Origin of the sequence: Lysinibacillus sphaericus, assembly GCF_006864135.1 — a bacterium.
Taxonomy (GTDB): domain Bacteria; phylum Bacillota; class Bacilli; order Bacillales_A; family Planococcaceae; genus Lysinibacillus.
Window position 1 is genome coordinate 1 of record NZ_SADV01000009.1, and the last position, 57,671, is coordinate 57,671.

The window sequence follows — 57,671 nt, forward strand, 5'->3', positions numbered from 1 at the left end:
AAATAGATTATTCGGTATTAGCCCCGGTTTCCCGGAGTTATCCCAAACTATAAGGTAGGTTGCCCACGTGTTACTCACCCGTCCGCCGCTAACGTCAAAGGAGCAAGCTCCTTTTCTGTTCGCTCGACTTGCATGTATTAGGCACGCCGCCAGCGTTCGTCCTGAGCCAGGATCAAACTCTCCATAAAAAGAAATTTGATTAGCTCAAATTGTTTTGCTGGCATCATGTTTGATGTCCAAAATTTTGTTTCGTTCACTAACTCATGGTTAGTGAATAAAAACTTTATTGATTACGTTTTGCTTGTTCAGTTTTCAAGGTTCATTTCGCCGCCGTTTTCTCAGTGGCAACTTTTATATAATACCATGTCGTAAACTCTATGTCAACAACTAATTTAGCTGTTTTTTAGTAGTTGTCTTAACGACTTGTATAATACTACACTCTTAATTTAAAAAGGTCAACACTTTTTTCTAAAAAAATCGGTAGCTTTTCATTCCACTGAGAAATTACCTATTTAATATGATTTAGAAAACAAATTAATATTAGACTCACAATCTAGTAAATTTAATGTTTTATTGTTATCTAAAATTCAGTTTAGTTCAATAAGGGGATAAAATTAAAAAGATCTCCACTTATAAAATGTTTAAATAAGAAAGTACATTGTTTTTTAGGGACCAATTGAATTGCGGAAAAAGAAAAGATGTATTTTCTGATGCAAACTATAGTTTTGATACTTTACAAGAAGCATATGAAGAATGAGGATAAGCTCTTATGACATTTGGATTCAACTTCCTGACACAATCAAATGCTGCAATCACGATATTACCACTCCTATATGAGTCATAAGAAAATCATTTTTACATTTCCTTATTAAGCTTATGAGGGCTTTAGTGCTAGGGTTTTAAAAATAATAAAACTTATTTATAAATAAATAAGAGCATGCTTGATCGATTTTTTCAAAACATGCTCTATGCTCCTAAATCAAGGTTACTATCATAAATTTAATTAGACCTAATGATTAAAGCTACAACGGGCTACTCGCTTTCTATGGAAAGCTTCGCTCTGCGACAAGAGCACGAAGTAACTCTCCGCTACAATCAACTAAAATGGGGATTCAAGCAAAATATCGACAAAAAAATCCTTTTACCGATCTACCTTCTTAAATTCAACATACCTAATATTTATTATTCTCCTTTAATATTGTGCAGTAAAAAGCTTGTCGCCATTTGGAACTGTAAATCATTTTGACGGTCCTCTTTATATTTTTTCAACGTTTCGTTTAAGCTGTTAAAGAAGGTAGTGTCCAAATTAAAATTATCTTCTGCCTTTTTCAATTTCTTATCCTCCCGATAAAGTTTAACTGCCTCCTCCGTCGATTCATCCAAGTAACCGTCTAAACGAGCAATTTTAAAGCCTAGCTTTTTCAAAGCATTTTGCGTATAAGCAATTTCTTCACTCATATCGCCCTCTTTAAATTTCCCTGATAATGGATGCATTTGGAAAGCGAATAATTCATTTGGTTCAACCACTAAATTAGCCTCAATACCTTGCCCATGAATCCATTCGCGCTTTGGCGTCAGCCATTTATTTGTGGACAGTTTAAGCTCTCCACCATTTTTCAGCGACCAAGACTCCTGAACTGTTCCCTTTCCAAAACTCTTGACACCAATAAGGGAGGCACGTCCCCAGCTTTTTAAAGCGCCACTAAGTACTTCACTAGCAGATGCACTGCCCGCATTCTGTAAAACAACAATTGGTATCTTGTACATTGTCTGTAAATACTTTTCATCAAAGCTTTTTGATTCCGTTTTTAATGGTTCCATAGCACCTTCAGCATTTTGCATATAGGCAAACACTTTGCCTTTCTCCAATACTGTGCTCAGTAGCGCTGCGACGCTATGTAAATAACCACCTGGATTATCCCGCACATCAATCACTAACCCTTTTATATCTTTTCGAAGCAATTTACTCGTTTCGGCAACCCACTCATTTGCTGTTTTCTCACCGAAGAGTGCGATTTCCACATAACCTAGCGGAGTATTTTCTACGTTCACTACTTCGCTCGTTACTGTTTTATTAGAAATTGCAGCTCGTTCCATCGTCATTTTAATATGTTTATCTTCACTTGGACGATAGACGACAATAGTTACTTTCGTCCCCTTCTCCCCTTGAATTAAATGCATTAATTCACTCATCTTTTTTCCATCTACCCGAACGCCATCAACTTGTACAATTTCATCGAGAGAGCGCATTCCTGCCTTATCTGCCGGGGACGAACGGACTGGAGATACAACAATAAATTTTCCGTTATTTTCAGATAGCTCAATCCCTATGCCTACTCTTTCCTCGGCTAACATTTGTCGGTGCTGTTCCGCCTCTTCCTTCGAATAATAGGTGCTATAAGGGTCCTTAATAGCATCGGCCATACCACGAAGTGCCCCCTCCACTAAAACATCTTTTTTCGTACTGTATACAGATTTTTCCTCAATTAAATTCAACGCTTCATTAATCGAATCAACCTCTGTAACGACCGGCTCCTTTTTATCCCCTAAATTAAACCAGTCAAAATAAACTCCACTACCTAGCAATAGACTACTAGCAAGTACGCCGACACCAGCCATTATTTTGCGCAAACCTTCCCTCCTCCGTCTCTTCTACTGTATGAAGTTTATTTTTCAAACATACAAGATTAAACTTCAAAATAATTTGTTGAATACTATGATTTTTGTTTCAAGAGTATTCTATTGCAGATCGTGAGTATTTGATTTCTAGCGCACGTACTCTATCGACAATCGCGGGTATTTACCTCCCTAGCGCGGGTACCCATCACGAATCGTGGGCGCTTTATAACCAAATAAAAAATCTGCTTCGTTTCTTTTAAGAAAAGGAGCAGATTCTTTGATTTGATTAGTCTAATGCATCTACATATTTTTTTAACATTTCTACATTCATCGGCCCTTTTATAGCACGTTGAATATATCCATTTGAATCAATAAGATAGGTTGTAGGAATCGTCAATATTTGATAGGCAATGCCGATTGAGTTTTTCGGGTCTTGATCAAGTAAAATAGGAAATGTTAAATCAAAGCTATCTCTAAATGTCATCACAGAATCTATTTTTGCGTCAGCTGTAACATCTCGTTCTTCACTTGTTAAATTGACAGCTATTATTTCTACATTATCTTTTTTAGCATATTGTTCATAATAATTTTGCATATGTGGCATTTCTGCCTTACACGGTGGGCACCATGTTGCCCAAAAGTTTAACACAACTTTTTTTCCACGAAGCTTACTCAAAGTTACATTTTTACCATCCAAACTTGTTAAAGTAAAATCCGGTGGCGTATCTCCATTGCTTAAGCCAATCTTTCGTTCATCCATTTCTTTTCCAAGAGAAGTTGTTTCAATTTCACGATCCTTATCAATCTGCTGTTTAACATATGTACCAATCATCACAGCTACTAATAATACGACGATAAGTAGCCCAATATTTTTTTTCATTCCTTACCTCCCAATAATTTAGTACTTTATTTTGAACCGTATCATTTAGACGTGCCAGCAAAACGCTGAATCACTATACCTAATATAAGTAATATGACGCTCACACTTACTGCCGGTTGCCATAAACCATATGGCTGAAAGAGAGTAACAATCATAAAACCAATCGTATATAAAAATAAAGCACGGTTGATAGCTGTTATTTTCCATAATATGAGGACTGTTAGTGTACTTAGCACAAGTAAAGTTATCACTTCGCTAGTGGTTTGATTATCATTTAGTAACACTACAAGCCATTGATAAATCGATTGCGTTAAAATGATTGCCCAACTACAGGCAGCGACTCCAGTTGCGTCAAACTGAAATTGTTGTCGCTTCCACCAAAGCTGTAACGACGCTACCACTACCCCTAATAAGACACCCATTGTTCCACCATTAAAATAAAGGAGCGAAAATGGTTGAGCGATAACAGCTTTAAAATCAGTGACAATTATGCTAAATTTCCAAACGACAATAAAGGTAAAGACCGCGTCACCATATACCCCCGCCCATTTCTTAGAAAATTGTACCTGTAAAACTAGCCATACAATGAAAAAGGCCACAAGTAAAGCAACAGCTGTTGCTGGTAATGTTAGTGCTCGAATAGAGAACCATTCTGTGTTATTCATCTAATAAATCCTCCAGATAGCTACAGCATAGCATATAATCTTTATATGAACTGTCATTTCACACCGTGTTCAAAAAATCTTCCTGAAACATCAAAGAATAGACTCTTGATAAACAATTCTATTGAAATACCCATATAGGTATTCACACTACAAATATATTACATAAAATGATGGCATACTAGGAAAAAGGCTTCCAAATTATGCATCTGCTAATAAAATAAGTACAGATGAGTATATTTTAAACTTCAAAAATTGAGATGAGCATATTATGTTGCTTTCCCAAACGTTATTCAGACTGCTCCTACCTACATGAACTCAGTTGATGTTCTATCCGTCACTTTGCCTTTTCTATCAATCATTTCTAAGCGCACAATGTGAAGATTCCCCAATATTTTGCGCTGACTGCCAATCTTCCTCAGTTTATTGACATCTTGACTAACAAATCTTTTTGGTAGAAGTGTCGAACATTCGCTTTCATCTTGATGTGTCGATACCCAATCAATATTATAGAAGTTTAATAGAAATATAAAAAAGCTATACATTAGCGTAATCCTAATGTATAGCTTTCAATATTTTTATACTGGAATATATTTCAATGGGTTTACACTACCGACTGCTTGTCCACGCCAAGCGCCAATATGCACTTCGAAGTGTAAGTGCGGTCCTGTTACGCGTCCAGTCATACCCATTGTTGCAATTTGCTGACCTTGGGATACCTCTGAACCAACACTAACATTGAAAGAATTTAAGTGTGCATACACTGTTGTATAAATTTCGCCATTGATAGAATGTGTAATGATAACAACATTACCATACGTGCTAAGTGGTGCAGCATAGGCAACAACACCGTCAGCAGCTGCCCAAATTGGAGTGCCTGTACTATTTGCAAGATCGACTCCGTAGTGGAATTCTGGACCTGCACCAATATTACGCCAGCCATAAGGTGATGTTAAACGACCATTTGTTGGCTTAATCCATGTACCATTCGATTGTGGGGCATCCACTGTTGAAGATCCTGGTCCTGACCCACCACCACTATTGTTTGAATTAGCTGCCTTAGCTGCGGCAGCAGCGGCTGCCTTACGTTTCGCTTCTTGTTGACGAGCAATTTCAGCTAATCGATTTTGTTCATCGATGATTTTTTGTTGTAATTCTGCACTAACCTCAAGGGCCTCAGAATATTCTTTCTCAAGCAATACTTTTTCTGATTTCAGCTTTTCTTGCTCTTTTTCTAATTGATCAATTAATTTATTTTTCTCAGCTTTCTGTCTATCCAATGATGCTTTTAAACGATCAAGCTCAGCTTTTTTATCTTCGAGCTTTTGACGTTTACTTTCTAAGACTTGCTTTTGTTCCTCTAATTTTTGCTTGTCATCTTTTTGATCCTGGATAATTTGTCGATCCGCTTCAAGCAATGCATTGACAGCAGAGAATCGATCGATAAAATCTACGAAGCTATTAGAACTAAGTAACACGTCTAAATAGCTAACAGAGCCACCCGCCTGAATGGCACGGGCACGATCCTCTAACAATAAATCACGCTCTTCAATTTTGTGCAAAAGCTCCGCAATAGAATCTTCTAATGTTTTTATTTCTGCATTTGTAGATTGGATTTCCGCCCTCACATTTTTGATATTGCCATTTGTTTTATCAATTTCAGCATTTAATGATTGAATTTGATCTAATAATTTTTGTTGCTTGTTTTCATTTGCATTAATAGCATTTGTTTTATTATTGATGGATGAATTTAAGCCATCTTTCTTTGATTCAATTTGTTTTTTTTCATCTTTTAAATCCGATAAACTAGTTGCATACGCTGATGGAGTTTGGATAAAAAGAAATAATGCAGATGCTGCAGCAAGTGTTTTCAATGAGTTTTTCGCCATACTTTTCACCGGTTGAACTCCTTTTCGACTATTATTTTGGTTGATTGTCATTCCGGCTAACACAACTTGTGGAGCCTAACGAAAGCTAGATTTTTAAAAACTTACGTACGGACATGAAACTTCCCCAAATACCAATTAGTACACCAATGAGTAATAGTAGACCGCTTACTTGGTACACAAGAGGTGAGAAATCAAGTACTTGAACAAGTTCGCCTTTTAATCGGGGCGCAATAATTCTATATATATTGTGGTAAAGGGTTGCGATGACCGCAATCGGAATAATAGAACCTAAAATTCCGAGCCACATTCCTTCTAATAAAAATGGGATACGCACGAACGAATTCGTTGCTCCAACAAGTTTCATAATTTCTATTTCATCACGACGTGCAATAATAGTAATTCGAATCGTGTTAGAAATTAAGAAAATTGCTGTAAACAATAATCCACAAATAAGTACTATCCCTACGTTGCGGCTAATATTTAAGAAATTAAATAGTTTTTCTACTTTGCCTTCACCATACATAACGTCATATGTATACTCAAATTTATCAATTTTTTTAGCAACAGTAGCTGTTTGTTGAGGATTTGAAGCCTTCACATAAATAACATTACGTAATGGATTACTTTGCTCAAATAGTTTAAAATCGTCCCCAAAATCTTTTACTAATTTCGTTAATTCATTTTCCTTTGTCGAATAAGTCATCTCGGCGACATCTGGCAATTTCTTTATTTTTTCCATGAGCGCTTTTTCACCAGTTTTATCTGCTGTTTCATCAATTAACACTTTAATTTCAACATCGTTCTCTAAATCAGATGCTACTTTATTTAAGTTCATCATAATAAGCGCGAATACGCCTACTAATATTAATGTAACTGTAACTGCACTAACTGAGGCAATAGTCATCCAGCTATTACGACCAAGAGACTTTACACTTTCTCGGAAGTGGCGTTTTACTGTATTAAATTTCATAGCCGTAGTCACCTCCGTGCTCATCACGGACAATCATTCCGCCTTCAATTGCAATTACTCGACGACGAATCGTATTTACGATTTCACGGTTATGGGTTGCCATCACAATAGTTGTACCTCTTGCATTAATTTCTTCGAATAAATTCATAATGTCCCATGATGTCTCAGGGTCAAGATTTCCAGTAGGCTCATCTGCAATAACGACCTTTGGCACATTCACAATAGATCGTGCAATCGAAACGCGCTGCTGTTCGCCACCTGAAAGCTCATTAGGGAACATTCTTGCCTTTTGCTTTAGCCCCACGAGCTCTAAAACTTCCATTACCCGACGGCGAATTTCTATTGGGTCTTCCTCAATTACCTCTAGTGCAAACGCTACATTTTCATAAACATTCAAACGAGGTAGCAGTTTGAAGTCTTGGAAAACGACACCAATTTGACGGCGTAAAAATGGTACCTTTTTATTTTTCAATTCTGCTAAATTTATGCCATTAACAGTGATTTCTCCAGAAGTAGCTTTTTCCTCGCGGTACATTAATTTAATAAATGTAGATTTACCTGCACCACTTGGACCTACAACATAGACAAATTCACCCTGCTTTATGTTAACAGAAATCCCATTTGTCGCAACAACGCCATTTGGATACTTCTTTGTCACATTCTTCATTTCTATCATATTTAAACCACCTAAATCTCTTACCATGTAAGAGGTATTTCATTCTCTATTATAGCACTCTATTTCTCCCTTTATTATTACAGTTTCATTTCATTCCGTGGTAGTTCCTGCTATTTCGTTATTTCATTGCCACAAAACTAACATAAACTCGACATACAAGAAAGCAGAAATCGAGCCCAATAGTGGAAAGTCGATTTCTGCTTTTCTTATGTTTTCAAACAGCAAAAAAGCATTCAGTTATGCTGTTATGCTTAGCCTGAATGCTTTTTATTAGTTAAATATGCTGCTCGTCAGTTGTTGTATAGCGTACTAAAACTGCACCTGTTTTAGACTCACCTTCAATAAATAAACGATTAGCATTCTCTATTTCTTTATCAAAACGTACTACTTTTGATAAAAATTGATCCTGTGATTCAATTTTTGAAGCGTCTTGAATACCAACATCTACTTTACCAAAATTCGTAACAATTTTACCGCTTAACGATATTGTACGTGGCACATACAATTCAACAGCTCCTGCGACTGTTTGTGCTTTGATTTTCGATGAATTAGTTGAGCAAGTAGTGACAACAACATGTCCATTAACCGATTTTGCTGCAACTTCATCCAATGCACCATCTAAATAGACACGGCCATTCAATGTTTCAGCCTCTAAATCTTTACCACGAACATTTGTTAATTCAATGGAACCATTTGACGAATCTACTTCTGCCTTTCCAAAGTTAAACTTAGAGCCTTTAATCGCACCGTTTAATGTTTTTACTTTTAATTGCTCGAAATCCGTATCTTGTAAAGTAACACTACCGTTCATTAAACGTACTGATAATTTTTCTAATTTATCCTTTGGAACAAGTACTTTAACATTTACTTGAACAAGCTTAAGTTGACTTAAAATTCGTAATGAATCCCCATCTTCCTTGACAACGAATTGCTCTAGGAAGTTAGCGCGCGTTTCTTCTTCACTATCATTAACAAGAGGTGCCTTTACTTTGCAAATGACTTGGAAGCTATCTCCTTCAGCAGTTTCTAATGAAAAATTGCCATTCGGTAATTCAGCAATTATTTTGTCTACACGTTCAGCTGAAACTTCTTCCGTATGTGTAAACTCGAATTTATCACCAAATGGAGAAGTTACATCAAATTCTTTAACCTTTTTTACTGCCGTATTCATCATATCCATAAAGAGGGAACCAATTTGTGATAAATCTTTACGGAAATCTCGCATTTCTTCTTGGAAATATTTAGAGAAATCTTCGTCTTTTGGCGATTGTTGTTCGTTTTGACTCTCATCTTTAAATACTGACTCTTTTTCTGTTGAGGAATACTGGTCCTCATTTACCACATCATTCATAACATTTTGAGTGGACTTGCTAGGTTGCTCTAATGCTTCTAATAATGTAATCGCCTCTTGCGCTGAAATTGTTCCTTTTTCCACAAGTTCTAAAATTCGTTGACGTTCATTTTGCATAATAAAAATAGCCTCCCTCAGTTCGTTATATTATTTATACGATTCATTTTGTGAAAAGTTTCACCAAAAAACGAAAAATTGGGAATATATCTTATTTTAGGCTCATTACCATAACGTTTGGTTGATTTCCGTTCCGGCTGGGTGCTTTGTTGCTGCCGCTACGTTAGCACTACGCTTTCGCACAGAGCAAAGCTTCCTAGGGGCGTCCGATGAGCCGCTTCACTCGCAAAGCTCGCTCCAGGGTCTCGGGCCAACACGATGTTGGTCACGAAGGCGTTATCACAGGATGTGATGCTTTTAGCCTTCGTTCCTCTATTGCTGATCCCCGAGGATTCGCCCAGCCTCCACTCCAATCAACTTATTCACATGACATACGTTTTAATAGAATGTCATCCAACTTTTAAAGTTTATCGATTAACTTTCACGTTTTATCACCCAACTTTTAATTTTTATCGACATCCGCCTTCGCAGTATGCCCCTTATCGTAAAAAAGTTCGCAAATCTCCTTAGGAAATTTGCGAAATTTTTGGGACTTTATTGAGAAGCCTTTGTTAAAACAGCTTCCATACGCATACGATCTCTTGTTAATATCGGTTTTAAATATTTCCCAGTATAAGAGCCACTGACTTCAGCGACCTCTTCTGGTGTACCTGTCGCAACAATAGTACCACCTTTATCTCCACCTTCTGGTCCTAAATCGATAATGTAGTCTGCTGTTTTGATGACATCTAAATTATGTTCGATTACTAGCACGGAATCGCCATTTTCTACAAGACGCTGTAAAACAACGAGTAAACGTGCAATATCATGCGCATGTAAGCCCGTTGTCGGCTCATCTAAAATATAGAATGATTTACCAGTTGAACGACGGTGTAATTCAGAGGCTAACTTCACACGCTGTGCCTCACCACCGGATAGAGTTGTAGCAGGTTGTCCTAATTTCATATAGCCTAATCCTACATCCACGATCGTTTGTAGCTTACGCTGGATTTTCGGAATATTTTCGAAGAATACTACTGCATTTTCAATCGTCATATCTAAAATATCTGCAATGCTCTTATCTTTATATTTCACTTCAAGCGTTTCACGGTTATAACGCTTCCCATGACAGACTTCACACGGCACGTAAACATCTGGTAGGAAATGCATTTCAATTTTTATAATACCATCACCACGACAAGCCTCACAGCGGCCTCCCTTAACGTTGAAGCTAAAGCGACCTTTTTTATAGCCACGTACCTTTGCTTCATTTGTTGTGGCAAAAACATCTCGAATATCATCAAAAACGCCTGTATACGTAGCTGGATTAGAGCGAGGTGTACGACCGATTGGTGATTGGTCAATATCAATTACCTTTTCGAGCTCTTCCATTCCCGTTACTTCTTTATGTTCTCCTGGCTTCACTTTTGAACGATTAAGCTTTTGAGCTAATGACTTATATAAAATTTCATTAATAAGCGTTGATTTACCTGACCCTGAAACACCTGTCACTGCAACAAATAAACCAAGTGGTATATCAACCTTCACATTTTGAAGATTATTTTCCTTAGCACCTTTAATCGATAATTTGCGCCCATTCGGTTTGCGTCGCTCAATCGGTAGTGGAATAAACTTCTTGCCACTTAAGTATTGCCCTGTTAATGACTTTTCATTTTCCATTACCTCCTGTGGTGTCCCGGCCGCTACAATTTGACCACCATGCACACCTGCACCAGGACCAACATCAATGAGATAATCAGCCGCCAGCATTGTATCTTCATCGTGTTCAACAACAATAAGCGTATTGCCTATATCACGCATATTTTGCAATGTACTGATAAGACGGTCATTATCACGTTGATGCAAGCCGATGGATGGCTCATCTAAAATATAGAGTACGCCCGTTAAACGCGAACCGATTTGTGTCGCAAGGCGAATTCGTTGCGCTTCTCCCCCTGAAAGTGTTCCTGCCGCTCGACTTAACGTTAAATAATCTAACCCTACATTGACAAGGAAGCCAAGTCGCTCTTCAATTTCGCGTAAAACAAGTCGAGCAATTTTCATATCCTTTTCTGATAAATCTAGCTCTTTGAAAAATGTATCAGCTTCTTGAATCGAATACTGTGTAACTTCACCAATATGTTTATCTGCTAATTTTACAGCTAATGTTTCAGGCTTTAAGCGATAACCTTTACAAGATGGACATGCTTGCTGCGCCATATATTTTTCCATTTGTTCACGCACGTAGTCAGACGTTGTCTCTTTAAAACGGCGCTCCACATTACGGACAACACCTTCGAATTCAATCATTTGATCTCGCACATTGCCAAACTCATTTTCATAATGGAAGTGGATTTTATCTTTACCAGAACCATATAAAATTTTATCCATCTTTTCTTTCGGAAGATCCTTTACTGGGACGTCCATTGGAATATCATAATGATCGCACACAGCCTTTAATAATTGTGGATAGTATTGAGAGCTTGTTGGTTCCCACGGTGCTATAGCATGCTCTAATAAACTACGGTCCCAATCAGGCACTACTAAATCAAGATCTACCTCTTGTGTTGAGCCTAAACCATCACAGCTTGGACAAGCTCCAAACGGACTATTAAATGAAAACATGCGAGGCTCTAGCTCCCCGATTGAAAATCCACATAAAGGACAAGCATGATGCTCACTAAATAATAATTCCTCATGTTCCATCACATCGACAAGTACACGCCCATCTGCCAAACGTAATGCTGTCTCTAAAGAATCACTAAGACGTGCCGCGACACCTTCCTTCATCACAACACGATCGATGACTACTTCTATTGAGTGCTTTTTGTTTTTATCAAGTTCAATTGCATCATCTAAATCACGTAGCTCACCGTCGATACGTACCCGAACAAAGCCTTGCTTTTTTAAATCTTCCAGTAGCTTTACGTGCGTTCCCTTACGCCCTGATACCATCGGAGCAAGCAACTGCATTTTCGTTCTTTCTGGATAAGTTAATAAACGATCGACCATTTGCTCAATCGTTTGGGACGTAATTTCAATACCATGATTAGGGCAAATAGGTTTACCGATGCGCGCAAATAGCAAACGTAAATAATCATAGATTTCCGTTACTGTCCCAACTGTTGAACGTGGGTTACGGCTCGTCGTTTTTTGATCGATTGAAATAGCAGGAGATAATCCCTCTATTGCATCGACATCTGGTTTATCCATTTGACCAAGGAATTGACGGGCATAAGCTGAAAGGGATTCAACATAACGACGTTGGCCCTCGGCATAAATCGTATCGAACGCTAATGATGATTTCCCTGAGCCCGATAACCCTGTTAACACGACTAATTGATCGCGTGGAATTGTGACATTGATATTTTTTAAATTATGAGCTCGTGCACCTTGCACGACAATTTCAGTATTTTTCACAAGCCATTCACCCTTCTACCTTCAATTCAAATATTGTATCGCGCAGCTCAGCAGCACGTTCGAAATCGAGTGCTTTTGCCGCTTCCTTCATTTCTACTTCCAGAGTTGCAAGTAATTGCTCTCTTTCCGCCTTCGTCAGCTTCTTACCTTTTGTTGCCTTCGTTACATAAGACTCTTCTTCCTCTGCCACCTGTGTCGCACGAATAACATCAGGAATTTTCTTAACAATCGTTTTCGGTGTAATGCCATGCTCTTCGTTATATGCCATTTGCAGTTTTCGACGACGCTTCGTTTCCTCAATCGCCTTTTTCATCGAATCCGTCATATTATCTGCGTACATAATGACATGACCATTGGCATTACGTGCAGCACGTCCAATTGTTTGAATAAGTGAGCGCTCTGAACGTAAAAATCCTTCCTTGTCAGCATCTAAAATCGCCACAAGCGAAACCTCAGGAATATCTAGCCCTTCTCGCAATAAGTTAATACCGATTAGAACATCATAAGTACCTTTGCGAAGCTCGCGAATAATTTCAATTCGCTCTAACGTCTTAATCTCGGAATGCAAGTACTCAACCTTCAAGCCCATTTCCTTCAAATAAGCCGATAAATCCTCTGACATTTTTTTCGTCAATGTTGTTACAAGCACTCGTTCATTACGAGCAATACGACCTTGAATCTCATCTATTAAATCATCTATTTGCCCTTCAATAGGACGTACGTCAATTTGTGGATCAAGTAGCCCTGTTGGTCGAATAATTTGCTGCACCATTTCAGGAGAATGCTCAAGCTCATATGGGCCAGGTGTTGCTGATACATAAATAGCTTGATGTATATGTTTCTCATATTCTTCAAAACGTAAAGGGCGGTTATCTAGTGCTGATGGCAAACGGAATCCATGCTCAACTAGCACACCTTTACGTGCTTGGTCACCGTTATACATCCCTCGAACTTGTGGTAACGTAACGTGACTTTCATCGACAACAAGTAAAAAATCCTCAGGGAAATAGTCGAGTAGCGTATATGGAGTTGCCCCCGCTTCACGCAATGTTAAATGACGCGAGTAGTTTTCGATACCTGAGCAAAAGCCCATTTCACGCATCATTTCTAAATCGTAGCGAGTGCGTTGCTCTAAACGCTGTGCCTCTAACAATTTATCCTCTGCACGTAAAAGAGTTAAACGCTCCTCCAACTCTTTTTCAATATTTTCAATGGCCTTTAGCATTTTTTCTTCTCGTGTAACGAAGTGGGATGCTGGGAAAATAGCTACATGATCACGGTCCGCTAATATTTCACCAGTTAACGCATCCACCTCACGAATTCGATCGATCTCGTCCCCAAAAAACTCCACGCGAATACAATGCTCATCACGAGATGCAGGGAATATTTCCACTACATCTCCACGCACCCGAAACGTCCCACGTGTAAAACTCACATCATTACGCTCGTACTGTACATCGACCAATTTTCGAAGCAACTGATTACGTTCAATTTCCATTCCAGTCCGCACCGATACGACCATTTCACGATATTCTTCTGGAGAACCTAGACCATATATACAGGACACGGATGCTATAATAATGACATCATCACGCTCGAATAATGAAGATGTTGCAGAGTGACGCAACTTATCAATTTCATCATTAATGCTTGAATCTTTCTCGATATAAGTATCCGTCTGCGGTACATATGCCTCTGGCTGAAAGTAATCATAGTAGCTGACAAAGTATTCAACTGCATTATTAGGGAAGAACTCTTTAAACTCACTATATAATTGACCTGCTAATGTTTTATTGTGTGCCATAATAAGTGTCGGTTTTTTTACCTGTTTAATGACATTAGAAATCGTAAACGTTTTTCCTGTTCCTGTTGCACCGAGCAACGTTTGATGACGTTTACCTGCACGTACACCCTCCACTAATTCCGCAATTGCCTGTGGTTGATCTCCACCAGGCGTATATGGCGCTTGTAAATCAAATGTTTGCATACATGTCCCCGTCCTTTCCTACCAATTTGATACATATATTTTAGCATAGCATTATTTAAATTTCGAACATTTAACGAACGAATGTTTGTAAAAAATTTTCCGTTTACTCTATTTAAGGTAATTACGATAGAACGTATGTACTAATTACAACCTATCTATCAATAGATTACCCTTCCCAAATGTTAGCTAATCGAGATGGAAAAATGTAAATGCATTACCTTAGAGGGAATCTCGGGTTATTACCGGTAAATCTGATCAGCTGGCACAAAAATAGCAAAAAAATCCCGCTCCCCAATAAGTGGAGAGCGGGCTCGTCATATTATTCACTTGCATCTTGGTGTAAGGTTATTAGTTCGGCTGCGTATAGATGAAATGCATTTTCATCTTTGTCATCGAGTGCTCTATCTATCAGAACCATGAGCTGCTCTTCACGATGCATACGCTGGATATGATTTAAAAATAAATCTAAATAAATCTCGTTTAATAATTTCTCTGCCTCATCAACTTTCTTTGACTGACCAACGGCTTTTAGAAAATCTGTATACGAATAATATTTATCCAACGATCTCACCTCGATCCTTTTCTAAATTATAAGAAAATTGAAGTTAAAATGCAATGCTTAAGAACTGAAAATCACTTCGATTTACTATTAATCTCGTGCAATTTCAAGCAATTTCTCTATACAATCGCTTGAAATATCAACGGTTTTCTCCTTTTGTCTATACTTTCAGAAATCAATTTTATGCTCTACACTTCAATAACAAATAGAAAAGGGAGGTTTACATAGATGTCAGCAAACTACATCAATGGGTATTTAATGTCTTTCAACACCTATTTACTTCAGCCAATGCAGTATGATTCTAAAATTTTCACACGGGTCATTGATAAGCATAATGAGCTTATCGTCACTAGGAAACCAATGCATATATTACGAAAATCTTGTATCTCACTCGGAACAACCTATGAAGCAGCAAGACATTCCGCCAAACGCTTTTTCGGCAATCAACATAAGCTTCCAATCGTTGTTGCTTATGATTATGGTTATCCTTGTATTTTTCTACCAACGTATTCTCCAAACTCTATCCACAATATTTGGATTGGACTTCACGCCATTTCAAATATTGTAGCGAGTAAAACGGGCTGTATCGTTACATTGAAAAATGATAAACAGATTGAGCTACCTATTCAATATGCTTCAATCAGCAAGCAATTTGTCAATGCATCGATGCTCTATAAACATTACATGAATGAACGCAAGGAGATTAGCCAAGACGCTCCGTATCATCCACCTTTTTAACTTCTTTCAGCACATGTCTTGTGACCGAAAGCGTAGCGACAGGTACAGAAGTCTCTTACCCCTATAGGTGTGAGATGAATACGGTTTTAAGTCACTTATCAGCGGGTGTTCCAACATCCGCTGATAGAAGTTAAGCCTCTCGGCGGATATCACGGAAACGACAAGGAGTTCTTTGTGATAAATACAAATCCGATTCCGGACGCAATTATGCCGAGGCACAATTGATTTAGAAACTAAAAAACCCCTCAAAGCACAATTACATTGTGTCTCTGAGAGGCTTTCATTAGCCAATTTTTGAACGTAAATATGCATTAATGAATGGATCTACATCACCATCCATCACCGCTCCTACATTACCTGTTTCTTCATTTGTACGATGATCTTTCACCATTGAATATGGATGGAATACATAGGAACGAATTTGTGAGCCCCAGCCGATTTCCTTCTGTTCACCACGGATTTCATCTAGCTGTGCCTGCTGCTTATCGATCTCTAATTGATAAAGTTTCCCTTTTAACATTGTCATTGCTTTTTCACGGTTTTTAATTTGTGAACGTTCTGCCTGACATTGTACGACAGTACCAGTTGGAATGTGCGTAATACGAACAGCTGAATCTGTCGTATTAATATGCTGACCACCTGCACCTGTTGCACGATACGTATCAATTTTTAAATCCTCTGTACGAATATCAATTTCAATATTGTCATCGAATTCAGGCATAACATCACAAGAAACGAACGATGTATGACGACGACCAGAAGAGTCAAACGGTGAAATACGTACTAAACGATGGACACCTTTTTCTGCTTGCAAATAGCCATAAGCATTATGACCCTTAATGGACAATGTTACAGATTTAATCCCTGCTTCATCGCCTGGAAGATAATCAACTGTTTCGACTTTAAAGCCACGTTTTTCCGCCCAGCGTGTGTACATACGAAGCAGCATCGAGCCCCAATCCTGAGATTCCGTACCACCTGCTCCTGGATGCAGCTCTAAAATTGCATTATTTTGATCGTATGGACCGCTTAATAGTAATTGCAGCTCAAAATCGCCCATTTTTTGCTGGAATTCTACTAATTCATTGCCTAGCTCCTCCTGCAATTCTTCATCAGGCTCTTCGCGCAATAGCTCTAACGTCATATCTAGGTTCTCATATGTTTCTAATAGATCTTTATACTCATTAACAGTTGCCTTTAAGCCATTACTCTCATTAATGATTACCTGTGCCCCTTGCTGATCATCCCAGAAACCTGGCTCAAGCATCATTTCATCTAATTCTTGAATGCGTGCCTCTTTGTTTTCTAAGTCAAAGAGACCCCCTAAAATCCGCCAATTTTTTGGCTGAAGTGTCTAACGCGTTACGTACATCTGCTAATTCAATCATTGTTAAATCCTCCGAACATTATTTATGGGGCAAACTTTTAAAATACTGATACTTCATTTTTAAAGCCCCGGTCTCTTTATTATAACGTTTTTACAGCGGAAAACATACTTTTTTACAACCTCAGCATTCGTTTCAGTCTTTTTCAGCTTCATCCTTAAAGATAACATCGTGTGCCATACGTTGAAATACTTTACCTTGATCATATTGAACTAATAAATTCTTTGTTCGTTTTTCCAGTTTATATTTTAGTAGAAAAGCTCTTTGAATTCTGTTTTCAAATGATCTAACACTTAGATCCACATTAGTTTCATAGCCGTTCATAAAAATTACTTTTGTATTCTTTTTATCGATAGCTAGATAGTCCTGGATATGATGAACAGCAAACCATTTACAGTCACGTCGTAAATAAGACTTACTTGGAAACCATACAATATTACTTTGTTCATGAACAACTATTGGATTTTTATTCAACTTTCCAAGTATCATTCTTGATCCATCGAAAGCCCCTCTTAAGCTAGAACCGAAATAACGTAGATTATAATCCATTAATTTTGTCGGCGCTAATTTTGATATATATTCGCGATCCCTTTCTATTACACGTGTACCCAAGTTACCATTGGCATCATATTCCGGTATATACAGCATCGTTTTACTACTCATAATGTCATCACTATGCATGTCAATCCTCCTCAAAATTGTATGTTTTTCTAGTAAAAAGGAGTATACTAATAAATATATTGGTAAACTCCAATGTTTCCTCGAGGATTATATATATCCATAAATCCCCCCTTTATTTAAAAACAGACTCAATACCCAAAACTTTTCAACTATTCACACATTCATAATAAATCACAAGAAAGTTATAAACATTACCCTTTTCATTGAACTATTTACCTATTGTTGTAGTATCATATACCTCTTTTTGAATTTTCTAATATTCCTACTCATTTAAACGCTGCTTGAAAAAACCTCCTACTTACTAACTTGCGGTTGTTCGCACATTCGCTTTAGTCTTAGCTAGCAGCAGGCGGATCGTGAAAATATCCTAAAACATCGAAAAAAAGACCATTTTAACATACAGTTAAAATGATCTTTTTCGAATATTATTGAGCTGCACCATGGCAGTTTTTAAATTTCTTACCGCTTCCGCATGGACATAAATCATTACGTCCGACATTTTCAGCTTTACGGACAGGTTGCTTTTTCGGAGCTGAGCCACCATCCTCTTTCGGATTAACAGCTTGACCTTTTGCAACTTCTTCACGCTCTAAATTATTATGGATTTCTGCCTTCATCGCATATTTTGCTACATCTTCGCGAATGGAAGCGACCATATCCTCAAACATAGCAAAGCCCTCTTGTTGATACTCACGAAGTGGATCATTTTGACCATATGCACGAAGATGGATACCTTGACGTAGCTGATCCATTGCATCAATATGATCAATCCACTTTGTATCAATTGAGCGAAGTAAGATTACCTTTTCAAATTCACGCATACGTTCTGGTGTAAGCTGTTCTTCTTTTTCATTATAACGCGTTTGGACAGCGTTAGAAATTAGCTGGTTAATCTCTTCTGCGGATTTACCTTGGAAATCTTCCACCTTTAGATCGCCTTCATCTAATAGATTTGCTGCGACAAAGTCATCAATTGCTTTTAAATGCCAATCTTTTTGCTCACCTTGCGTATACAATGCGACAATGTTGTCGATCGTTTCTTGAATCATAGACTCTACAAGCACACGCATATTTTCTGTTTCTAATACGTCGTAACGCTCTTTATAAATAATCTCACGTTGCTGACGTAACACATCATCATATTGTAATAAGCGTTTACGAGCATCGAAGTTATTACCTTCAACACGTTTTTGAGCTGATTCTACTGCTCTTGAAACAACTTTAGATTGTAATGGCTGTGAATCATCCATCCCTAATTTCATCATCATGTTCTTCATATTATCGGAGCCAAAACGACGCATTAATTCATCTTCTAGTGATAGATAGAATTGAGTAATACCTGGGTTCCCTTGACGACCAGAACGACCACGCAGCTGATTATCGATACGACGAGATTCATGACGCTCCGTACCAATTACCGCTAAACCACCAAGCTCCATTACACCTTCTCCAGGCTTAATGTCTGTACCACGACCAGCCATGTTTGTTGCAATTGTTACTGCACCTTTTGTACCTGCATTCGCAATAATCTCGGCTTCACGCTCATGGTTTTTCGCGTTTAAGACGTTATGTGGGATTTTATGTTTATCCAATAAATTCGAAATTATTTCAGATGTTTCAATTGCGACCGTACCAACAAGAACTGGTTGTCCAGCTTTATGGCGCTCTGCAATATCTGCCGCCACCGCTTTATATTTCCCTTCCATCGAAGCAAAAATTAAGTCCGGACGGTCATCACGAGCAATCGGCTTATTCGTAGGAATCGCGACAACACTCATATTATAAATATTACGGAATTCCTCTTCCTCTGTTTTCGCAGTACCTGTCATACCCGAAAGCTTTTGATACATACGGAAGTAGTTTTGGAACGTAATTGTTGCCATCGTCATCGATTCATTTTGAATCTCTACGCCTTCTTTGGCCTCGATTGCCTGATGTAGTCCATCTGAGTAACGGCGACCTTTCATTAAACGACCTGTAAAGCCGTCAACAATAATGATTTCGCCCTCTTGTACAACATAATCAACATCATTATGCATACTTACATGTGCCTTTAACGATTGGTTAATCGCATGGTTTAAACGCACATGTGTTAAATCAAATAGATTATCAATGCCAAATGCTTTCTCTGCTTTTTCAACACCAGCATCTGTTAACGTAACACCTTTTGTCGACTCTTCGTATGTGTAATCTGTTTCTGCACTTAACATACGAACAAATGCATTCGACTGTTTATATAGCTGCGCCGATTTCCCAGCCTGACCCGAAATAATTAATGGCGTACGCGCTTCATCAATTAAAATCGAGTCAACCTCATCGATTACTGCAAAATGTAGCGGACGTTGTACACGCTCTTCTTTATAAAGCACCATATTATCACGTAAATAGTCAAAGCCCAACTCATTGTTTGTACTATACGTAATATCAGCTTCATAGGCTGCACGTTTTTCTTCTTTTGATAGGCTGTTCAAGTTTAAACCAACCGTTAAGCCTAAGAAATTATACAAATGCCCCATTTCTTCAGCATCACGACTCGCTAAATATTCATTGACTGTCACAACATGTACACCTTTACCAGTAATGGCATTTAGGTAAACAGCCATTGTAGCCGTTAACGTTTTACCTTCACCGGTTTTCATTTCCGCAATATTACCTTCATCTAATGACGCAGCACCCATAATTTGCACACGGAATGGGTACATCTCTAACACACGCTTTGACCCTTCTCGACAAACCGCAAAAGCTTCCGCACGAATCGAATCTAAATGCTCTCCGTCCGCATAGCGTTTTTTAAACTCTTCTGTTTTCGCTTGTAATTGATCATCTGAAAGCTGTTCCATTTGAGAAGCGAATCCCTCAACCTGGTCAGCGATTTTTTCTAATTTTTTTAGTTCACGTTTATTGAAATCAAATAATTTATTTAATAGGTTTACCATGAATTTTTTCACTTCCTATATAGTCTCAACTTTCATTTTACCATTGTATAACAGATTCATGCAAACAGAGTCCCTAGCATGAAAGGAAATCATATCAATTACGCCCTAGCGTAATTGTTGTTGCTGTCACTACAAATAAACAATGCCGTCCGGATTTTGAATTGTGTTTAGGCTAGGCAGATCTTTTTTGTGCGAAAGCGCAGTGCTAACGTAGCGGCAGCGGCAGATCTTTTTTGCGTGAAAGCGCAGTGCTAACGTAGCGACCGCGGCACCGACGTAGGTCCTTTAGCCGTTGTCCTAGGAAGCGACGGTTTTAGGCTAACAACCTTATAGTGACTCCTTTCGAAATCCTTGATATCTGCTAGAGTCTTATCTTATAAGTGTTTGGTGGTATATTTGCATTCATCCCACTACTATTGAGGGTAGAATTCCTACTGAATGAAGATAAAAAGGCTCCCGCTTTTCGCGAGAGCCCTTGTACATATTAAAGTTTAAGTTGTTTCAATTAAGCCATATTTACCGTCTTTGCGTTTGTAGACAATATTTGTGCCGTTTGATTCTGCATCTGTAAAGATATAGAAATCATGCCCTAGCATATTCATTTGTAAGACAGCTTCTTCTTGATCCATCGGTTTTAGATCAAATTGCTTTGTGCGAACAATAGAGTATTCGTCTTCCTCTGTTGATGCATCTGCTGCTGCTTGAGAAGTAGCAAAATAAAGGCCTGTACCTTCACGCTCACGGAATTTACGGTTTACTTTTGTTTTATGCTTACGGATTTGACGTTCTAATTTATCAACGATTAAGTCAATCGCAGCATACATATCATTATGACGCTCTTCTGCACGAAGAGTTAAGTTCTTCATTGGAATTGTAACTTCCACTTTAGTTTGCTTGTCATTATAAACCTTTAAATTTACGTTAGCGTTGGCGTTAACATCTTCGTTAAAATAACGTTCAACTTTCTCGACTTTGTTCTCAACATACTCTCGAATAGCTGGAGTTACCTCAATATTTTCACCGCGAATGTTAAAGTTTAACATGTAAACTCCTCCTTTATAACTGCTATACTTTATATTTCTACACAAGTGTGCGAAATTCCTCTAAAATAATTCTTTTTTTCAAAAAAATTTTTTCCTACAATAATGTGTAGCATCTGCTGATATGGGTTGAACAAAATCCCCACTGTTGAATGTTTCACTTTATGAATTAATGCTATTTAGTTTTGCCTCATCAGCTTCTCTTCTTCGGCGTAGTTTCAACTCTTCGACAATCAAATCCTCAACCGATTCTTGATCATTAAAATTCACGCCATATTGTTTGCCCTTGCCAAAAGGACGGCTCCAAATTATTTCACCATAAGCTCGTACCTCTCTAGTATCAAGAACAAAGCGTAAATCCAAAGGAGGAGGATTAACACCTAAATCCACTTCAGTAAACATCTTTAAACCTCGTGGACTAATATCAAGCAAATCAGCCATTGCCGTTTGCGCTTGATTCACCCTTCCATCCTCATATATCGCAAAAGTCATTTTAACAGGCTCATCGAACTTAAATCGAAAGCCTTCTTGGCGCTTAAATATCATATACCCACCCCAATACTATTCGAAACATCTATTTAGCTTGATTATGACACGATGCATGTTTTACATCTAGAGGGAATAAGTAACATATTTTACCGGATAAAGACCTATTTTATGACTAGTTAAATGTTTCCCTTTTGTATGATATAAAATGCCTTGTCTCGTATTTTTTGCAAAGAAAAGAGACCATCTTGAATTGATGGCCTCTATGTTGTCTAAATTTGTCCAGTGTTTCCCTGACCGAATTGTTGCTGTCGATTGATGCGAATAACTTCCTTCCATGTATCACGGAATTCCGTCACTAATCCTTCAACTTCTTCAATTATAGCGATCTCATTTTTAATGTTTGCTTCAACTAGACGACGATTCATATATTCATATTGTGTTAGCTTATTTCTATTGGCCAGCCTTCACGCCTAAATCACTGCGGATTTCATTAATCGGCATGATTTCTTTTATCTCCTTAACTAGCTGTACTTGAATTTTTTGGGACTACTTTCTTCTTCAACACTGCTTACTTTTATAAACCTTCAATTTGCTGCTTTAAATAACGATTCTCCAGTTTGTAACTTAGCAAAACTTTCTCCTCCTTTGTCATAGGTAATAGTTTCCTACAGGCTGTTTAAGGCGATGTAATTCGCCATTCTTGTACCATCTCATCCATATTTTCAGCTGAAAATAATTACGAATAATCGATTCTTGTAAAACTTGTTTTGTAGGAATTACCCGCTAATCTCAGTTCAATTGCTTTCATTTTTACTGCTAAAGTGTGACTCTCTTCCCCATAGAAAAAACACCTTCACGTTGATTTGATAGGGTACATAACCATTTTTCAACGAAAGGTGTTTTTATTTGTCTCATTTTTGTAGGGCAGTTCAATAACAAGTTTTAGAACCTTTTATCTTACTCCGAAAATAGAGTTATTATGAAATTGACTTGATAATTTTTAAATAGTCTTTTTGATTGTCCATCTCATATAAAGTATTTTGTTTTAATTGAAAAATAGTGATATTTAAAGTTTCAATTAAATCCAAAGGTATGTTATCCCAGTATAAGGAAGTTTTTTTAAGATTTTGGGATTGCAAGTAATTTGAAAAGTTTTGTTTTATTATTTTACAGTCTTGCATTTCCCAAAAGGAAACCCCTGATAAAGATGGGAGTTGTTCGTCAGTGATTTTTATATCTATTACTTTTTGATTGTTGTCTAATATTGGACACCATTCATTTTCTTGATCGATTCGAATAATTGTAAAATATGTACTTTGTATAGGTTTAAGGTTTAAAAAAATATTTTCAAGAAAGACCGTATCTGCATCGATGATAAATGAATCCCCAAAATAAGGTAGGGCTAATTTGAAGCTATAAATACTATTATATTCTTTATACATTTCATTGAAGATTAATTTTACTCCTGGAAATTTTTTTGTCAGATATTCAAATTGATTAGCTAAATGTCCAGTAACAATGTAAATCTCATTGATTTTTGCTTCAATTAAAAATTGAATAGTTCTTTCTAAGTTAGGTACTTTATTTATTGGCAAAAGTGCTTTATGTTTTGTTTTTGTCCATTCTTCGAAACGAGATCCGAGTCCCGCTGCAAGTATAATTGCGTTCATAGTTTTACACCTCTTTTGAAAGATATAATTGTAAAAAATTCTTTTGGATTATTTGTTGTCAAGATAGATCCTGTAATAATAAGCAAGGCTAATAAAAATTCTTTTACTCCTGCTTCAAATCCTAGTAATAGACCGAATAAAACAGCCCACGCAGAGTAACTAATATTTAATCCCATAGCTTTAATAGGACCAACGCGATTAATCGATGTGTAGTAAAATAAATATGAAGCAGTGCCCGCTAATGCAGTTAATGCAAATAAAATAATTGTAAAGTCTTGTAATACTAATTTTACTAAAGAAATACCCCCAATAATCGGGACTATTAACAAGCCATATACTATTGCAGAAACTGTTTGTCTTATTTGTAAAGCAATAGAAGGCAATATGTCATTTTTCATACCATAAGCGGAGATAACAGATTCAGATCCCCATCCTAAAACACATAATAAAGCGCAAGATAATCCTAAAATTAAATTTTGCGGTTCTTCTTGTGAAGTTAACCCTAAAAAAATTGTAGCTATTATGGCAAGAGAAAGTCCTATAATGTTTTTCGTAGTCACTTTTTCTTTTAAAAATAAAAAGCTAAAAAAAGATCCTACTGCAGGATACATCGAAGATATAATAGCCGTATAGGAAGGACCAATAAAATAAATGGACAACATAAATCCAGACATTCCTATTGGGCCCCCTAAAAGCGCAGCAATCATTACTACTTTACCATCCCTACTTTTTAATGATTGTTTGAGCTGTTGTGTTCGTTTAAAAAGTAAAGTATGAAATAACATCCATATACTCGAAAAAGTATCATGTAAAAAGGTTGAGATTAAAGGGGCTACAAAAAGATAATCTTCAAAAATCGAGCAAGATAGAATAATTCCTATGATTATCGTATTGACACCCCATAGAATTCCACCCAAAAGACCAATCCATTGTCCCCTTATCTCGTATTGTGTCATTTTCAACAGTAATCCAACCCCTTTAATAGATTGGATCCCCTTTCATATCTTTTGTAACCATAATTTCCAAAAGAGTCACCATGTAACTCTTTTATAATTGTCCAGAGGCTCCAAAGGATATCCTGTACTGATTTATAAAAATTCAACTGAAAATACTCCTCTTCTAAAAGAGGACGCTGAAAATAGAATTTTAAAAATTCCTGTTCGTCATCTATCGTCAAGTCACTTTCTAAAATATAGGCAGCTAAATCCCAAAAAGGATTATTATATCCCGAATACTCCCAGTCAATTAAAAAAAGTTTTCCTTCGCTCGATTTGATGAAATTTTCCGGAACTAGATCATTGTGGCAAGGACATATGGAAAAGGATTTTAGTTGCTGAATTTTATCATTTAAATATTCTATTTTTTCTTTTGATTTGGAAAAATCAGGGTATTTTTCATCTATGTAATATTTATTTGTTTTGGTTATAATAACAGATTCATAATCTTGGATTATATTTATAAATGAAAAAGCGTTATTCATTTTAACATTAGAAGTATGTAACTTCTTTAAAATAGTAGCTATATTCTCCATATTATTTGTAATTCTAGCTGATTGTTTCGACAAAGTCTGTGCATTTTTTACATATTTCGCAATTTTGACACCGTCATGAGCATTAAAGTAAAAAGTAGGTACATTAATTTCTAGCGTTGCTATCGCCTTAGAGTTAATAATTTCATTATGTCGATTTACTAGACTATTTGTTCCAGCTCCAGGTATTCTAATTTGCAATTCATTTCCATCAGTTAAAGTAATTTTATAATTTTTATTGGTCATACCTCCAGAGAATTCAATTTTCCTAATTTCTTTAGGTTGAGTTCCAATAGCTTGATGTAAATAATTTGTAATAAACTGAATTGTTTTTTCGCTGACTTTTCGATAGATATTAGAATATATACCTTCGACTGCTTTATTATATTGTTCATTAGAATTTATATTAATCCATTTTTTATTATCTACATTAATAAAGGATATGGGCAAATTTTTACTACACTTTAACATGAAATATTTATAGTTCAACCAATTGTAAGTAGCGGATTCATTTAATACCAACATTTCTCTGAACAATTTAATAGATATTTTAGAAATTCCAACCGCCACACTAGAAGTTGACATGAAAATTAAATGATTCTTTTCAGTACATTCAATAAAAGTTTTCTCCATAGATCCATTTAAAGCAGTATAAGTAATACAATTTGGATTAGGCGAATCTAGCAGTGTTGTAAGAATATTTTCATCAAAAAATAAATTACCTTCTATTAGAATAAAATCTTTATTTAGATATTTTTTCAGTAGACTTAATGATTTCATCGTGCCAGTGGATGTATATATGGAATTGATTATAAAATTTACATTTTCATTTTCTAACTCTTCTATAATTAAGTTCTTTTTATAACCCACGATAATATAAACCTCATAAATATTTCTATTTTTCAACATATCAACTGTTCTTTTTATCATAGTTTGGTGGTCAACTTTTAATAAGCAAGATGGTATGCCGAAAGCATTGGAATATCCTGAAGCTAAAATAACAGCAGTATTTATATTATGTATCATTTCTTTGAAACCTTTCATTCAATATCAAAACTTGGTAAAATGTGTTTATGTATTATAAAGATTATACTATATAAAAACTTTGAATACATGAGTTTATAGTAGGAGGAAAAAGTTTTGTCAAGTAAAAATATAATTGAGATTGTAAAAAATTTGCACAATCGAATTGAAGATAGTTTAAGGAAAGAAGAAAGAGCAGAAGTAAATAATGCTTTAGATGAGTTATCAAAAGTTGCAAAAACTGAGACTTATTACATCGTTAGCACAACATTATTATTCGAATCTGGGAGCATTGAAGAAGCTGCTTTGAAAGTCAAAGAAGGATTACAGCAATTTTCATATTCCTATTCACTGCATTTTAATGCTGCTTTAATTCATTTCACTTTACAAAAATACGATAATAGCTTTTATCATTTTGGAAGATGTTTAAGATTATCAGAGTATAAAGAAGAGATCGAAGCTGTACGAAATAATCTCAATGAAATGGTATATACATTAAAAAAACAACAAATTTATTCATCAGAACAATTACAAAAGTACCTAAATAAAGTTGACCAACTTTCTAAAGAAATTGATGAACGGGTCTATCCTTTAAATAAATTTGGAGAAAGCATAATTCGTAAGGTTCAAAATCGTGGTACTGAAAATGAAAATATGACAAATTTATACAAATCATTATTTACAGAAAACATTGATATTAATAGTAGGTATGTTACAAAAACGGAATATTTTCAAGGACATGAAGCAAAACATTATCAATATGTTTTTAATAAGAAAACAACCTTACCTTTTTCATTTTTAGAAAAAGATACTGAATTAACAATTAAAATAAATAATACTACATACGATTTTACTAATTCTCTTTTAAAGTTTAATCAATATAACTACTTGACATTTGATCCAGGAGAAATTGAAATAACTGCTAATAAACCTATATTTATTGGTAATCCGATTGCATTGAATGATGAGCCAAAAAAATATAGATTAGTAGCTCATGTTTTTATCGATGGTTTATCTGGTAAGTACTTAGAAGAAAATGATAGAGAATTATTGATTCCAAATATTTTAAATACTTTTAATGGTAAATACGAAAATACAAATTGCTATGCTTCTGCTGATTGGACTTTTCCAAGTAACGCAGGGCTAGTTACTGCAATGGATACTATTGCACATGGCCAATACCACTCAACATTTGGACATGATTTTTCAGAGAAGCAAGAATCACTAATTGAAAAGATTCGTAAATCAGGATATTTTACCGCTTCCTTTACTGGTGATTGGCGCGGCACACCACCCCACGGCTATGGAAAAAGTTTTGATAGAATTGTATTTAAAAACTCCATGGGTGGTTTTGGTGCAGGAGAAATCATGGAAGAGGTTATCGATCATTTAGAAACATTCAAAGATAAAAATAACTATATTTGGTTAGTTATACCTGATTTACATGATGTCGCAGATGAAATCTTTTTATCTATTAATAGTCAAGTAAATACTAATGTACTAAATCGATTATTTTCTAAAAAGGGAGATACCTCCGTACTTACAGATTATGAAGAAAATAAAATTCTCCGTTATGGAGAAGAGTTGAAAAGAATCGATTTACATTTATCAGTTCTTTTCAATTATATCAAACATAATTATGATGAAGATGACGTTCTTCTAATTATTCACTCTGATCATGGGCAAGGATATTTTGAGCGAGAACCAAAGCATTTCCTAAACTATGGGAGAACAAAAGTACCATTTATGTTGTTAGGAGGGGGAATGCAAGGAACTAGTGATAAATTAATGAGCAATCTTGATATCTACCCTACAATATTGGATTTATTAAATATCGAATATGATAAAGAAAAATTGCATGGTAAAACATTAGAGGATTTCGGTGGAAAACAACGTAAAGAAGTCATGACAGAATCTTATCATCCGAATCAAACTTATAAAGCTGTAATTTATACGAGGGATTTTCAATTTTATTTTGAAACAGAGGATAGTGTTGATAATTATGGAAGAGTCGATTTTGAACACTTTAAGACAGATTTAATTAAATTAAATGATAATTTAAATGATACTAATGTAGAAGAAATAATAGACTACTATACAAATTGGATTTTAGAGAAGAGAGTAATTCTTCAGAAATAGAAAATAGCATAAATTTCAATAGAATAAATCCGGAAGCTTAAAATTTTTATCATGCGAAATAACATAATTGATTAATATTACTAATCATAATCCTTCTATCAAAAAATAGGAATTCGCTATATCTCATTGGCATATACTAGTATTCATCTCTTTAAATAAAAGTTCTAAGTTTAATGTTTGGGTACCCTAATCTTTCAGCACGTTAGCCCAAATGAACTCCGATTTCTTTATAATTTAAATTTAATAAGATTTTTGCTCGAAAGTGATTGAAGCGTCGAAAGCCATATGCATTCCGTTTCATCACTTTTGTTTTATTATTAATGCCTTCCAAGAAGCCGTTGAAATAACCAAAACTAAAGCTATTTAAGATTTCTACTTGCCAGTTTTTCAATGTTTGAATTGCCTTTAAGAAAGCTGGTAATTTTGTCTCTTCTACCTTACGGTAAAAAGCTAGTAATCGTTTCTTCACTTCTACGACATCATTCTTTGTCTTTGCCCAATCAAACCATTCACAATAGGCTTCCTTTAATTCATGAGCTACTTTAATGCTTCAGACATTTCTGTATAGCGCTGTAAGTACCACTGTTGTTTCGGTGATAATTTAGATGCACGTTTATAAAATACATGACGCATACGTTTACATTTTGTGCGATTGTATTTGTCCCATTCTTTTTGTACTTGACGGCGCACTTCATCCATTGCCCAATAGATATAACGGCTAAAATGAAAGCGGTCTGCCACAATAACAGGTCGCCCTAGCGATTGACGAACAGCTGCTTTAAAACTTGGATTCATATCCATAACCACTATCTCAACATCTGCTCCATACTGACTTAAGTAATTTTTTATTGTTTCTTTTTTACGATTCGGTAAAATATCAATCGGCTCGTGCGTCTCCGCATTCGCAATTATTAGCTGATACGTACCTGCATCTGTATCGCCTTTATACTCATCAATCGCAATCACTTTTGGTAAACGTACACCCTCTACTAATTGTTTATTCGCTACCTTTTTAAAACGGCGAATGACCGTCGTGGTTGATGTACCCAGTACTTCTACAGCTTCTTTAAATGTTTTGGCTTTAATAGCACGTATACTCACCACATGATTCTATTCTTTTGAGTAGTGTTGATATTTATCTATGAAGGGGGATTTTTCAGAAAAACGCTTTCCACAATCACAAGCATAACGACGACGTTTATAGAAAAGAATAGTTAGACGTTCAAACCATTTTAAATGATTGATCTTTTGTATACGGTAATCATGAACCTTCGATGTTTGTTTTTTACAAACTGGACATTGATGGGTACATTTAGGCAATTGTACATACAATGCGATTCGTTCGCCTACTTCTTCTACTTTTGTAATCTCTACATCTTTTAATCCTGGGATATTCATGTTAAAATTCATTTGCACAGTTCACCTTTCTATTACTTGTTTCTAGACAATTCAAGTATATATAAATCAGTGAATCTGTGCTTTTTTTATGCGTGTAATTGTGTGAATACCCCAACAAATATTATAGAACCTAATTTAAAACCTTGGCTATATTTCGCCATACAAAAACACCCCAAAAGTTAGATTTATTACTCTAACTTTTGGGGTGCAGCACCTTAATCGATGGCCTCTTTTATTGTCTAAATTTGTCCAGTGTTTCCCTGACCGAATTGCTGCTGTCGATTGATGCGAATAACTTCCTTCCATGTATCACGGAATTCCGTCACTAATCCCTCAACTTCTTCAATAATAGCGACATCACTTTGAATATTTGCCTCGACTAAACGACGATTCATATATTCATAGAGAGCAAGCATATTTTTTGATATTTCGATGTCCATATTTAATGTCACCATAAGCTCACTAATAATCGCTTGTGCTTTTATAAGATTCGTATTTTTTTCCTGGACATTTTTTTCTTGAATCGCATGTTTTGCTTTATGTAGGAACTTTAAACAACCATTATAAAGCATTAACGTCAGCTCGCCAGGAGAAGCAGTTGTAACACTATTTTGTTTGTATGCATTTTGTGCTGTTAAATTTGCTGCCAATAAAGGACAACTCCTTTGAAATGTTACTTTTCTACTAGTTTAAACCATTTTATGAAGAAAAGCTAATAACTCAAATACGCCTCTGCGGTATTGTTGCTGTCGCTTCGCTTTCGCACAGATAAACAATGCGTCTGGATTTTGAATTGTGTTACAATTTAAAATCCATGATATCCGCCGGGGCTTTATCTTTCATTAGCCGGCGGCGTCCGCCACGCTAAATAGAGATATAATGTTAATTCTTTTTGTCATAATACATCCCATCCATTACACGAACATTCGAGTAGGGATTGAAGTATTGCTGTTCACTTTTTTTCGTTTTTTGTAGGTTTGCCATATCCTGCTTTACAGCGTTCATGACAGCAACCAATCGTTCTTTTATACCGTTATCTAATTCAAGTAACGTACCGTGTATGCGATTTTGTTCATCGAAATGAAATCCTTCCTGAATCAAAGCTTCAATAATCGTTCCACGTTTGTCCAACATGCTATTGATGTTGTCAATGTATTCATCACGCTCTTCACCATTTGGGCTGTCTCCCAATAGCTTAAATAAATTAGCTGATACCTGTAATAGTTGATCTATTAATTGCATAATGTTCTCCTACTTTGCTAATTAGAAACAAGCCAAAACCTTAACCTTATGAGAACAAACTTGATTGCTTGTTTGCTTTATTGATTGCTTGCTCCATAGCTGTAAATTGTTTCCAATAACGAGCTTCGACATCTCTTAGTTTAGCTTGTAATTTCGTCATACGCGTATCTGATTCGTTAATTGCCCTACCCAAACTAAATGTATTGTTAACAGCTCCATCTCTTCCTGCTTGTTTCTCAATTTGGGTTGTCATTTTTTTCATTTCATCGCGTAAACGCCATGCAATTCCACGACTATCCTCTGTTGCAGTGACGCTACCAGTTTGAGAGAACATTTTAAACACTTGGTCTGGGTCTTTTTCTAATGCAGCATCTAGTTTTCCTTCATTAATAACAAGCTTACCATTATTTTTCATATCTTTTGAAGTAGTAATCCCAATTTCAGCTAATGAATCCATGAATTTATCACCAAGGCCTGCAACACTACCCATAAATGTCTCGCGCATTTTTGTTATACCATCTCGAATAATTGAATCACTACGCAATAAACCACTCTTCGCTTTTTCATCCCAAAGCTTTTGCTCATTTTCACTCATATCTTTACGTTGCTCAGCTGTTAGTGGTGCATAATCACGATATTTACTTTCTTTTAGCTGTTTATTAAACTCATCAATCATTTCGTTATATTTTTCAACAAACTCCGTGATTTGTTCCTTCGCTGCCTTTGTATCAGAAGTAGCTTGCATTGTGACAGGGGCTGCTGTCGTACCACCTGTTGGAGTATTGTTCTTTACTTCTTCAGCATTAGCATAAGCTTGTTCCGCATCTTTTTCACGTTGCAAGCCAGCTTCATAGTTGCTTTTTACACTATCATAACTCGCTTTTTCTTTTTCATAAGTAACTTGCTTTGTCGCAATATCCTTAAATTCAGTTAGTCTAGTTGAATCCTGCGAAAGGAACTGCAATTGTTCTACATCTGTATCTTTCAGCATTGTTTTTAAAGAGCCATCAGCAAGATTATTTATAGCAGTTTTAATTTCTTCTGTTGTCTTACCGTTCATGCTATTTAAAAACGTAATTGCCTCATCATTTGTAAGTAAATTTTTATTAGTTCCCTTATAAAGTCTTTCATCTGCTTCATTATTTGCCTGGTTACGGAAATTCTCAAGGCTATCTGCATTATCTTTCATTCTATTTAAATCTGCATCACTATAAACGCTGAACTGGCTCATCGCTCTTAATGTATCAAAATCATTATTTTTAATAGTATCAATATCATCATCACTTAACTTCGCAATACGATTTTTATCAGCAAAATCTTTATAAACCGATTGCTCCTGCTCAGTTAAAGTTGAAGCAAATTTACCATTGTATGCAGTATCAAAATCTGTCTTAAATGCGCTAGGAGGTAATGTAGCATTTTTCAATTCATCTATCGTAGAAAAAGATGTCCCAAAGTAACGATTCGCACCATCAATGTACTTTTGAGTAAGCCCATTTGGTCCTACCATAGCATCTTGTGCATTTTTAAGCTCTAATTTTGCAGCCTCATATTGCTTTAAAGCAACGTCACCAGCATTAAAAGTCTGTTTTAATGTCATTTCATAACCTGAAATTGTAAAAGTATTAGATGAACGCTCTGTTTGAATACCATTCACTTCAAACATAGCATTTTTACCATTGCTAGCTAATTTACCATCAGTTGATGCGAAGCCTAATTTGTTAAATACTTCCAATCCACCGGTAACAATAATTTCACCTTGTCCACCTTTTTCACTACCTGTATTTTTAGCAGTTAGGGACAATTTTCCACCTTCAAATAAAGCAGTAACACCTGCACTAGTACCGTTAATTGTCTTTACTAAATCATTAATTGTCATATCGTTAGTAAAATTAACTTTTGTTGCCTCTGTTGTTAATCTACCATCCTTACCAATTGATTGGATAGAAATAGAATTTACATTCAAGTTTAGCTCACTTAACTTTGAGTCACCGGTATATTCTGTTTGATTACCTACAGCTTGAGCTGCAGAAGCTAATTGTGATACACCACCAATTGTAATATTACCAGTTGCTCCTGAAGTAGCCTTTACGGATACTAAATTTTCATTTGATGACGTTGCAGTTTTTTGATTCATTTTTCCTGAAAGAATCATTTTATCTAATAAGAAAGTATCGAATGTTTTTAACTTTGCATTAACATTACGATATGCATCACGTTTCCATTCTAATAATTGTTTTTGTTGAAACGTTTTATTCAAAGGCATACGTTCTGCCTTCATTAATTTCTCTACAAGTGAATCAATATCCATACCAGACGCTAAACCGCCAATTCTTGTTACCATACTCTTTTCCTCCTCATTAATGTTTTTATATTTTCTTGTCTACAATCATACCAAGCATTTTCTGCATTTCATAAAATGCGTCCAATAGCTTTTTGGGAGGTATTTCTTTTACTACCTCCTCGGTATTTTGGTCAACCACCGTCACATAATATCGTTCTAAGCCTTCATGATATACAAACTTCGCTGCGCTGTGTGTAACTTCTAACATTTGGTTCATTGTATTTACAGCTTGTTGAACTTTAGCTTTAGTTTCCTCAGTATTTTCAAGTAATTGGACTTGTTCAACTTTAGATGTAGGTATTTTTATAGTAACTTCACTTCCTTGATTCATTCCTCCCTCGACTGCTGGCTTATCTTTAGTACCAGTTTGCATTATCAGCGTTGCATCCATATTTGTATTTTCTGATATACGCATGTTTCCACATCCCCCTTGAATTTCTTACAGGCGTTACTAAAAATAATATCGGACAAATTAAAAAGAATTTCAGTTTTTCCAGAAATCATCAAGAAAAACTGAAATTCTCATATATATAATGGAGCAGTTCTTGGGATAAAAAGTTGAGAATAATATAAATAACTCATTATTACGGCAAACGAGTGTACCAGTGTTTAATTCCAGAGGATTTTATTCCTAAATTTTTGCAGAGAGGCCGTTATGGGCTTCCATAAAAGTGTTTTTAAAATTTTTTCCATATCTAATCCGGGTTTTATCCTACGTTGCCACAACTAACTATAATTAATTACTAATCATCACAAACATATGTCCCATTGTAGTATAACCTGAGTCCTCCATACCCTTACGAACGCCTTGTAAATAAGAAGAATTATGTTCAATTGCTTTTGCAAGTTGTTGTATACATTCAATTACCATGTCTTGAGTTAATTTTTGCTGCTTTGAGGCCATACCAATCATATGTAATTTAATGAGTGTAAAATGAATAACAAGCATCATATAACTCTCGAACATTGTATTATAATCATATGGAAATAGGTTTTTAAATATATAATTGACAACATAATTTTCAAGCATATAGCCTTGCTTTTTCATAAATGGTTCATACAATTCTAGATAGCTCTGTTGGTATTTAGCAATTGATTGATCCATGTCCTGCACTTCTTTATTGTCATTTTCGTCTAATAATAATCCATCTAATAATTGATGTAGAATCGCTAAATACTTTTCCGATGACACTCCACCATCAGACATGCGATAACGTATTAAGTCTCTAGCCAAACTTAACTGAAAATTTAAGTTCCCTTCAATATTTTTTAATGATTCAATGAATTCTTCGTTATCTAAGCGGTTTAAATAATCTTCCATAATTGTAGGTAGCTGTTGCTCTAAGTCACTTAATTTTAATCGCTCAATTTTCTGAATAAATAGACCTAAAATTATTAATCGGATTTCAATAGGTTGTTTACGATTTTGCATCAGCTGAATAGTAAAAACTCTCAAATCCCAAAATAGTGGATGCTTCTCCAAATTAAGTTCATTACTCATTAATCCACGAGTATCTTTGGGCTCCTCTGTCTCAATAAAACCTAAACCTTCTTCACGCAAGAGAGCAACTCTTGCTGCCTCAGGGCAAGATAAAGTTAAACTTTTTTCAACAAAAGAACCTACTTTAGTAAATTGTCTTGGATAAGTAGCACAAGTATTACATAAAAACTGTTCTCCCAATTCTTTATGAATACCACATAGCCCATCCTCTAACATCATATGACACTTCTTATTTTCATCTAACACTATTTTTGCGTAACTCGAATCGTCCTGTTGACTTCGGTTACGCTTCACATAACGTTGTAGCTTCTCTCTTATTTCTGGATGTTTGACTTTACGATAATTTTGATAAGTCCTTTTATCTACCGTAATATTCCAGCCAGCACAACAAGTATCTTCACAAGCACCACCAATACAACTAAACTCTTCAAAATAATCTGGAATTAATATCGGCCTCATATTTACACATCCTAATTTCTCTTATTATAAATTAAATAGTTTTTATTAGTGATTCGTATAAAGGTATTCACATATCTTAAAATCTTCTTCTGTATCAATATCGTACGATCTCTCAACTGGCATAACATATGCTATAGTTTCTTCTGTTATAAAGTTTCTCGTTTGTTTTAAAAGATCAATATTCGCAAGATATATTGCCCCATTTAACGTATATACTTTCGGCAAATCCTGACGTCTCGTTATCAAAGTCTGTTGTTTCAACAATGGTTGCATTTTAGTAGAACTATCTAATGTGTACATCCAATAAGGCGATTGCCCTACCTCACATACACTAACGCAGAACTCCGCATTTTCTTGTAAAAGCTGTTCTATACATCCATCTATATCTTCAACTAAGCGCAGGGGAGATGTTGGCTGTAACATAACAACATATTCGTAGTCAGAAAAATGCTCTAAAGCATGTAAAACTGGCTCAATTCCAGCTGTTGTATCTTCTGCTAAATTTGCAGGTCGTACAAAAGGAACATCCGCACCAAATTTTTGGGCCACCTGTAAGATTTCTTTATCCTCTGACGAAACAATTATTCTATCAATATATTTTGACTTTTTTGCTTCTTCAATTGTCCATGCAATTAGTGGTTTTCCTGCTAATTCTTTGATGTTTTTCCGTGGTACACCTTTTGAACCTCCGCGTGCAGGGATAATTGCTAAAACTTTAGGCTTCATTTAAAAGCTCCTTAATTTCATTATTTGCTCTATTAAAATCATCCATTTGTCCAATATCTAACCAATATTCTCTAATTGGAAATACAGATGTTTTACTATTTTTTTCAATCATTCTCTCAAAAAGAGAAGGCATATCATAAAACTTATCCTGTGGAATCTGGTCAAGCACATCAGGATCTAATACATAAATTCCAGCATTTACAAAACTACGATGAATTGGTTTTTCTCTAATTGTCACCAAATCTGTACCATCAGTTTCAATAACACCATATGGAATTTGATATTCATATTCTCTTACACACATCGTTGCAACTGATTTATGCTCCATATGGAATTGCATAAGTTGGTCAAAGTTAATTTGTGTTAGCAAATCTCCATTCATCACAAAAAATGGTTTCGTCGGTCTATTTTTTAGTAATGAAAGAGCCCCGGCAGTCCCCATTTTCTTGTCTTCCTCAATATATTCAATTGTTACATCAAATGCTTCTCCATTTTGAAAATAGTCCTGGATAACCTCTTTTTTGTAATTCACAGAGAAAATAAAGTCAGTATAGCCATATTGCTTAAAACCTTCTATTATTGTTTCTAAAATAGGTTTATTCCCAACTCTAAGCATTGGTTTTGGTGTATCATTTGTTAATGGTCGCAACCTTGTACCTAGTCCACCAAGCATTAATACAACCTTGTTTTTATTTAAAGAAGTTTCAATATTATCAGCAAAAAGTATATTAATAATTCTATTATTATCATCCACTATAGGTAACTGCTTAAGCATTTTAGATTTCATTAGTTGCTTATATTTATGATATTTTTTACCTCTCCTTGCACTTATTGGATCTGGGTTCATTATAGAAGTAATTGTTACATCGAGACCCTCACCTCGCAAAATACCACGGCGAATATCTCCATCCGTTACAGTCCCAAGTAAATGTTGTTCTTCATCAACGACTACTGCAAATTGCAAAGAAGAATCATCAATGATTTTCATTGTATCTAGTAAAGTATTATTTTTATTAACTAATGTTTTTTGCCATTGCTTCATAGAATTACACTTCCTTTGCAGGTACGCCAACTGCTTTTATGCCATTTGCAATATTATTAACCACAACTGCTCCTGCACCAATTAAACAGTTTGATCCTATATGAATGCCTTGAATAATTGTTGCACCTGTTCCGACATGTGTCCCTTTTTGGATATGGACACTACCCGATATCTTAGTGCCTGGCGCAATATGTATATGGGAACCTATTTGACAATCATGATCAATTAGCGCACCAGTGTTTATAATACTATTATCGGCAACTGTTGTATTCGTTTGAATAATAGTACCAGCCATTATTTGAACTCCTTGTCCTAATTGAACGGAAGGAGCAATAATGGCTGAAGGATGGATTACAGATTTAAAATGATACTTTTTTTGCGTAAATGCATTAAATATTTTTTCCCTTAATGGTGACGGCTTAACAGCCCCTATAGCAAGTACTAGTTCGATGTCAGATGGATTATGATCTTCTATTACCTCATCAGATCCTAAGTAAGTTAAATCAAAATCATTCTCTTCTATAGTCGGTGCAGTAAATCCGGTAATCGTTTGCTTCTGTGCAAGTAAAATTTCTGTTAATACCGAGGCATGCCCCCCATTCCCAATAATAATAATTGGTTTATTCATCTATTAGCTCATCCTCTTCATATGATCTTGAAGCAATTTCACCTATGAAAGACCAGTATTTAGAAGGTTGAATACCATCTCCAGGTCTTTTTACAGTCAAATTGTTAACCGAGAATACTTCACCTGCTTGTATCTGATTTTTAGCAACTAAGCTTTTCCGTGCAGGAATGCGATTTTGTAGTTCTATAGGTGTTGGACATTTTATGCCATTTCCTAAAGCCTGTTCTACTTCTCTAATTCCTATTATCATTGACTTAAGTTCATCTGGGTTTAATGAGGCCACATGATCCGGTCCTTCTAACGTTTTATCTAATGTAAAATGCTTTTCTATTACTGTTGCACCCATACCTACTGCTACAAGCGGGATATGGATTCCTTCAGAATGATCTGATAATCCAATAGGTAATTGAAAGACTTTTTTCATTTCAAGCATCGCTTTTAAATTAATGGAATCCATTGGCGCTGGATATTGTGTGGTACAATGTAAAAGTGTTACGAATTTTTGTAACGCTGCTTTCGCTTCTTCAGTAGCATAAAAACTATATACTCGCTCTATCGTAACAGGTTCCTTAGATTTCACTAAACCATAGGCTATAAATGCTAATGCCTCGTGAATCTCTTCAATAGTTGCCATTCCAGTGGATAAGATAATTGGTTTTTGTTTCGTTGCAATATAATGAATGAATGGTGCATTCGTTAATTCCCCTGAAGGAATTTTAACCGTTGCAATCTCAATTTCATCTAGTAAAAAATCGACACTTTCAAAGTCAAAAGGTGTCGATAGAAATTCAATTTGCTCTGTTTGACAAAATGACTGCAATTCAATAAATTCCTCGTAAGTTAATTCTAGCTTTTTTAACATTGCAAATTGAGATGTTGCTTCTTTCAAATTTTCAACTTGATATGCTGCTTGCTGTGCCTGCTTTGTAACTAGATTTTCTGCTTTAAATGTTTGAAATTTTACCGCGTCTGCCCCAGCTTCTTTTGCAACCATTACTAGCTCTTTTGCCATTTTCAATGAACCATTATGATTGACACCAGCTTCAGCGATGATATATGTTTTATTCTTCATAAATCATAAAACCCCTTTTGAATAGAAAATGAAGGTAAACTGCGTAAAACTGTAATTATTTTTTCAGATACTATTCCATCACCAAATATATGTTCATACTTATCGCTAAACTCCCTTGCTTTTTCAATAGTATTACGTATATTTTCAGTATCCATATTTGTATTAAATACTGAATTGGGATGCTCACGCCCTTCCTGACGGTTTCCACAATTAACAGTAGGTGTCCCTAAATAAGGAACTTCAATTAACCCACTAGAAGAATTTCCAATAACAACATCAGCATTCTTCACTGCACTTAAATACTTTAACTGACCCAGTGAATCAAATATTTTAGCATTACTATGATTTAATATGAATTGTTGAATAGTTTCATTAATCATCCTTCCTCCATTATCAGCATTTGATTTAGTAAACACTAGATTAATATCAGGATAATTTTCCAATGCCTTTAACAATTCGTATATCCCATTTATACGACCATTCGTTTCAGGATGATATGTTATTAAAAACATAGGTCGTTGCTCATCAAGCTGAAGTTTTTGAAATAGTTCATGTCGCGTCAGGAGGTTCAAATTCGCAATATTTTCTATTCCGAGAGCACCGACATTATAGACACGTTCTGGAGATTCGCCTAATTGAATAACACGTTTACGATGGGATTCTGTACTTGTAAAATGCCAGGTAGCCATTTTTGTAATGGCATGACGAATAGCATCATCATACGCACCAAAAGTACATTCACCCCCATGTATATGTGCAATAGGTATTTGCATAATAAGCGCTGTTTGAGCGACTGCTAACATTTCAAAACGATCACCTAAAATGATAATTAAATCTGGTTGTAAACGGTTAAGTGCATCTGCAAAACTAATTGTGGCAAGTCCTATCGACTTCACGATGCCAGTGGGAGAATCCGCAGATAAAAGAATTTCTATTTTTTCATCAATCAAAAAACCATCATTTTCAATTTCTTTATATGTGCTTCCAAACTCTGGAGATAAATGCATTCCCGTTACAACCATTTGTAAATCAAATTCTTTATCTTTTTGAAATTGCTTAGCAAGATTTGATAATAAACCGTACTCTGCTCTAGTACCAGTCACAATACAAATTTTACGTTTCATCGTGACCCCTCACTTATTGGTGTGCTAGGAATATTGACAACACATTTATTTAACTGTTCTGTCACACTTAAGTCTGATTTTGGACAGTTTTGATATATTGCTAAGTGGTGCATCGGCGTCCAAATAGGGCGACTCATTACACCTTGCTCATTTAAAAAGTCCAACACCTCATCACGATTTAATCGCTCATCGAGTATAATTGTTTGTAACCAATAATTACTTTTAGTATTTGCAGGCTCTTTAAATAAATGAACACCATCTAAATTAACCACCCATTGCTCATACTGCTTTGTTAACTCGCGCTTTTGTTGGATAAACATCGGCATTTTTTCTAATTGCGCACAGCCTAACGCAGCGTTTAAATTCGGCATGCGGTAATTAAACCCGATTTCATCGTGCTCATATTTCCATCGATGCGGAACTTTAGCAGTTGTTGTTAAATGTTTGGCATAGTCAGCTAATGCATCATCATTTGTCACAATCGCGCCACCACCGCCAGTTGTCATTATTTTATTGCCATTAAAACTCATTGCACTTACTTTTCCAAAGCTACCTGTATGTTTTCCATTATAATATGAGCCTAATGACTCCGCTGCATCTTCAACAAGAATCAAATTATACATATCACATACTTGAAGTAACCCTTCTACATCAACTGCATGACCGAATGTATGCATCGGTACAAGTGCTGAAATACGTCTTCCTGTTTCTCTATTATAAAGCTGATTGTTTTGTAGTTTTCCAATTTGCTCTAAGTAAATTTTTAATTTATCTGCATCAACACCTAAAGTCTTAAAGGAAACATCTATAAAGTGTGGAACTGCACCTAAATATGACACAGCATTGGCTGTTGCAATAAAAGTAAGTGAAGGCATTAAAACTTCGTCTTCTGCCTTTACGCCTGCAACCTTTAATGCAATATGCAGTGCAGATGTACCATTTACAACAGCAACTGCACGCTTAACACCGACAAATTCAGCTAAGTCCTCCTCAAAACGATTAACATAAGCTCCCACTGAGGACACCCAACCTGATTTTACACACTCTGTCACATATTCAACTTCTTTATCATTGAACGTGGGCTCATGTAAAGGCACAAACTCTTTTCCATAAAACTGCTTTACATTATCTGCAAATTCCAACCATTGAGTATTCATATATTATAAACATCTGCCTTATATTGAGATAAGTTCTTAGGATTTGTAAACCATTCTATTGTTTCTTCAAGACCTCGATGGAAGCCTTCTTTGCCACCATATTGTGGCTCCCACCCTAGTAGTTCCTTCGCCTTTTTATTCTCTGCCCAAAGACGTTCGACTTCACTTTTTTCAGGACGGAAACGTTTTTCATCTGTTTCGATAGTTAAATCTACACCCATAATATCTGCAATCATTTGTGCAGTTTCACCAATTGAAACCTCATAATTTGAACCAATATTAATGACTTCACCAATTGAATTAGTAGATTCCATTACAGATATAAAACCGTTAACTGTATCTTTTACATAGTTAAAATCACGTGTAGGGCTTATAGCTCCTAGTTTAATGTTCGTTTTGCCACTTGCCAATTGACTTATAATTGTCGGTATAACCGCTCGAGCAGATTGTCGTGGTCCATATGTATTAAACGGACGAATAATAGATACAGGTGTATCAAATGAGCGATAAAATGACAAAGCCATTTGATCAGCACCAATTTTTGATGCAGAATAAGGTGATTGCCCTTGTAATGGATGCTCTTCGTCGATTGGTACGTATAATGCTGTCCCATATACTTCACTTGTAGAAGTGTGTACCACCTTTTCTACGCCTAACTCTTTTGCTGCTTGTACAACATTTAATGTCCCTGTCACATTTGTATCTACATACGTTGCAGGAGAATGATAGGAATACGGAATTGCAATTAAAGCTGCTAAATTAAGGACATGCGTACAACCCTTCATAGCTTCTTTAACACCATACGGATCACGGATATCCCCCGCAAACACATCCAATGATGTTTTAATTTCCGATGATGACTGGTCTAACCAGCCCCATGAATTAAATGAATTATAATAAACAAACGCACGAACATCATAACCTTGTCGTACTAATGTTTCTGTTAAATGTGAGCCTATGAAGCCATCTGCTCCTGTTACCAAAATCTTTTTTTGCATCACACTTATCCCTCTTCTTCTAAATAATTATTCATTTTTTTTGCTATTAATTCTGCAAATTTCTCTTCTCTTATCAAAGGAACTTTCTTGATTTTGGCTCCTTTTATAGCCGTGTTAAATACTTTCACTTTTGTTTTTTCCATTTTTTGATTATACCAATACCAAAATACTTGGAACATCGCTGTTGTATGAATATTGCTTTCATCATTTGCTTCTATATTTCTTAAAAAAGTATCATTAGAAGCATTTCTCCCTGATGTAGAATCTATTGCATGCGTTTGATTACCCGGGAATCCCAAATCTTGACCAAATAAAACTACAGTATCGTATCCTAAATACTCAAGTAAGCTAAAGGCTGTGGTCCCTACAGATCCCCCTGTTTCAATTAGCGGTGCATTTCGCTTTTCAGCCTCTTCCTCAGCTAATTTATATCCTTGCTGGAAAAGTATATAGCGTTTACTACAATGTAGAGCTACGCTTTTATAGTTTGCAGTACATAAATAATACAACTCACCTTCAAAATTTAAATCTTGAAACTGGAGTATAGTCTCATCATTAGCATCAGATAAAATCGCACCTTTTGGTATAATTCCATTTGCCAATAATTTTTTTAATGCCGCCCCTACAACATAAATATCCACTTGTTGTTGATACTTCTTTAACCATAGTATTGTATCGTTCAGCGATGGTCCCGCTGCAACTAAACAACCAATTCTACTCTGTTTTTTTACTTGAATGATGTCGTCATCTAAAATAGTATTGTAGTAAAAATTTTCTTCCATTTTACTTGAATCTCTTTTAAGAGAAAGTTGGTTTATTTTTATCACTTCTAAAATTGAAAATAAGGGATGACTTTGACCAATCCCTTTAATCCAGACATTTGGAAGTAAAATTTGAACATTATCATGAAGTTCTTTTTGACTTAAATCATGAACTATATGTACATTTTCCTTTTTCCACCAATGATCACTATTATGAGCTAAAAACAATTCATATTCATGTTTATCAAAATAATATACCGTCACGGGTTTATTTTTACTTTGGCTAATAAGTGCCTTTAAATGATATCCTAAACCCAAACCAATTAATAAGTAACTTTTTGCCTCTGCATTAATCTCGGCATTTATCCAGCGTAAAGCATCTTCTTTTGGTCGGTACTTGCTATAGATAAAGACCCCATTTAACTGTAATGTAGGTTCTGCATTTTTCGCTCGTTCTACTAGCCATTGCAATTTATTGTACCGTACCTTTTGCGCGAACTACTTCTTCAAAAAAAGGAGCGATTTCATATTCAAACATATCGGCAACTAATACGTAATCTTGCTTTTCTAAACCATCGTTTACCTCTATTAAAAACTCTTGTATTTGCTCAATATTTAATGCTACTTCAGCACCGTTTTTTACTAATAGGTCACATGCTTGCGAAAGCCAAAGTACACCTTCTGAAAAAGCTTTAATCGCTATTAAAGCATCATTTAGTTTGTCCTCACGTAAGTAGTTAGCAATATATATAGCCCCACCTGGTATCTTCTTAACATAGTCATTATAACTTTCGATAAGTTCATTAAACTCCATTTTTACTCCCCCTTAAGCTCTTCCGCTTCTCTAATTGCATCTAGTGTATACTGAATAGATTGTTCAGTAGCCTTACTTAGTCTGTCATATAACTCTTTATTTTGTTCATAAACACGTTGGTATTTTTGTTCTGGAGTTTCTTCTCCTTGAGCCTCATAATTAGTCATAACATCTAACGTAATAGGATCATTAATACGCTCCATAACTACTTTTTTCATTAGTTTTGCTACCTTAATATCTACATCATCTAACGTTTTTAAAATACTAGGAGCAAATTCTGTAGTTAAAGTATTTTTTTCTAATGCCTGTTGAGCCAACTTTAACTCTAAAATAATATTTTTATAAATTCTTATCTCCTCTCTAGCAGTACTTATATATTTTGCCAAATCTTTTTTGTTTTCGTTTACACTATATAATTTCACTTCACTATTTCGATTTACAAATTGAAGACAGAAATGTTCAAAGGATTTTTGCTGTATATTCATTATCTTCAATCCACCCTCTGTACAATTAAAAATTGTATTAGGGTCTTCAATCTGCCTCATTATTTCCTCAAAACTTTCTTTCATAGAAAATAACGAATAGTCTGTCATTACCTTATCGCCATAGTATCCTTCTATTTCAAATGCTCCTTGAAAAGTTAGAAACCTTGTATCAGCTGCTTTTAAATTCTTATTTCCCTCTGCATGAGTCTTACCTTCAGTATAAGCTAAATCCTGTCCTATTAAGGCTATTGGTCCTGTAGATAGATAACGAGCAATACTTAATGCAAAATTTGCTACCGAGCCACCTCCTAAAATATTAGGCAAGTCAATTCCAAGTGTATTGTTCATATGCTCCTTATATTTATTTTCCCTAGTATCTAAAAAAGCATATTGTCTATTTTTAAAATTTTGTTGTATTTTATAATGACTAGTTGAAGCATACATTAGCTCAGCTGACTTAACTTTTAAATCTTTAAAGTGAGAATCATAATTTATTTCAGACCCATCAATTGTTATGATATAATCAGGTTCAATATTATGTGTTATCAAGGTATTTACAGTTGAACCAGCCGCAATTAATATAACATTTTTTCTAATATCCTTCAGTAAATTCAATTGTTTAGTTAATGACGGTCCTCCAGATGCCACTATTACTGGGCAATTATAATATTTTTCTAATACATTTAAAGATCCATTAGTATATGTTGGTAGCATATTACGAATACTATTTTCCTGCCATGTAACACTCAAATCCCTAACTGTATTATTGTAAACAATGTTTAAATTCTGGAGGTCTTTCACCTTTTTCAAAACATTCACATATAAAGAAGGGAAAATTTTATCATAGTTAGGTGCACAAATTACATTGATCTTTCTACTAAAAAAACGGAGCTTTCCTTCAATTGCTTCATGTATTGTATCTAAATTATCCCCAAAAACAATATCATATTGTTTAGTATTAAATCTTTCAAAAGTGGTAATAGGTTCAATAAATAATATTTTATCATTACTTATTTCTTCTTTTACTAGTGCATTAGCAAGGTATCCTCCTCCAAATCCCAAAATAACATTTACGTAATTTTTATTAATCTCTTTCTTTATCAAACTTTCCGCTTCTCGATTAGGATTATATTTACTATGCAATAAATAACCATTCACTTCAAACGTTTCATTGCCGTCTTTTGCAGTTATACTTTTAATATTTAGTAATTCCATATATATATCTATCACCTCATTTTGTATATCGGCATTTTTTGAAAAAAATAAAGAAGGCTCTCTCAATATTCAGAGAGAGCCTTCTAAAGAATTTAAGTCTTATCGTAATAATTGTAGGACACCTTGAGGTTGTTGATTAGCTTGAGCTAACATAGATTGAGCAGCTTGCATTAAGATATTGTTCTTAGTGAAGCCCATCATCTCTTTAGCCATATCTGTATCACGGATACGTGATTCAGCAGCTGTTAAGTTTTCAGAAGTAGCACCTAAGTTGTTGATTGTATGCTCTAAACGGTTTTGTACTGCACCAAGAGCAGAACGTTGTGTAGATACTGTTTCTAAAGCTTTGTTGATAGTCGAGATAGCTGTGTTAGCTGCAGATTGTTTATCAATCTTAACTCCACTTACACCAACACCTTTAGCACCCATATCTTTAATAGTTAATGTAATATTTTGGCCTTTGTTCGCACCAATATGGAATACTTTCCCTTTGAAGCTACTGTTTAATAATTTTTGAGTATTGAACTCTGTATCAGTTGAAATACGAGTAATCTCAGAAGTTAATGCATCTACTTCTTTTTGAAGTGCATCACGATCTGTAGATACGTTTGTATCGTTCGCAGATTGTACTGCTAATTCACGCATACGTTGTAGGATAGCGTGTGTTTCGTTAAGAGCACCCTCAGCAGTTTGGATTAAAGATACTGAATCTTGAGCGTTTTTAGTCGCCATGTCAAGACCACGGATTTGTCCGCGCATTTTTTCAGAAATTGCTAAACCAGCAGCGTCATCGCCAGCACGGTTGATTTTGTAACCTGAAGATAATTTCTCTAAGTTTTTAGAAGCTTCAGTGTTGTTGAAAGAAAGATTACGGTGTGTGTTTAAAGCTGAAATGTTGTGTTGAATTCTCATTTGGAATTCCTCCTTGAATGTTTGTTTTTGTTATTCCACATCCGTGTGGAATATCGGATTAGGTAGTATGTATGTACTTCCTGCCCCTTACATTCTATATATCGTAATTAGTTGGAAATGTTTAATAGTTTTTTTAAAGTTTTTTTATTTTTTTTATGTAATAGATTACTAAATTTAAAATTATTGCTAAAGCATATATACATTATTTTTTCTTTAGCTGCTCCAAGAAGTTTGATGATGCTGACAACGCTTCCTTATTCTGTGCTTGGATAGCTTCAAAAACCTCGGAACGATGTACTTTCACTGTTTTTGGTGCAACAATGCCAATTTTAATTTGTTCGCCATCCACTGCTAATATTTTAATTTCAATTTGGTCACCTATCATAATAGATTCATCTTTTTTACGTGAAAGGACTAGCATTATTTCGCACTTCCTTCCAATGTTTGCATTGGGTAGCGTAACGGATAGGATTTATTATCTTGGAGGACAATTTGTTTACCAAGTTTTTTATCCATGTTAATAATGATAGGTGCTAACAAATTAATAGTAGAATTCTCTAAAGTTTCTTTCATTGTAACAATAGTGTATGTAAGAACATTCTCTTCTTTTTCAATTTGTAGTTGCTCACGATCATCTTCACTAATATCAAAGCTATAATCTTTTTTGAAGGCAAATGGATACGCTATGACAAAACCAATTTCCATTTGATCAACTGATTGAAGTAATACTAATGGCAGGTTTGCGTCTATAGGTAGTAACACAAATTTTTTGTATTCTTCCAAACCTAATAAGCCTTGCTCAAATGTCAGAATATCTTGTTCTACAATTTCGATTTCACCTAAAAATTTAGTAGCTATTTTCATTCTTTTATGCGCTCCTTTAGATAATTACGTCGATGTTAACATCTGGTCTTTGTACCATTGTACTAGTTACTTTACCAGGTGTGTAGTCATGTATAGGTTTATTCACCTTTGCGTCAATTATTGGATCTCTTTTCTCAATATTGATGTCTGTAGTACCTGGTGTATAGTCAATCTTCACAGAACCTACAGATGGGACAAATTTAATATTAAACGGAGTACGATGAGGACCATGATTCTGTTTTGCGATATTTTGAATTATCGCACGTCCTTGTCCTTTACCTGCATTCTCCATTAAAAGACGTCCTTCGCTTGCTCTACGTGCCATCCCCTGAAGTGCTCCTTGTTTACCTTCTTCAGCATAGTTTGCACTTGATTCCAAAGGACCAAACATCCCTATATCTCGTCTAGCTTGAGAAGAGTCGATTTGTAAAACACCTTTAGTTGTATGAATCTCCAAGATAGCAGCTGGTTGTTCAATAGATTGAGTAGCTCTTGGCTGTTCAATTTGCTGTTGAGGCTTGCTAATTTCAAGTTCTATTTTTGCATCGGTTGTTTGAATTTGAATTTGTGGAAATCGCATTTACTATTCTCCTTTCAATAAAAGCGCCTGAACATATTGTTCAAACGCTCTGTTATTCATTATAAAGTTTACCCCTGTCGCTTCGCTTTCGGGGCAGAACCTTGTAGATTTTATCGGATAAAATCTACTAAGGTTTGCTGAATGATTTTTGCTCCTACCGATAGAGCGGCTTGGTGAATAGATTCCTGTGTAACCATATCTGTAATCGTCTTCGCATAGTCTGTGTCTTCATTTTTAGATAGTTGTTTTGTTACATTTACTTCTTGAAGACTTAGTCGATTTTCCATCATCTCTACACGATTTTGACGAGCGCCGACATCTGCTCTTACAGCCAATGCATTTTCATAAATACCATCTAATCCAGGAATTTTATTAGCACCATTTGTGACTTCTAAACCGAGTGCATTGCCAATCTCCGGACCTGTTGCCCCACTTTCTAAAAGTGTTGTTACGTGCGTCATAAACCCATCAATATTCTCAAATAAATCAGCACCTTGAGTATTAATATTCATCGAGATACCATCAAAAACGTTGATTTCAATCGGCTTATTTCCCCCAGTAGAAATTGCTGGGTTTTGCGGACCTGTTTTATCCGTATAAAGTGGTAGGTTTGTGTGCGTGCCTGAAAAAATATAGTTTTCGCCCACTTTTGTATTGGCGATATCACGCAATTGTTCCTTAATCTGTTGCATTTCTGCATTGATCTTTTGACGATCATCAGCGGTATTTGTATCGTTAGCCGCTTGTACAATAAGCTCCTTTACACGTTTTAAAGCTCCGCCTACTTGATCAAGCGCTTCGTCTGTTGTATCTAACCATGTATTTGCTTCACGTAGATTTCGTTGGTATTGTTGGTTTTTATCAAGATCTATACGATAGCCCATTCCCTTTACTGCTACAACTGGATCATCGGATGGTCTAGTAATTACTTTACCTGAGTCCAACATATTTTGATATTTAGACATTTTACTATAGCTTGTATTTAAATTGCGTAGCATATTACTCGACATCATTGATTGTGTAACGCGCATAAATTTATCTCCTCTCAGTTAAGTGGCTATTATAGCCCTACTCTTCCCATACCGTTGATGATTTTATCTAATGTTTCATCTACCACTGTAATCATACGTGCATTGGCATTGTATGCTTGCTGGAATGTAATCATATTAGTCATCTCTTCATCTAAGGAAACTGAGTTCATAGAATTACGACGCTTAAAGATTTCCAAATGCATTGTTTCAGAATTAAATGCACTACGTTCAGCTTCCTGTCCCTTAACCGCTAAGTCCCCTACTAATGATTTATAATAGTTTTGGAATGTACCTTTCTTTAAGTTATCTTGAGCCTGCGATTGTAGCGCCGCTAACTTACGCATGTTTTCGTTATTACCTTCCTCACCCTTCGCCCCAGATACAGCTACCTGCTTCGGATCAGTAATTACTACGTTAAAATCACGTGCAGTCGTCCCAGAGAAAAAGTTCTGACCTGTACTATCATCTAAACCAAAACCTTTACTATGAACTTCATTAAATTTTGTTATAAATTCATTTGCTAGTTTATCTAAATTAGCAAGCATTTCTGGATAAGTACCTTGTCCACCGCTATGCCCATACGCATCAATCAATGCACGTAATGTACCTTTACCAGGTTCCATTTGCTTGTAATCAATTGCAATTCCATTCGCTGGATCTCCTGGTGGCTCGCCAACAGCTGCAATTTTAATTTCCTTAAAGTTAGCATAGCTCCCTGTCGCTTGATCATCTACATCACCATCAATGCGCTGATTGTTCGTGTCCATCGTTGCAAGTGCAGCGTATTGTCTACCATCCACTAATTTAATAGGAGTACCATCCGCTGATACATATGTAATCGTCATTGAACCTTCAGCAACATCTTTTGCTAAACCACCTGATTTTTGCAATGAAACCGTTACAGGAATGTATTCATTTAACTGATCTACTAATACATCACGTGCATCATATAAATCATTTGGCACATAACCACTCGGTTCAACTTCTTGAATTTGTTTATTAAGAGCTGCAATTTGTTTAAGAATTGAATTCACTTTATCCGTCGATACATTAATTTCATTCCCGATATTACCTTGGATCTGTTTCAGCTGTCTATCCATATATTTAAATGACTCAGCAATTGCAACACCTTTAGAAATTAATACTTGACGTGCAGCTGTATCTTTTGGGTTGTCAATAACATCTTCCATCGACTTCCAAAAATCTGTAAAAGATTGGTTAATACCAAACTCTGAAGGCTCTGACATGATATCTTCCATCTGCGAAATCGATTTTGCTGTTGAATCCCAATAACCTAACTTATTCGTTTCCTGGCGATATTGTCGATCAGTAAATTGATCGCGCATGCGTTGAATCGAGCTTACTTCTACCCCTGTTCCAAGATGTCCAGGATAGACAGGCTGATTTAAGCCTGGACTTGGAAAACCAGGAGTTGCTTGCATATTTGCTCGTTGGCGAGTGTAACCTAATGTATTTGCATTGGAAATATTATGTCCTGTTGTGTATAAAGCTGTTTGTTGTGTAAATAAGCCACGTTTACTAGCTTCTAAGCCCATAAATGTAGAGCGCATTCTTTTTCCTCCCTTAATAACCGTTTTTCAGCAATTGATTTCTTAAAAAGACTATGCTTGAGAATCGAAATATGATTTTTTTGCCACTGTATTTGTGCCACGAACCTCATTGCCAGAATAGTTGATTTGCTCAGGACGAGGTTGTAAAGCATCCAATGTAAAGTTGACAAATTGTAGTGATTGGAACACTAGCTTTTGATTTAAATCATTTTGTTTTTTTAAGTCGTTAATGATTTGCAATAATCGATTGCGTACTGCTGAGAGCGTATCTTTTTCAGTCTGTTGTTCAGCAGCCTCGATGACATCAGCGACAGTTGCTTTGTCAGTTGAAGCAATTCCTTTTGCTTCAAGGTAGTCCGTTACCTGTTTCTGACGCTGTTGCTCGAGCTTATCGATGGCCGCTACATGCGCCTGCTCATCCTTGAGCATTTGGTCCAGTGCTTCGATATCACCAGCTGTAATGATTTCAGTCTTTTTTACGGCTAGTTCAAATAAGCTTTTATGCATTCTTTCTAGCTTTGTTAATGTAGAACAGATCGCTTCTGTAGACATTTTGCTAAGCACCCTTTCTGATATTCCTTAGAAACGATAATATTTCAGCATATCTTCTGCAACTTTGCGAGCGTCCACTTTGTATTCACCAGAAGCGATATCTTTTTTTAGTTGTTGCACGCGTTCTGCACGCTCTGTGCTGTATGTTGAAACTCCTTGCATCTCCTGTGCAGTCTTAGAAATTTCGATTTTATCTGCGAAGGATGCTTTGTTCGTACTTGATTTTACATTGCGCACCTGATTTTTATAGGCGTTCACTGCATTAATCCCATAAGATGTAATTTTCATTTAATCCCCCCCTATCTAAAAAGCTTATCTTCCTATTATTTCGGATTGTCTCACATAATGTTAAGTTTTCAAATGTAAAAAAGTGTGCTAATTTTGTTTAAAATTAACACACTTCAGGCTTATCAATTATGCCTCGGCATATTAGCGTCCGGAATCGGCTTTGTGCTTAGGCCTGCGTGATGCAAGTCAGTTAGCCGTTATCGCATGGATGCGATGATTTTAGGCTAACATCCTAAATTGAACTCCTGTCCAAATCCGTGAAATCCGACAGAGGATTTGGACCAACGTGATGTTGGTCACTCAGTCGTTGTTGCTGTCGCTTCGCTTTCGCACAGATAAATTGCCACAGGACGTGGCTTTCTTAGACTGAGTTCCTTTATTTCAGCGGATGTCTTTTGTACCAAAAACATAGCGACAGGTACAGGTGTTTGGACACTCGCTGAAAGAAGTTAACGTTTTCGTTCTGCGTGATATGTTACACGATCACGTTCTGCCACACTCTCACGGAACTCCTTCGCCGCTTCAAATGTACGTAGCTCCGTTTTTAATTCATCCTGACATTTTGTACAAAGCTTGCCTGTTGTCGTTAGGTGACCACAGTTATCACATGGGTAGCCAAGATTAGGAAACATCGCAGTCTGTAAGCGCCCCTTACGTACCCATTTATACAATAGCTCCTCTTCAGCTCCAGTGGCTTCAACAATACGTTCTACTGTCGCAGCACGGTTTTCACGTTTACGTAAAAAGCGATAAACGATTTGATATAAGTCCTCTTCAGATTGCGCACACTTATGACATACTTCTCTGACCCCTGTATAATTAAAAAACTCATTACATTTCGGACAATTACGAACCTCTGCCATCTACTCTTCCTCCTCTTAAATCAATTTCGCCTTGGCGTAATTGTAGCTGACGCTTTGCTTTCGCTACAGATAAACAATGCGTCCGGGTTTTGAATTGTGCCCGCACAATTCAAAATCCGTGACATCCGCCGGAGGCTTTATTTTCATTCAGTAGGTGTCTGGGAACCCACTGAAAAGTGATCACATCCGTATTCATCTCCCTACTTTCATAAGTGGAGATCGTTTTCTGAATGAAAATAATAACTGCTAGCTACGAATCTTATTTACTCGTAATCTATTATACACAATGCATTAGCATTTTCATCCATTAATTAGTGTGAAGCTTTTGACATTTCTAGCACCCGCATTCATTAAAATCTCGGTGGCATGCTGCAAAGTGGTGCCCGTCGTTTTTATATCGTCAAAAAGAAGATATTCTTTATGGTCTACATATGCTCCAGTCATCAGACGAAATAGGGGAGCTGCTTGGATACGTTGCTCTCTATTTTTGGAGCTTTGTGTTTCTGCCGTTGTCTTTTCTAAAAGTTGTATAAAAGGAATAGTAGCAGCCTTTAATAACTCCTCCGTATGCGAAAAGGTACGCTCCCTTTGTTTAGTGGGATGCATTGGAATCGGTATAATGGTTGCTTTTTCATATTTGAATCGTGCTTGTAGCTCCTGCCGAAATACTTTAGCAAGTGCGACATCCTGAAGAAATTTATAGTGATGCAAATAATCTTTCATCGCATCGTTATATTGGTAAAGTGCTGTTGCTGTTGAGGAATATTCAAACCGAGCTGAGCATCGATCACAGATAGTTGATTGAAATTGTTTGGTTAAAAGTATTTTCCATGAAATTGCAGATGGCAAAGGCTGTGAGCATAATAAGCAAAGTGTTTCAATTTTATTCATTGTGAAAATCCTTTCTTATTATAATAAAGAATTTTAGTACGCGCATCATCCATTTCAATCGTAATGCCATGATGAAAAAATACGACGTCTCCATCCGAAAAATCAGCATTTCGCCCAACTCGCCCAGCAATTTGTATAAGTGCACTAGAAGTGAAAATGGTTGACTGTGCCCCAATAACTGCAACCTGTACATTCTTTATCGTAATTCCTCTTTCTAATATGGTCGTTGTTAGTAAACCTGGAACTTCTTCATAACGTAGTTTAAGCACTTTTTCTTTACGATCAGGGTCTTCCGCATGCACCGCCATGATGCTTTCATCTAATAACTGAAAAAGAGGCGTAGCTATTTTCATTAACTCTACTTTCGGGAAAAATAATAAAAAAGGCTCTTTTCGTGCAAGGCGTTCCTCTGTCCATCGCTTTAACTTTCGCGGGATTTTTCCACGTTTTAAGCTTTTTTCATAGTTCCATAGAGAATGAAATCGAGGGACCGGTAATGGACGGTTATGATAACGCTTTGGGATAAATGAATAGCTTTCATTTTGATACTGAGTCAGTAATTTATGTGAAGGTGTTGCTGTGACCAACAATATTGGAGCGTTTTCCGACTTAGCCTTTTGTACAGCGCTTTGTAAGGTTTCATCGAATGTATACGGAAATGCATCAGCTTCATCAACAATCATAACGTCAAACGCTCGTTCAAAACGATAAAGCTGATGAGTGGTAGCCAACACAAGCTGTGCATAACCCTCCTGCCTCGGTGATCCACCATATAGTGCATGGATTATTGTTTGCGGGAAAACTGTTTGAAAACGTGGATATAACTCTAGCACTACATCTGTACGGGGCGTAGCGATACATACCCGTAAGCCCTGCTCTAACGCATAATGTACAGTTGGAAAAAGCAGTTCTGTTTTTCCTGCTCCACATACTGCATGCAAGAGATGAGAACGTTGTGCTTTAACACTTTCTAGCATTTCGTTTGCCGCTTGCTGTTGAAGCACTGTATATTGCCCTGCCCATTTGAGTGTATGCTTTCTTGTTCTAATGGCACGAGGGCCTGTCCAAATCATCAATTGCGTACAGCTACTCACTCTGCCCATTTTTAGACAATGTCTACAATATACACATTGCTGTTGGCACTTTGAACAATCAAACGTTGTAAATTGCTGTGGATTATCATTATGGCAACGATTGCATTTTAGATGTGGTTCTTTTTGGATTCCTTCTATTATACGGAGATATTTGTGATTGATCGATTTCTCGATATCTTCCTTTGAAAATGGGGTATGCTCCTTTAACCAAATACGTCCTTCATGAAAATCTCGTAATTTAGGTGGCAATAACCAACCTTTGTATTTCATTGCTTTGCTCCTTTCATATGAGTGATTTTTATCAGCGATTCTAGTAGGTTTAGCAGCGATATTTATGGGTTTACCGGCGATTCTGGCACTTTTAGCGGCGATTCTCACAGGTTTACCGGCGCTTCCCCACTTACCCAGCAAAACAGTATGCACTCAAAATAAAAAAAACAGCCTCTACAAATTTGTTGTAGAGACTGTCTCACTTACTATTATTTTTTTGTCCAGCCGAGCCCCATTGAGCCTTCACCTAAGTGTGTGCCAATGACGGGACCGAAATAACTTAATTTAAAGTTAACGCTAGGGTAGGTTGCTGCTAGTTGTGCTAGCCATTCTTCTGCTTCAGCCTGGCAATTGCCGTGGATCACGACAGCGTCTAGTGCTTCATACTTTTGAACATCCTCAGCTAATAGCTCCTCCGCACGCTTTAATGCTTTTTTTCGCGTACGAATTTTTTCAAAAGGTACAATAACCTTGTCCACAAAATGCAGTACTGGCTTTACTTGTAATAATCCGCCAATTAATGCAGCTGCTGAAGACAAACGTCCCCCGCGTTGTAAATGCGCTAAGTCATCTACAATGAAGTAAGCACGAATCGATTGCTTCATGTCCGCCAATGTAGCGAGAATTTCTTTTGCAGAAAAGCCATGAGATGCCATTTCAGCTGCTCTTAGAGCGTAAAAACCCTGTACCGCACAGGATATTTCACTATCAAAAGCGTATACATCAATGTCTTCCACCATATCGCCTGCTTGAATCGCACCTTGATATGTTCCACTGATTCCACTTGATAAATGAATAGATATGACTTCATCATACTCTTTTGCCAGCTCCTCAAAAAGAGAGGCAAATTCTCCAATTGGGGGCTGCGTTGTTTTTGGGAATTCCTTTGCCCCACGTACTTTATCATAAAATTCAGATGCTGTGATATCTACTTCTTCTGCAAATAGTTGCCCTGAGATATTTACACTTAACGGAATCATATGAATGTTTAAGCGTTCTCGTTCCTCAGCCGGAATATATGCAGTACTATCTGTTACGATTGCTGTCCTCATCCATGTCCACTCTCCTATTCTACATAGTTTACAATAAAAAGAAATGAATGTGAAATGAATTACGACATTGCGTAATCTCGTCTGAATGTCGAATAGTGGTCAGTGCTCTTCCCTCTTTCAACATTCTAGACATCTGCTAAATTGATAACTTAGCGTCCATTTCACATTCATTTTCTATGTATACGGATTTATCTTCGTTTAATAAATCTTTCTATTAAGTAAGTAAAGGCACATCACCATAACTTTTGGGGTGATCTCCGTTCCAGCTAGGCAAGTCCAATGAGTCGTTGGGCGCGATGCTTTTTGCCTTCGTTTCTCTATCTAGCTTGCTCTTGACGCTAATTTCAGAAAATCACCCAACCTCAACTCTTAGTGATGAGCCCGAATAAAGATATCCTCATTTTATTTGCCAGTAGTTGATTTCGTTTCATCTCCGGTATAGAAGACGCTAGTGACCTTCCAAAGTCCATCTTCTTTGACGAATACTGTAACTTGTTGTCCTGCACTTTCATGCTTTACATTTGTTGTAGTTTGTACCAAATGCGATGTTATATTGGAATAGACCTGTGCTTCATTTTCGCTATATTTTATAATCGTAGTATTTTTCGCATCTCGTTTAACGTCTGACTGTTTAAATACATCTGTAATGTAGTTCTTTTCTCCTTCATAATTGAAACCTTTTGGATTCTTTGAGAGTGTTTCCATATAACGATCAATTTCTTTTGAATTGAGAGCTGCAATATATTCATTAAAGGCTGCTATTATCGCTTTGTTTTCTTCAGCAGGGATATTTTCTGCCTTTGTTATTTTCCCACCATTCGTTTCAAATCTGACGGTTCCATCATCAATGATTTTTTGTCTATCTTCTGCACTCATTTCATCATCTTTTTTATTACCACAGGCAGTTAACACTAATGTAGTTAACATTAATAAGGTTAAAACTGCTAGAAAACTTTTCTTTAACATCAAAAAACCTCCCGCGCATATTGTAGCATATAAATTCCGTTGTAGGAATTTTGTTGTGCATTTTCAACATTTAGGCGTTACATCTTCCTTATGACGCCCATGGTTTTAAAATGTTGCACTATTTATGTAATCACTATGTATAAATTGTTACACCTTTATACGGCATTTAGCTAATGTAGTCCAATAAGTGTAAACATTACAGAAGTCTTCTGTGGACAGCGCTACGATTTCGCCACAAAAGAACAGCGGTATACTTTAATCAATTATGCCTCGGCATAATTGCGTCCGGAATCAGCTTTGTGACATCCGCCGACCTGATGAAAAGTAGCTTAAATCTGCATTCATCTCACCACCTTAGAGGCGGGAGGCTTCTGTAGCGTTCGCTTTACTTTCGGTACAAAGGCATTTGCTGAAAGAAGGTAAAAAAACTGTTTTAAAAACTACTAAATAAAATAGTAGCCTTTAAAAACAGCTTTAATTTCAAACATATACTATTAGCGTACTTCAACCCAGCCATTTTTAATGGCTGTAACAACAGCTTGTGTACGGTCGTTTACATTCATTTTTTGTAAAATGCTTGAAACGTGGTTTTTAACTGTTTTTTCAGAAATGAACAGTGTCTCACCAATTGTACGGTTAGATTGTCCATCTGTTAATAATTGTAATACTTCACATTCACGTTTCGTTAGTAAATGGAATGGACGGCGAATTTCTGTTTGATGGAAGTTACCTTTATTTTCATGCTCAGAAAGACGACGGAATTCAGCTACTAAATTTTTAGTTACTTTTGGATGTAGGTAAGATCCACCATTCGCAACTACTTTAATGGCCTCGACAATTTCGTCAGCATCCATCTCTTTTAGCATATAGCCAAGTGATCCAGATTTCAGCGCGTGTGTTACGTATGTTTCATCATCATGAATGGATAACATAATAACCTTCGCATCTGGGAATTCACTAATTAATTCTGCCGTTGCCTCTACTCCATTTTTCCCTGGCATATTAATATCCATTAGTACAACATCTGGTTGAT

The 57,671-nt window shown here is 36.0% G+C and carries 49 protein-coding genes, 1 rRNA gene and 2 pseudogenes (1 of these 52 running past the window's edge); 2 read left to right on the forward strand and 50 right to left on the reverse strand.

Annotated features, from left to right (window positions below):
* The 11 genes from C7Y47_RS12530 to C7Y47_RS12580 form a co-directional block, all read right to left on the reverse strand.
* Positions 1-188: ribosomal RNA gene (locus C7Y47_RS12530) — 16S ribosomal RNA — on the reverse strand; the annotation flags it as partial.
* 994 nt (positions 189-1,182) lie between these two features.
* Complete coding sequence (locus C7Y47_RS12535; RefSeq protein WP_142509094.1) at positions 1,183-2,631, reverse strand: S41 family peptidase; 1,449 nt, start codon at positions 2,629-2,631, stop codon at positions 1,183-1,185.
* 274 nt (positions 2,632-2,905) lie between these two features.
* On the reverse strand, positions 2,906-3,499 hold the full coding sequence (locus C7Y47_RS12540; protein WP_142509095.1) for a redoxin domain-containing protein: 594 nt from the start codon (positions 3,497-3,499) through the stop codon (positions 2,906-2,908).
* A gap of 41 nt (positions 3,500-3,540) precedes the next feature.
* Positions 3,541-4,164 (reverse strand): hypothetical protein, encoded by a 624-nt coding sequence (locus C7Y47_RS12545; RefSeq protein WP_142509096.1) that lies wholly within the window; start codon positions 4,162-4,164, stop codon positions 3,541-3,543.
* Positions 4,165-4,739: 575 nt separating this feature from the next.
* Positions 4,740-6,059, reverse strand: a complete 1,320-nt coding sequence (locus tag C7Y47_RS12550) for a murein hydrolase activator EnvC family protein (RefSeq protein WP_142509097.1) — start codon at positions 6,057-6,059, stop codon at positions 4,740-4,742.
* 76 nt (positions 6,060-6,135) lie between these two features.
* Complete coding sequence (gene ftsX / locus C7Y47_RS12555; protein ID WP_142509098.1) at positions 6,136-7,020, reverse strand: permease-like cell division protein FtsX; 885 nt, start codon at positions 7,018-7,020, stop codon at positions 6,136-6,138.
* Positions 7,010-7,696 carry a cell division ATP-binding protein FtsE gene (ftsE, locus tag C7Y47_RS12560; RefSeq protein ID WP_142509099.1) on the reverse strand — a complete coding sequence of 229 codons (687 nt, stop codon included), beginning with the start codon at positions 7,694-7,696 and terminating at the stop codon, positions 7,010-7,012. The genes ftsX and ftsE overlap by 11 nt, the downstream gene beginning before the upstream one ends.
* A 274-nt stretch (positions 7,697-7,970) precedes the next feature.
* Entirely contained in the window at positions 7,971-9,164 is a 1,194-nt protein-coding gene (locus C7Y47_RS12565) for a DUF4097 family beta strand repeat-containing protein (RefSeq protein ID WP_142509100.1), read from the reverse strand.
* A gap of 534 nt (positions 9,165-9,698) precedes the next feature.
* Positions 9,699-12,563 carry an excinuclease ABC subunit UvrA gene (gene uvrA, locus C7Y47_RS12570; protein ID WP_142509101.1) on the reverse strand — a complete coding sequence of 955 codons (2,865 nt, stop codon included), beginning with the start codon at positions 12,561-12,563 and terminating at the stop codon, positions 9,699-9,701.
* A 7-nt stretch (positions 12,564-12,570) separates the two neighbouring features.
* Positions 12,571-14,550 (reverse strand): excinuclease ABC subunit UvrB, encoded by a 1,980-nt coding sequence (gene uvrB / locus C7Y47_RS12575; protein ID WP_142509102.1) that lies wholly within the window; start codon positions 14,548-14,550, stop codon positions 12,571-12,573.
* A 319-nt stretch (positions 14,551-14,869) separates the two neighbouring features.
* On the reverse strand, positions 14,870-15,112 hold the full coding sequence (locus C7Y47_RS12580; RefSeq protein ID WP_142509103.1) for an IDEAL domain-containing protein: 243 nt from the start codon (positions 15,110-15,112) through the stop codon (positions 14,870-14,872).
* A 225-nt stretch (positions 15,113-15,337) separates the two neighbouring features.
* On the opposite strand from C7Y47_RS12580, the gene C7Y47_RS12585 reads away from it, so the two are divergent.
* Entirely contained in the window at positions 15,338-15,847 is a 510-nt protein-coding gene (locus tag C7Y47_RS12585) for a competence protein ComK (protein WP_132360585.1), read from the forward strand.
* Positions 15,848-16,130: 283 nt separating this feature from the next.
* On the opposite strand, the gene prfB is transcribed toward C7Y47_RS12585, so the two are convergent.
* The 9 genes and pseudogenes from prfB to C7Y47_RS12630 all read right to left on the reverse strand — a co-directional run bounded on the left by prfB (position 16,131) and on the right by C7Y47_RS12630 (position 26,602).
* Positions 16,131-17,235, reverse strand: a protein-coding gene (prfB, locus tag C7Y47_RS12590) for a peptide chain release factor 2 (RefSeq protein ID WP_402933768.1) whose coding sequence is annotated in 2 segments (ribosomal slippage) — positions 16,131-17,159 and positions 17,161-17,235 — 1,104 coding nt in all. Because the reading frame shifts where the segments join, the coding sequence is not laid out codon by codon here.
* 132 nt (positions 17,236-17,367) lie between these two features.
* On the reverse strand, positions 17,368-17,913 hold the full coding sequence (locus tag C7Y47_RS12595; RefSeq protein WP_142509104.1) for a competence protein ComK: 546 nt from the start codon (positions 17,911-17,913) through the stop codon (positions 17,368-17,370).
* Positions 17,914-18,338: 425 nt separating this feature from the next.
* Positions 18,339-20,849, reverse strand: a complete 2,511-nt coding sequence (gene secA / locus C7Y47_RS12600; protein WP_142509105.1) for a preprotein translocase subunit SecA — start codon at positions 20,847-20,849, stop codon at positions 18,339-18,341.
* A gap of 491 nt (positions 20,850-21,340) precedes the next feature.
* On the reverse strand, positions 21,341-21,892 hold the full coding sequence (hpf, locus tag C7Y47_RS12605; protein WP_132360578.1) for a ribosome hibernation-promoting factor, HPF/YfiA family: 552 nt from the start codon (positions 21,890-21,892) through the stop codon (positions 21,341-21,343).
* Between the two features lie 159 nt (positions 21,893-22,051).
* A complete protein-coding gene (locus C7Y47_RS12610) occupies positions 22,052-22,435 on the reverse strand; it encodes a PilZ domain-containing protein (protein ID WP_142509106.1) in 384 nt (127 codons plus the stop codon).
* 212 nt (positions 22,436-22,647) lie between these two features.
* A pseudogene (gene fliS, locus C7Y47_RS12615) lies at positions 22,648-22,821 on the reverse strand (flagellar export chaperone FliS); the annotation flags it as partial.
* Between the two features lie 534 nt (positions 22,822-23,355).
* Positions 23,356-24,048, reverse strand: a complete 693-nt coding sequence (locus tag C7Y47_RS12620; protein WP_142509107.1) for an NTP transferase domain-containing protein — start codon at positions 24,046-24,048, stop codon at positions 23,356-23,358.
* Positions 24,045-25,004: a DMT family transporter gene (locus C7Y47_RS12625; protein ID WP_255505169.1), complete on the reverse strand. Its 960-nt coding sequence runs from the start codon at positions 25,002-25,004 to the stop codon at positions 24,045-24,047. The genes C7Y47_RS12620 and C7Y47_RS12625 overlap by 4 nt, the downstream gene beginning before the upstream one ends.
* Before the next feature lie 2 nt (positions 25,005-25,006).
* Positions 25,007-26,602 (reverse strand): phosphotransferase, encoded by a 1,596-nt coding sequence (locus C7Y47_RS12630; protein WP_185903479.1) that lies wholly within the window; start codon positions 26,600-26,602, stop codon positions 25,007-25,009.
* Between the two features lie 114 nt (positions 26,603-26,716).
* Between C7Y47_RS12630 and C7Y47_RS12635 the strand changes: the two genes are divergently transcribed.
* The gene (locus C7Y47_RS12635) at positions 26,717-28,738 is read left to right on the forward strand and encodes a sulfatase-like hydrolase/transferase (RefSeq protein WP_142509110.1); all 2,022 of its coding nucleotides are present in this window, start codon (positions 26,717-26,719) and stop codon (positions 28,736-28,738) included.
* Between the two features lie 202 nt (positions 28,739-28,940).
* Here the strand turns inward: C7Y47_RS12635 and C7Y47_RS12640 are convergent.
* The 30 genes and pseudogenes from C7Y47_RS12640 to C7Y47_RS12785 form a co-directional block, all read right to left on the reverse strand.
* A pseudogene (locus C7Y47_RS12640) lies at positions 28,941-30,154 on the reverse strand (ISL3 family transposase).
* A 221-nt stretch (positions 30,155-30,375) separates the two neighbouring features.
* Entirely contained in the window at positions 30,376-30,786 is a 411-nt protein-coding gene (fliS, locus tag C7Y47_RS12645; protein ID WP_142509111.1) for a flagellar export chaperone FliS, read from the reverse strand.
* A gap of 232 nt (positions 30,787-31,018) precedes the next feature.
* Positions 31,019-31,378: a flagellar protein FliT gene (locus tag C7Y47_RS12650; RefSeq protein WP_142509112.1), complete on the reverse strand. Its 360-nt coding sequence runs from the start codon at positions 31,376-31,378 to the stop codon at positions 31,019-31,021.
* Between the two features lie 46 nt (positions 31,379-31,424).
* Positions 31,425-33,722, reverse strand: coding sequence for a flagellar filament capping protein FliD (fliD, locus tag C7Y47_RS12655; protein ID WP_142509113.1), 2,298 nt, complete (start codon positions 33,720-33,722; stop codon positions 31,425-31,427).
* A 25-nt stretch (positions 33,723-33,747) separates the two neighbouring features.
* Positions 33,748-34,137, reverse strand: coding sequence for a flagellar protein FlaG (locus C7Y47_RS12660; RefSeq protein ID WP_142509114.1), 390 nt, complete (start codon positions 34,135-34,137; stop codon positions 33,748-33,750).
* Positions 34,138-34,458: 321 nt separating this feature from the next.
* Positions 34,459-35,682, reverse strand: a complete 1,224-nt coding sequence (fliB, locus tag C7Y47_RS12665) for a flagellin lysine-N-methylase (protein WP_142509115.1) — start codon at positions 35,680-35,682, stop codon at positions 34,459-34,461.
* 45 nt (positions 35,683-35,727) lie between these two features.
* Positions 35,728-36,408 (reverse strand): cytidylyltransferase domain-containing protein, encoded by a 681-nt coding sequence (locus C7Y47_RS12670; protein ID WP_142509116.1) that lies wholly within the window; start codon positions 36,406-36,408, stop codon positions 35,728-35,730.
* On the reverse strand, positions 36,398-37,450 hold the full coding sequence (locus C7Y47_RS12675; protein ID WP_142509117.1) for a nucleotidyltransferase family protein: 1,053 nt from the start codon (positions 37,448-37,450) through the stop codon (positions 36,398-36,400). The genes C7Y47_RS12670 and C7Y47_RS12675 overlap by 11 nt, the downstream gene beginning before the upstream one ends.
* A gap of 4 nt (positions 37,451-37,454) precedes the next feature.
* Complete coding sequence (locus C7Y47_RS12680; protein WP_142509118.1) at positions 37,455-38,078, reverse strand: acetyltransferase; 624 nt, start codon at positions 38,076-38,078, stop codon at positions 37,455-37,457.
* Positions 38,071-39,150: an N-acetylneuraminate synthase gene (gene neuB, locus C7Y47_RS12685; protein ID WP_142509119.1), complete on the reverse strand. Its 1,080-nt coding sequence runs from the start codon at positions 39,148-39,150 to the stop codon at positions 38,071-38,073. The genes C7Y47_RS12680 and neuB overlap by 8 nt, the downstream gene beginning before the upstream one ends.
* Positions 39,147-40,274, reverse strand: coding sequence for a UDP-N-acetylglucosamine 2-epimerase (gene neuC / locus C7Y47_RS12690; RefSeq protein WP_142509120.1), 1,128 nt, complete (start codon positions 40,272-40,274; stop codon positions 39,147-39,149). The genes neuB and neuC overlap by 4 nt, the downstream gene beginning before the upstream one ends.
* Positions 40,271-41,431: a LegC family aminotransferase gene (locus C7Y47_RS12695; RefSeq protein ID WP_142509121.1), complete on the reverse strand. Its 1,161-nt coding sequence runs from the start codon at positions 41,429-41,431 to the stop codon at positions 40,271-40,273. Before C7Y47_RS12695 ends, neuC begins: the two co-directional genes overlap by 4 nt.
* Positions 41,428-42,429, reverse strand: coding sequence for an NAD-dependent 4,6-dehydratase LegB (locus C7Y47_RS12700; RefSeq protein ID WP_142509225.1), 1,002 nt, complete (start codon positions 42,427-42,429; stop codon positions 41,428-41,430). Before C7Y47_RS12700 ends, C7Y47_RS12695 begins: the two co-directional genes overlap by 4 nt.
* A gap of 5 nt (positions 42,430-42,434) precedes the next feature.
* On the reverse strand, positions 42,435-43,661 hold the full coding sequence (locus tag C7Y47_RS12705) for a 6-hydroxymethylpterin diphosphokinase MptE-like protein (RefSeq protein ID WP_142509122.1): 1,227 nt from the start codon (positions 43,659-43,661) through the stop codon (positions 42,435-42,437).
* A 1-nt stretch (position 43,662) separates the two neighbouring features.
* Positions 43,663-44,004 carry a hypothetical protein gene (locus C7Y47_RS12710; protein ID WP_142509123.1) on the reverse strand — a complete coding sequence of 114 codons (342 nt, stop codon included), beginning with the start codon at positions 44,002-44,004 and terminating at the stop codon, positions 43,663-43,665.
* Between the two features lie 2 nt (positions 44,005-44,006).
* Positions 44,007-45,704 (reverse strand): motility associated factor glycosyltransferase family protein, encoded by a 1,698-nt coding sequence (locus C7Y47_RS12715; RefSeq protein WP_255505157.1) that lies wholly within the window; start codon positions 45,702-45,704, stop codon positions 44,007-44,009.
* A gap of 99 nt (positions 45,705-45,803) precedes the next feature.
* Positions 45,804-46,616 (reverse strand): flagellin, encoded by an 813-nt coding sequence (locus tag C7Y47_RS12720; RefSeq protein WP_142509124.1) that lies wholly within the window; start codon positions 46,614-46,616, stop codon positions 45,804-45,806.
* Positions 46,617-46,818: 202 nt separating this feature from the next.
* A complete protein-coding gene (csrA, locus tag C7Y47_RS12725; protein ID WP_142509125.1) occupies positions 46,819-47,037 on the reverse strand; it encodes a carbon storage regulator CsrA in 219 nt (72 codons plus the stop codon).
* Positions 47,037-47,480 (reverse strand): flagellar assembly protein FliW, encoded by a 444-nt coding sequence (gene fliW / locus C7Y47_RS12730; RefSeq protein WP_142509126.1) that lies wholly within the window; start codon positions 47,478-47,480, stop codon positions 47,037-47,039. Before fliW ends, csrA begins: the two co-directional genes overlap by 1 nt.
* A gap of 16 nt (positions 47,481-47,496) precedes the next feature.
* Positions 47,497-48,060, reverse strand: coding sequence for a DUF6470 family protein (locus C7Y47_RS12735; RefSeq protein ID WP_142509127.1), 564 nt, complete (start codon positions 48,058-48,060; stop codon positions 47,497-47,499).
* Between the two features lie 110 nt (positions 48,061-48,170).
* Positions 48,171-49,091, reverse strand: a complete 921-nt coding sequence (gene flgL / locus C7Y47_RS12740; protein ID WP_142509128.1) for a flagellar hook-associated protein FlgL — start codon at positions 49,089-49,091, stop codon at positions 48,171-48,173.
* Positions 49,092-49,120: 29 nt separating this feature from the next.
* On the reverse strand, positions 49,121-50,662 hold the full coding sequence (gene flgK / locus C7Y47_RS12745; RefSeq protein WP_142509129.1) for a flagellar hook-associated protein FlgK: 1,542 nt from the start codon (positions 50,660-50,662) through the stop codon (positions 49,121-49,123).
* Between the two features lie 51 nt (positions 50,663-50,713).
* On the reverse strand, positions 50,714-51,214 hold the full coding sequence (locus C7Y47_RS12750; protein WP_142509130.1) for a flagellar protein FlgN: 501 nt from the start codon (positions 51,212-51,214) through the stop codon (positions 50,714-50,716).
* Between the two features lie 27 nt (positions 51,215-51,241).
* The gene (flgM, locus tag C7Y47_RS12755; protein ID WP_132360526.1) at positions 51,242-51,502 is read right to left on the reverse strand and encodes a flagellar biosynthesis anti-sigma factor FlgM; all 261 of its coding nucleotides are present in this window, start codon (positions 51,500-51,502) and stop codon (positions 51,242-51,244) included.
* Positions 51,503-51,951: 449 nt separating this feature from the next.
* Complete coding sequence (locus C7Y47_RS12760; protein ID WP_142509131.1) at positions 51,952-52,365, reverse strand: TIGR03826 family flagellar region protein; 414 nt, start codon at positions 52,363-52,365, stop codon at positions 51,952-51,954.
* 300 nt (positions 52,366-52,665) lie between these two features.
* The gene (locus tag C7Y47_RS12765; protein ID WP_142509132.1) at positions 52,666-53,256 is read right to left on the reverse strand and encodes a ComF family protein; all 591 of its coding nucleotides are present in this window, start codon (positions 53,254-53,256) and stop codon (positions 52,666-52,668) included.
* On the reverse strand, positions 53,253-54,620 hold the full coding sequence (locus C7Y47_RS12770) for a DEAD/DEAH box helicase (protein WP_142509133.1): 1,368 nt from the start codon (positions 54,618-54,620) through the stop codon (positions 53,253-53,255). Before C7Y47_RS12770 ends, C7Y47_RS12765 begins: the two co-directional genes overlap by 4 nt.
* 209 nt (positions 54,621-54,829) lie before the next feature.
* Complete coding sequence (locus C7Y47_RS12775) at positions 54,830-55,672, reverse strand: DegV family protein (RefSeq protein ID WP_142509134.1); 843 nt, start codon at positions 55,670-55,672, stop codon at positions 54,830-54,832.
* 402 nt (positions 55,673-56,074) lie between these two features.
* On the reverse strand, positions 56,075-56,638 hold the full coding sequence (locus C7Y47_RS12780) for a nuclear transport factor 2 family protein (protein ID WP_142509135.1): 564 nt from the start codon (positions 56,636-56,638) through the stop codon (positions 56,075-56,077).
* A gap of 494 nt (positions 56,639-57,132) precedes the next feature.
* Positions 57,133-57,671 carry the 3' portion of a response regulator gene (locus C7Y47_RS12785; RefSeq protein ID WP_132360514.1) on the reverse strand. The gene runs 136 nt beyond the window's last position, so the window shows 539 of its 675 coding nt (coding positions 137-675); its start codon lies off the right edge, out of view; it ends in the stop codon at positions 57,133-57,135.

Bases quoted from the DNA above. Each gene is read 5' to 3' on its own strand.
- C7Y47_RS12565 (WP_142509100.1), bottom strand. From the start codon at position 9,164: ATGCAAAATGAACGTCAACGAATTTTAGAACTTGTGGAAAAAGGAACA.
- C7Y47_RS12700 (WP_142509225.1), bottom strand. From the start codon at position 42,429: ATGCAAAAAAAGATTTTGGTAACAGGAGCAGATGGCTTCATAGGCTCA.
- C7Y47_RS12660 (WP_142509114.1), bottom strand. From the start codon at position 34,137: ATGCGTATATCAGAAAATACAAATATGGATGCAACGCTGATAATGCAA.
- C7Y47_RS12715 (WP_255505157.1), bottom strand. From the start codon at position 45,704: ATGGAATTACTAAATATTAAAAGTATAACTGCAAAAGACGGCAATGAA.
- flgL (WP_142509128.1), bottom strand. From the start codon at position 49,091: ATGCGCGTTACACAATCAATGATGTCGAGTAATATGCTACGCAATTTA.
- fliD (WP_142509113.1), bottom strand. From the start codon at position 33,722: ATGGTAACAAGAATTGGCGGTTTAGCGTCTGGTATGGATATTGATTCA.
- C7Y47_RS12680 (WP_142509118.1), bottom strand. From the start codon at position 38,078: ATGAATAAACCAATTATTATTATTGGGAATGGGGGGCATGCCTCGGTA.
- fliW (WP_142509126.1), bottom strand. From the start codon at position 47,480: ATGAAAATAGCTACTAAATTTTTAGGTGAAATCGAAATTGTAGAACAA.
- C7Y47_RS12710 (WP_142509123.1), bottom strand. From the start codon at position 44,004: ATGGAGTTTAATGAACTTATCGAAAGTTATAATGACTATGTTAAGAAG.
- secA (WP_142509105.1), bottom strand. From the start codon at position 20,849: ATGGTAAACCTATTAAATAAATTATTTGATTTCAATAAACGTGAACTA.
- C7Y47_RS12675 (WP_142509117.1), bottom strand. From the start codon at position 37,450: ATGAAGCAATGGCAAAAAACATTAGTTAATAAAAATAATACTTTACTA.
- C7Y47_RS12650 (WP_142509112.1), bottom strand. From the start codon at position 31,378: ATGCAATTAATAGATCAACTATTACAGGTATCAGCTAATTTATTTAAG.
- C7Y47_RS12670 (WP_142509116.1), bottom strand. From the start codon at position 36,408: ATGAAGCCTAAAGTTTTAGCAATTATCCCTGCACGCGGAGGTTCAAAA.
- C7Y47_RS12760 (WP_142509131.1), bottom strand. From the start codon at position 52,365: ATGGCAGAGGTTCGTAATTGTCCGAAATGTAATGAGTTTTTTAATTAT.
- C7Y47_RS12585 (WP_132360585.1), top strand. From the start codon at position 15,338: ATGTCAGCAAACTACATCAATGGGTATTTAATGTCTTTCAACACCTAT.
- csrA (WP_142509125.1), bottom strand. From the start codon at position 47,037: ATGCTAGTCCTTTCACGTAAAAAAGATGAATCTATTATGATAGGTGAC.
- C7Y47_RS12780 (WP_142509135.1), bottom strand. From the start codon at position 56,638: ATGTTAAAGAAAAGTTTTCTAGCAGTTTTAACCTTATTAATGTTAACT.
- C7Y47_RS12750 (WP_142509130.1), bottom strand. From the start codon at position 51,214: ATGTCTACAGAAGCGATCTGTTCTACATTAACAAAGCTAGAAAGAATG.
- fliB (WP_142509115.1), bottom strand. From the start codon at position 35,682: ATGAGGCCGATATTAATTCCAGATTATTTTGAAGAGTTTAGTTGTATT.
- C7Y47_RS12625 (WP_255505169.1), bottom strand. From the start codon at position 25,004: ATGACACAATACGAGATAAGGGGACAATGGATTGGTCTTTTGGGTGGA.
- neuB (WP_142509119.1), bottom strand. From the start codon at position 39,150: ATGAAGAATAAAACATATATCATCGCTGAAGCTGGTGTCAATCATAAT.
- neuC (WP_142509120.1), bottom strand. From the start codon at position 40,274: ATGAAACGTAAAATTTGTATTGTGACTGGTACTAGAGCAGAGTACGGT.
- C7Y47_RS12695 (WP_142509121.1), bottom strand. From the start codon at position 41,431: ATGAATACTCAATGGTTGGAATTTGCAGATAATGTAAAGCAGTTTTAT.
- C7Y47_RS12735 (WP_142509127.1), bottom strand. From the start codon at position 48,060: ATGCGATTTCCACAAATTCAAATTCAAACAACCGATGCAAAAATAGAA.
- C7Y47_RS12775 (WP_142509134.1), bottom strand. From the start codon at position 55,672: ATGAGGACAGCAATCGTAACAGATAGTACTGCATATATTCCGGCTGAG.
- ftsE (WP_142509099.1), bottom strand. From the start codon at position 7,696: ATGATAGAAATGAAGAATGTGACAAAGAAGTATCCAAATGGCGTTGTT.
- ftsX (WP_142509098.1), bottom strand. From the start codon at position 7,020: ATGAAATTTAATACAGTAAAACGCCACTTCCGAGAAAGTGTAAAGTCT.
- C7Y47_RS12610 (WP_142509106.1), bottom strand. From the start codon at position 22,435: ATGATATTTAAGCGCCAAGAAGGCTTTCGATTTAAGTTCGATGAGCCT.
- C7Y47_RS12765 (WP_142509132.1), bottom strand. From the start codon at position 53,256: ATGAATAAAATTGAAACACTTTGCTTATTATGCTCACAGCCTTTGCCA.
- C7Y47_RS12770 (WP_142509133.1), bottom strand. From the start codon at position 54,620: ATGAAATACAAAGGTTGGTTATTGCCACCTAAATTACGAGATTTTCAT.
- C7Y47_RS12595 (WP_142509104.1), bottom strand. From the start codon at position 17,913: ATGCATAGTGATGACATTATGAGTAGTAAAACGATGCTGTATATACCG.
- C7Y47_RS12540 (WP_142509095.1), bottom strand. From the start codon at position 3,499: ATGAAAAAAAATATTGGGCTACTTATCGTCGTATTATTAGTAGCTGTG.
- C7Y47_RS12545 (WP_142509096.1), bottom strand. From the start codon at position 4,164: ATGAATAACACAGAATGGTTCTCTATTCGAGCACTAACATTACCAGCA.
- flgM (WP_132360526.1), bottom strand. From the start codon at position 51,502: ATGAAAATTACATCTTATGGGATTAATGCAGTGAACGCCTATAAAAAT.
- hpf (WP_132360578.1), bottom strand. From the start codon at position 21,892: ATGTTAAACTTTAACATTCGCGGTGAAAATATTGAGGTAACTCCAGCT.
- C7Y47_RS12720 (WP_142509124.1), bottom strand. From the start codon at position 46,616: ATGAGAATTCAACACAACATTTCAGCTTTAAACACACACCGTAATCTT.
- C7Y47_RS12630 (WP_185903479.1), bottom strand. From the start codon at position 26,602: ATGATACATAATATAAATACTGCTGTTATTTTAGCTTCAGGATATTCC.
- flgK (WP_142509129.1), bottom strand. From the start codon at position 50,662: ATGCGCTCTACATTTATGGGCTTAGAAGCTAGTAAACGTGGCTTATTT.
- uvrB (WP_142509102.1), bottom strand. From the start codon at position 14,550: ATGCAAACATTTGATTTACAAGCGCCATATACGCCTGGTGGAGATCAA.
- C7Y47_RS12620 (WP_142509107.1), bottom strand. From the start codon at position 24,048: ATGAACGCAATTATACTTGCAGCGGGACTCGGATCTCGTTTCGAAGAA.